Annotated in this window: 55 protein-coding genes; 33 read left to right on the top strand and 22 right to left on the bottom strand. The window is 72.5% G+C overall.

The window, feature by feature from the left end:
• Positions 1–136: 136 nt before the first annotated feature.
• Positions 137–853 (bottom strand): response regulator transcription factor, encoded by a 717-nt coding sequence (locus tag ACIQOW_RS29205; RefSeq protein WP_049651279.1) that lies wholly within the window; start codon positions 851–853, stop codon positions 137–139.
• Between the two features lie 321 nt (positions 854–1,174).
• Positions 1,175–1,837, bottom strand: a complete 663-nt coding sequence (locus ACIQOW_RS29210; protein ID WP_188295146.1) for a DUF3000 domain-containing protein — start codon at positions 1,835–1,837, stop codon at positions 1,175–1,177.
• A gap of 145 nt (positions 1,838–1,982) precedes the next feature.
• Here ACIQOW_RS29210 and hemE point away from each other — a divergent pair, with 145 nt between their 5' ends.
• Entirely contained in the window at positions 1,983–3,086 is a 1,104-nt protein-coding gene (hemE, locus tag ACIQOW_RS29215; RefSeq protein ID WP_401089899.1) for a uroporphyrinogen decarboxylase, read from the top strand.
• 43 nt (positions 3,087–3,129) lie between these two features.
• Here the strand turns inward: hemE and ACIQOW_RS29220 are convergent, their stop codons facing one another.
• Positions 3,130–3,570, bottom strand: coding sequence for a DUF523 domain-containing protein (locus ACIQOW_RS29220; RefSeq protein WP_401089901.1), 441 nt, complete (start codon positions 3,568–3,570; stop codon positions 3,130–3,132).
• 54 nt (positions 3,571–3,624) lie between these two features.
• Between ACIQOW_RS29220 and ACIQOW_RS29225 the strand changes: the two genes are divergently transcribed.
• From ACIQOW_RS29225 to hemQ, 3 genes are read left to right on the top strand one after another with little or no spacing between them, the layout of a single operon-like run.
• Complete coding sequence (locus tag ACIQOW_RS29225; protein WP_401089903.1) at positions 3,625–4,197, top strand: Uma2 family endonuclease; 573 nt, start codon at positions 3,625–3,627, stop codon at positions 4,195–4,197.
• Between the two features lie 34 nt (positions 4,198–4,231).
• On the top strand, positions 4,232–5,662 hold the full coding sequence (gene hemG, locus ACIQOW_RS29230) for a protoporphyrinogen oxidase (RefSeq protein ID WP_401089905.1): 1,431 nt from the start codon (positions 4,232–4,234) through the stop codon (positions 5,660–5,662).
• On the top strand, positions 5,659–6,378 hold the full coding sequence (hemQ, locus tag ACIQOW_RS29235; protein WP_401089907.1) for a hydrogen peroxide-dependent heme synthase: 720 nt from the start codon (positions 5,659–5,661) through the stop codon (positions 6,376–6,378). The genes hemG and hemQ overlap by 4 nt, the downstream gene beginning before the upstream one ends.
• 14 nt (positions 6,379–6,392) lie before the next feature.
• Here the strand turns inward: hemQ and ACIQOW_RS29240 are convergent, their stop codons facing one another.
• The 5 genes from ACIQOW_RS29240 to ACIQOW_RS29260 form a co-directional block, all read right to left on the bottom strand.
• Positions 6,393–7,031, bottom strand: coding sequence for a hypothetical protein (locus ACIQOW_RS29240; protein WP_401089909.1), 639 nt, complete (start codon positions 7,029–7,031; stop codon positions 6,393–6,395).
• Between the two features lie 42 nt (positions 7,032–7,073).
• Positions 7,074–7,856: a TIGR04222 domain-containing membrane protein gene (locus tag ACIQOW_RS29245; protein ID WP_188299259.1), complete on the bottom strand. Its 783-nt coding sequence runs from the start codon at positions 7,854–7,856 to the stop codon at positions 7,074–7,076.
• Between the two features lie 226 nt (positions 7,857–8,082).
• Positions 8,083–9,132 (bottom strand): TIGR04222 domain-containing membrane protein, encoded by a 1,050-nt coding sequence (locus ACIQOW_RS29250; protein WP_401089911.1) that lies wholly within the window; start codon positions 9,130–9,132, stop codon positions 8,083–8,085.
• Positions 9,133–9,194: 62 nt separating this feature from the next.
• On the bottom strand, positions 9,195–9,671 hold the full coding sequence (locus ACIQOW_RS29255; protein WP_401089913.1) for a hypothetical protein: 477 nt from the start codon (positions 9,669–9,671) through the stop codon (positions 9,195–9,197).
• The gene (locus ACIQOW_RS29260) at positions 9,668–10,495 is read right to left on the bottom strand and encodes a DUF692 domain-containing protein (RefSeq protein WP_401089915.1); all 828 of its coding nucleotides are present in this window, start codon (positions 10,493–10,495) and stop codon (positions 9,668–9,670) included. Before ACIQOW_RS29260 ends, ACIQOW_RS29255 begins: the two co-directional genes overlap by 4 nt.
• Positions 10,496–10,908: 413 nt before the next feature.
• Here ACIQOW_RS29260 and ACIQOW_RS29265 point away from each other — a divergent pair, with 413 nt between their 5' ends.
• The 7 genes from ACIQOW_RS29265 (at position 10,909) to ACIQOW_RS29295 (ending at position 17,739) form a co-directional block, all read left to right on the top strand.
• Positions 10,909–11,862 carry a GNAT family N-acetyltransferase gene (locus ACIQOW_RS29265; RefSeq protein WP_401089917.1) on the top strand — a complete coding sequence of 318 codons (954 nt, stop codon included), beginning with the start codon at positions 10,909–10,911 and terminating at the stop codon, positions 11,860–11,862.
• A 279-nt stretch (positions 11,863–12,141) separates the two neighbouring features.
• Entirely contained in the window at positions 12,142–13,146 is a 1,005-nt protein-coding gene (locus ACIQOW_RS29270) for an MBL fold metallo-hydrolase (RefSeq protein WP_401089919.1), read from the top strand.
• A gap of 92 nt (positions 13,147–13,238) precedes the next feature.
• Positions 13,239–15,068, top strand: a complete 1,830-nt coding sequence (locus ACIQOW_RS29275; protein ID WP_401089921.1) for an ATP-binding protein — start codon at positions 13,239–13,241, stop codon at positions 15,066–15,068.
• Complete coding sequence (locus ACIQOW_RS29280; protein ID WP_188297015.1) at positions 15,065–15,496, top strand: roadblock/LC7 domain-containing protein; 432 nt, start codon at positions 15,065–15,067, stop codon at positions 15,494–15,496. Before ACIQOW_RS29275 ends, ACIQOW_RS29280 begins: the two co-directional genes overlap by 4 nt.
• Positions 15,493–15,846 (top strand): DUF742 domain-containing protein, encoded by a 354-nt coding sequence (locus ACIQOW_RS29285; RefSeq protein ID WP_401089923.1) that lies wholly within the window; start codon positions 15,493–15,495, stop codon positions 15,844–15,846. The genes ACIQOW_RS29280 and ACIQOW_RS29285 overlap by 4 nt, the downstream gene beginning before the upstream one ends.
• Before the next feature lie 91 nt (positions 15,847–15,937).
• Entirely contained in the window at positions 15,938–16,549 is a 612-nt protein-coding gene (locus tag ACIQOW_RS29290; RefSeq protein WP_401090016.1) for a GTP-binding protein, read from the top strand.
• Complete coding sequence (locus tag ACIQOW_RS29295) at positions 16,546–17,739, top strand: cytochrome P450 (protein WP_401089925.1); 1,194 nt, start codon at positions 16,546–16,548, stop codon at positions 17,737–17,739. Before ACIQOW_RS29290 ends, ACIQOW_RS29295 begins: the two co-directional genes overlap by 4 nt.
• A gap of 189 nt (positions 17,740–17,928) precedes the next feature.
• Here the strand turns inward: ACIQOW_RS29295 and msrB are convergent, their stop codons facing one another.
• The 4 genes from msrB to ACIQOW_RS29315 form a co-directional block, all read right to left on the bottom strand.
• On the bottom strand, positions 17,929–18,333 hold the full coding sequence (gene msrB, locus ACIQOW_RS29300; protein ID WP_188297013.1) for a peptide-methionine (R)-S-oxide reductase MsrB: 405 nt from the start codon (positions 18,331–18,333) through the stop codon (positions 17,929–17,931).
• Between the two features lie 41 nt (positions 18,334–18,374).
• A complete protein-coding gene (gene murC, locus ACIQOW_RS29305; RefSeq protein ID WP_401089928.1) occupies positions 18,375–19,784 on the bottom strand; it encodes a UDP-N-acetylmuramate--L-alanine ligase in 1,410 nt (469 codons plus the stop codon).
• Between the two features lie 133 nt (positions 19,785–19,917).
• Positions 19,918–20,379, bottom strand: a complete 462-nt coding sequence (locus tag ACIQOW_RS29310; RefSeq protein WP_188297012.1) for an indole-3-glycerol phosphate synthase — start codon at positions 20,377–20,379, stop codon at positions 19,918–19,920.
• Between the two features lie 51 nt (positions 20,380–20,430).
• Positions 20,431–21,222, bottom strand: coding sequence for a pyrimidine reductase family protein (locus ACIQOW_RS29315; RefSeq protein WP_401089930.1), 792 nt, complete (start codon positions 21,220–21,222; stop codon positions 20,431–20,433).
• Positions 21,223–21,331: 109 nt separating this feature from the next.
• On the opposite strand from ACIQOW_RS29315, the gene zapE reads away from it, so the two are divergent.
• From zapE to ACIQOW_RS29345, 6 genes are all read left to right on the top strand, one after another.
• Positions 21,332–22,375: a cell division protein ZapE gene (zapE, locus tag ACIQOW_RS29320; protein ID WP_401090018.1), complete on the top strand. Its 1,044-nt coding sequence runs from the start codon at positions 21,332–21,334 to the stop codon at positions 22,373–22,375.
• Between the two features lie 62 nt (positions 22,376–22,437).
• Complete coding sequence (locus ACIQOW_RS29325) at positions 22,438–22,812, top strand: type II toxin-antitoxin system RelE/ParE family toxin (RefSeq protein WP_401089932.1); 375 nt, start codon at positions 22,438–22,440, stop codon at positions 22,810–22,812.
• On the top strand, positions 22,809–23,117 hold the full coding sequence (locus tag ACIQOW_RS29330) for a helix-turn-helix domain-containing protein (protein WP_401089934.1): 309 nt from the start codon (positions 22,809–22,811) through the stop codon (positions 23,115–23,117). The genes ACIQOW_RS29325 and ACIQOW_RS29330 overlap by 4 nt, the downstream gene beginning before the upstream one ends.
• 44 nt (positions 23,118–23,161) lie before the next feature.
• Positions 23,162–25,252: an excinuclease ABC subunit UvrB gene (gene uvrB / locus ACIQOW_RS29335; RefSeq protein WP_188297009.1), complete on the top strand. Its 2,091-nt coding sequence runs from the start codon at positions 23,162–23,164 to the stop codon at positions 25,250–25,252.
• 266 nt (positions 25,253–25,518) lie between these two features.
• Positions 25,519–26,097: a TerD family protein gene (locus ACIQOW_RS29340; RefSeq protein ID WP_188297008.1), complete on the top strand. Its 579-nt coding sequence runs from the start codon at positions 25,519–25,521 to the stop codon at positions 26,095–26,097.
• Between the two features lie 191 nt (positions 26,098–26,288).
• Complete coding sequence (locus ACIQOW_RS29345; protein ID WP_401089936.1) at positions 26,289–27,275, top strand: TerC family protein; 987 nt, start codon at positions 26,289–26,291, stop codon at positions 27,273–27,275.
• Between the two features lie 73 nt (positions 27,276–27,348).
• Here the strand turns inward: ACIQOW_RS29345 and ACIQOW_RS29350 are convergent, their stop codons facing one another.
• Both ACIQOW_RS29350 and ACIQOW_RS29355 read right to left on the bottom strand, forming a co-directional pair.
• Positions 27,349–28,002, bottom strand: a complete 654-nt coding sequence (locus ACIQOW_RS29350; RefSeq protein ID WP_401089937.1) for an MBL fold metallo-hydrolase — start codon at positions 28,000–28,002, stop codon at positions 27,349–27,351.
• Positions 28,003–28,047: 45 nt separating this feature from the next.
• A complete protein-coding gene (locus tag ACIQOW_RS29355; protein ID WP_401089939.1) occupies positions 28,048–28,776 on the bottom strand; it encodes a maleylpyruvate isomerase family mycothiol-dependent enzyme in 729 nt (242 codons plus the stop codon).
• Between the two features lie 267 nt (positions 28,777–29,043).
• Between ACIQOW_RS29355 and uvrA the strand changes: the two genes are divergently transcribed.
• The 11 genes from uvrA to ACIQOW_RS29410 all read left to right on the top strand — a co-directional run bounded on the left by uvrA (position 29,044) and on the right by ACIQOW_RS29410 (position 42,121).
• Entirely contained in the window at positions 29,044–31,956 is a 2,913-nt protein-coding gene (gene uvrA / locus ACIQOW_RS29360; RefSeq protein WP_401089941.1) for an excinuclease ABC subunit UvrA, read from the top strand.
• A gap of 127 nt (positions 31,957–32,083) precedes the next feature.
• A complete protein-coding gene (locus tag ACIQOW_RS29365) occupies positions 32,084–32,521 on the top strand; it encodes a Rieske (2Fe-2S) protein (RefSeq protein ID WP_401089943.1) in 438 nt (145 codons plus the stop codon).
• 84 nt (positions 32,522–32,605) lie between these two features.
• Entirely contained in the window at positions 32,606–34,666 is a 2,061-nt protein-coding gene (gene uvrC / locus ACIQOW_RS29370; protein ID WP_401089945.1) for an excinuclease ABC subunit UvrC, read from the top strand.
• A gap of 118 nt (positions 34,667–34,784) precedes the next feature.
• Positions 34,785–35,669 carry an RNase adapter RapZ gene (gene rapZ / locus ACIQOW_RS29375; protein ID WP_401089947.1) on the top strand — a complete coding sequence of 295 codons (885 nt, stop codon included), beginning with the start codon at positions 34,785–34,787 and terminating at the stop codon, positions 35,667–35,669.
• A 64-nt stretch (positions 35,670–35,733) separates the two neighbouring features.
• Complete coding sequence (gene yvcK / locus ACIQOW_RS29380) at positions 35,734–36,831, top strand: uridine diphosphate-N-acetylglucosamine-binding protein YvcK (RefSeq protein ID WP_188300557.1); 1,098 nt, start codon at positions 35,734–35,736, stop codon at positions 36,829–36,831.
• Positions 36,822–37,802, top strand: coding sequence for a DNA-binding protein WhiA (gene whiA, locus ACIQOW_RS29385; protein WP_097235854.1), 981 nt, complete (start codon positions 36,822–36,824; stop codon positions 37,800–37,802). The genes yvcK and whiA overlap by 10 nt, the downstream gene beginning before the upstream one ends.
• 337 nt (positions 37,803–38,139) lie before the next feature.
• Positions 38,140–39,147: a type I glyceraldehyde-3-phosphate dehydrogenase gene (gap, locus tag ACIQOW_RS29390; RefSeq protein ID WP_188300556.1), complete on the top strand. Its 1,008-nt coding sequence runs from the start codon at positions 38,140–38,142 to the stop codon at positions 39,145–39,147.
• Positions 39,148–39,301: 154 nt separating this feature from the next.
• Positions 39,302–40,513: a phosphoglycerate kinase gene (locus ACIQOW_RS29395; protein WP_401089949.1), complete on the top strand. Its 1,212-nt coding sequence runs from the start codon at positions 39,302–39,304 to the stop codon at positions 40,511–40,513.
• A 5-nt stretch (positions 40,514–40,518) separates the two neighbouring features.
• The gene (gene tpiA, locus ACIQOW_RS29400) at positions 40,519–41,304 is read left to right on the top strand and encodes a triose-phosphate isomerase (RefSeq protein WP_188300554.1); all 786 of its coding nucleotides are present in this window, start codon (positions 40,519–40,521) and stop codon (positions 41,302–41,304) included.
• 87 nt (positions 41,305–41,391) lie between these two features.
• Entirely contained in the window at positions 41,392–41,628 is a 237-nt protein-coding gene (gene secG / locus ACIQOW_RS29405; RefSeq protein ID WP_350521388.1) for a preprotein translocase subunit SecG, read from the top strand.
• A gap of 205 nt (positions 41,629–41,833) precedes the next feature.
• On the top strand, positions 41,834–42,121 hold the full coding sequence (locus tag ACIQOW_RS29410) for an RNA polymerase-binding protein RbpA (protein WP_223245297.1): 288 nt from the start codon (positions 41,834–41,836) through the stop codon (positions 42,119–42,121).
• Positions 42,122–42,211: 90 nt separating this feature from the next.
• Here ACIQOW_RS29410 and pgl read toward each other — a convergent pair whose 3' ends face one another.
• The 5 genes from pgl to tkt all read right to left on the bottom strand — a co-directional run bounded on the left by pgl (position 42,212) and on the right by tkt (position 49,043).
• Positions 42,212–43,000, bottom strand: coding sequence for a 6-phosphogluconolactonase (gene pgl, locus ACIQOW_RS29415; protein WP_401089952.1), 789 nt, complete (start codon positions 42,998–43,000; stop codon positions 42,212–42,214).
• On the bottom strand, positions 42,997–44,097 hold the full coding sequence (gene opcA, locus ACIQOW_RS29420) for a glucose-6-phosphate dehydrogenase assembly protein OpcA (protein ID WP_401089954.1): 1,101 nt from the start codon (positions 44,095–44,097) through the stop codon (positions 42,997–42,999). The genes pgl and opcA overlap by 4 nt, the downstream gene beginning before the upstream one ends.
• The gene (gene zwf, locus ACIQOW_RS29425; RefSeq protein ID WP_401090020.1) at positions 44,094–45,650 is read right to left on the bottom strand and encodes a glucose-6-phosphate dehydrogenase; all 1,557 of its coding nucleotides are present in this window, start codon (positions 45,648–45,650) and stop codon (positions 44,094–44,096) included. Before zwf ends, opcA begins: the two co-directional genes overlap by 4 nt.
• A gap of 61 nt (positions 45,651–45,711) precedes the next feature.
• Positions 45,712–46,854 carry a transaldolase gene (tal, locus tag ACIQOW_RS29430; RefSeq protein ID WP_401089956.1) on the bottom strand — a complete coding sequence of 381 codons (1,143 nt, stop codon included), beginning with the start codon at positions 46,852–46,854 and terminating at the stop codon, positions 45,712–45,714.
• Between the two features lie 89 nt (positions 46,855–46,943).
• On the bottom strand, positions 46,944–49,043 hold the full coding sequence (gene tkt, locus ACIQOW_RS29435; RefSeq protein WP_401089957.1) for a transketolase: 2,100 nt from the start codon (positions 49,041–49,043) through the stop codon (positions 46,944–46,946).
• Between the two features lie 463 nt (positions 49,044–49,506).
• Here tkt and ACIQOW_RS29440 point away from each other — a divergent pair, with 463 nt between their 5' ends.
• The gene (locus ACIQOW_RS29440; protein ID WP_401089959.1) at positions 49,507–50,454 is read left to right on the top strand and encodes a heme o synthase; all 948 of its coding nucleotides are present in this window, start codon (positions 49,507–49,509) and stop codon (positions 50,452–50,454) included.
• 67 nt (positions 50,455–50,521) lie between these two features.
• Here ACIQOW_RS29440 and ACIQOW_RS29445 read toward each other — a convergent pair whose 3' ends face one another.
• Positions 50,522–51,163 carry a DUF2461 domain-containing protein gene (locus tag ACIQOW_RS29445; protein WP_401089961.1) on the bottom strand — a complete coding sequence of 214 codons (642 nt, stop codon included), beginning with the start codon at positions 51,161–51,163 and terminating at the stop codon, positions 50,522–50,524.
• A 73-nt stretch (positions 51,164–51,236) separates the two neighbouring features.
• Here ACIQOW_RS29445 and ACIQOW_RS29450 point away from each other — a divergent pair, with 73 nt between their 5' ends.
• On the top strand, positions 51,237–51,566 hold the full coding sequence (locus ACIQOW_RS29450) for a hypothetical protein (protein ID WP_401089962.1): 330 nt from the start codon (positions 51,237–51,239) through the stop codon (positions 51,564–51,566).
• Here the strand turns inward: ACIQOW_RS29450 and ACIQOW_RS29455 are convergent.
• Together ACIQOW_RS29455 and ACIQOW_RS29460 are read right to left on the bottom strand one after the other, a co-directional pair.
• Positions 51,511–52,302, bottom strand: coding sequence for a hypothetical protein (locus tag ACIQOW_RS29455; RefSeq protein WP_401089963.1), 792 nt, complete (start codon positions 52,300–52,302; stop codon positions 51,511–51,513). The two genes, ACIQOW_RS29450 and ACIQOW_RS29455, sit on opposite strands and share 56 nt — an antisense overlap.
• 14 nt (positions 52,303–52,316) lie before the next feature.
• Positions 52,317–52,823, bottom strand: a complete 507-nt coding sequence (locus ACIQOW_RS29460; RefSeq protein WP_401089965.1) for an ATP-binding protein — start codon at positions 52,821–52,823, stop codon at positions 52,317–52,319.
• 250 nt (positions 52,824–53,073) lie between these two features.
• On the opposite strand from ACIQOW_RS29460, the gene ACIQOW_RS29465 reads away from it, so the two are divergent.
• The 3 genes from ACIQOW_RS29465 (at position 53,074) to ACIQOW_RS29475 (ending at position 55,958) form a co-directional block, all read left to right on the top strand.
• The gene (locus tag ACIQOW_RS29465) at positions 53,074–54,588 is read left to right on the top strand and encodes an XRE family transcriptional regulator (RefSeq protein WP_401089967.1); all 1,515 of its coding nucleotides are present in this window, start codon (positions 53,074–53,076) and stop codon (positions 54,586–54,588) included.
• Positions 54,581–55,201, top strand: a complete 621-nt coding sequence (locus tag ACIQOW_RS29470) for a 2'-5' RNA ligase family protein (RefSeq protein WP_401089969.1) — start codon at positions 54,581–54,583, stop codon at positions 55,199–55,201. The genes ACIQOW_RS29465 and ACIQOW_RS29470 overlap by 8 nt, the downstream gene beginning before the upstream one ends.
• A gap of 142 nt (positions 55,202–55,343) precedes the next feature.
• On the top strand, positions 55,344–55,958 hold the full coding sequence (locus ACIQOW_RS29475) for a GNAT family N-acetyltransferase (protein WP_401089971.1): 615 nt from the start codon (positions 55,344–55,346) through the stop codon (positions 55,956–55,958).
• Positions 55,959–56,057: the final 99 nt, after the last annotated feature.

Genomic DNA, 56,057 nt, shown 5'->3' on the forward strand with positions numbered 1-56,057 from the left:
CGCGCGGGGGCGCCGCCGGGCGGCGGGCGGCCCCCCCCCCCCCCGCCCCCCCCCCCCGCCGGCCCCGGGGGGGGGGGCGGGGCGGGCCCCCCCCCCCCCCCCCCCCCCCCCCCCGCAGCGGTCCGGAGCGCCCGGATCAGTGAATGATGCCGGTGCGCAGCGCGACCGCGACCATTCCGGCGCGGTCGCCGGTGCCCAGCTTGCGGGCGATCCGGGCGAGGTGGCTCTTCACGGTGAGCGCCGACAGGCCCATCGCCACGCCGATCGCCTTGTTGGACTGACCCTCGGCGACCAGCCGCAGCACCTCGACCTCACGGCCCGACAGCTCGCGGTACGCGGCCTGCTGCGCGCCCGGCGCTCCGGGGGCTCCGGGGGCGCCCGGCGCACCGGCCGCGCCCGGCATGCCCGGCATCCCCGGGCGGCGCATCCGGCCGGCCAGCCCGGCGGCACCGAGCGGCATCCCGGGGCGGCCCGGCATCGCGACGTTCGTCCGGGTGCCGGTCACCACGTAGCCCTTGACGCCTCCGGCCAGTGCGCTGCGGACCGCGCCGATGTCGTCGGCCGCGGACAGTGCCAGGCCGTTGGGCCAGCCCGCGGCGCGGGTCTCGGCGAGGATGGTCAGCCCGGAGCCGTCGGGAAGATGTACGTCGGCGACACAGATGTCGCGCGGTGTGGAGACCCGGGGACGGGCCTCGGCGATCGAGGACACCTCGATCACGTCCCGGACGCCGAGGGCCCACAGGTGGCGGGTGACGGTGTTTCGGACACGGGGATCGGCGATGACCACCATGGCGGTGGGCTTGGTCGGCCGGTAGGCGACCACGTTTGCGGGGTGCTCAAGAAGGACCGACACCAGGCCTCCTGCGGGGAGTGGCGGACGGAACCCCGATGGGGGCGGTCGGAGTGTTCCGCGTTCGGAAAGGGTCACAGTCTGCTTCGGCAGCAACCGTGCCCGGCTTTAGCGAAAGATCACGATCTAGTGAGTAACAATACGGACAAATCGCGCAAATGATTGATGCGACATGCCTGGTATTCGCACAAAATCGATCAGATTCGGCGCTGATCGGTCGGTATCGACCGGTGAATTGACGTAGAGCGGGTCGGAAGTCACACTCCGTCAGCCCTGGGGGTGGCGTACGGCCGTCGGGTGCCGTCGGGCCGGCGACACCACCCGTCAGTGCGACCGGGGGCGTCGCCGGGCCGGCATCGGAACCACTCCACCGAGTGAAGGAACCTCGGCGGGTCCCTGCGGGGCCGGGGCGGCCGGCGGCAGGCCGGCACTGATGCACAGCAGGTCCGTCCAGGCCGCCAGGTGTCGCTCGAAGCGGCCGTCGGCCGGGGTCCAGGAGGCCCGGATCTCGACCTCGGTCGAGGACGGGCGGTCCGCCAGGCCGCCGAAGTACTGGGAGGAGCAGAGGGTCACCGTGCCGGACGGCTCCGCGTACCCGGCGCCGTGCGCCTGGAGGGCGTCCAGCAGCCAGGCCCAGCCGACCTCGGAGAGCATCGGGTCGCCGGCCATCTCCGGCTCCAGCTCGGCCCTGGTCATCGTGACCACCCGGAACTCCCCGTTCCAGGCCTCCTGCCCGGCCGGGTCGTACAGCAGCACCAGCCGGCCGTCCGCCAGCTCCTCGCCGTCCACCTCGACCGAGGCGGTCACCGCGAACGAGTGCGGGGCGAGCCGGCGCGGCGCCGGCGCGGGGGAGAGCTGCACCTCGGGCCGCAGCCTGGCCCCGTCCAGGGCCGCCACCGCCGCCCGGAACTCGCTCGGCGCCCCCTCGCGACCCGTTCCGCCACCTGCTCCGCCACCCTGTGCGGGGTGCCCTCCGACCGCTGCCATGCCTCGAAGACTAGGTCGAAGAACGGGGTTATCGCCGCAACTTCTCTCCCAGCGGCGTGCCGGAACGGCAAACCCGGCAGATCTTGGAGGAACCGACGAGCCCGGCCGGGAAACCGGGCTCGGGGCGCGTGCGAAGATTTGAGGCGTGAGCGAGACTACGGCAGACACGACGGCGGCCACCCACGACGGCCCGACCACTCCCGCGCGCCGCGGCGCCGCGCACGACTCCGCGTTCCTGCGCGCCTGCCGGCACGAGCCGGTGCCGCACACGCCGGTGTGGTTCATGCGCCAGGCCGGCCGCTCGCTGCCCGAGTACCTGAAGGTCCGCGAGGGCATCCCCATGCTGGAGTCCTGCATGCGGCCCGAGCTGGTCAAGGAGATCACCCTCCAGCCGGTGCGCCGGCACAAGGTGGACGCGGCGATCTTCTTCAGCGACATCGTGGTGCCGCTCAAGGCCGTCGGCATCGACGTCGACATCAAGCCCGGCGTCGGCCCGGTCATCGCCGACCCGATCCGCACCGTCGAGGACCTGAAGCGGCTGCGCCCGCTGGAGCCGGACGACGTCCCCTACATCACCGAGGCCGTCGGCCTGCTGGTGGACGAGCTCGGCGAGACCCCGCTGATCGGCTTCGCCGGCGCGCCGTACACGCTGGCCAGCTACCTGGTCGAGGGCGGGCCGTCCAAGAACCACGAGAACACCAAGGCCATGATGTACGGGCAGCCCGAGCTGTGGGCCGCCCTGGTGGACCGGCTCGCGGACATCACCTCGGCCTTCCTCAAGGTGCAGATCGAGGCCGGCGCGTCGGCGGTCCAGCTGTTCGACTCCTGGGTCGGCGCGCTCGCGCCGGACGACTACCGCCGCTCGGTGATGCCGTCGAGCACCAAGGTCTTCGACGCCGTCGCCGGGTACGGCGTGCCGCGGATCCACTTCGGTGTCGGCACCGGTGAGCTGCTCGGCCTGATGGGCCAGGCCGGCGCGGACATCGTCGGGGTCGACTGGCGGGTGCCGCTGAACGTCGCCGCCGAGCGGGTCGGCCCGGGCAAGGGCCTCCAGGGCAACCTCGACCCGGCGGTGCTGTTCGCGCCCACCAGGGTCGTGGAGACCAAGGCCCGCGAGGTGCTGCACGCCGCCCAGGCGCTCGGCACCAGCGGCCACATCTTCAACCTCGGCCACGGCGTGCTGCCGTCCATGGACCCGGACGCGCTCAGCCGCCTCGTCGCCTTCGTCCACGAGGCCAGCGCGCGCTGACCTCCCGGTGGCGGGCCCCGGCCCCGGGGGGGCCCGGGGCCCGCTACCCGGCCGAGACCTCGATCCCGGCCCGGCGCAGCAGCGCCGCCGTCACCCCGTCACCGGGACGCAGCTCCCCGGTGAACGTCCCGTCGTACACCCGGCCGCAGCCGCAGGACGGGCTGCGCGCCATCAGCAGAGCCCGCCTCGCCCCCGCCCGCTCGGCGGCGGCGAGCGCCGCCCGGGCGCCGGCCAGGAACTCCTCGGTGCAGTCCGCGCCGGTCGCGTCCACCACGCGGGCCCGCCCGTCCAGCACGTCCGCGCCGTCCCCGCCCACGATCTCCGCCGGCGGCCGCGGTGTCGGCAGCCCGCCCGCACCCTCCGGGCACACCACCACGGCCCGCCCGTCCTCGACCAGGCGCACGGCGCCGTCGGAGGTCTTCGCCCGCCCGTCGTACCGGCAGGGGATCCCGGCCAGACACGCACTCACCACGATCGGTTCCATAGCACACAGAATAGGTGGGGGCCGCCGCGCTCCCGAACTCGCTACCGTAGGGGCATGAGCGAGCTGCCGGACTGGATGTACGCGCCCAGGGACGAGGGCTGGTTTGCGGACGACCTCGACCACCTGCCGCAGGCGCCGCGGCACACCGAACTGATCGATGGAGCACTGGTCTTCATGATGTCCCCGCAGCGTTGGTGGCACGGCGAAGTCGTCGACAACCTCAAGATCGCGCTGAGTGCCCAGGTTCCGGAAGGTGTCAGGGTCGGCCGGGAGATGTCGATCAAGCTCGACAAGCGGAACCGCCCCGAGCCGGACGTCCTCGTGGTCAGGGCGGACTTCGAGGGCAGGCGCACGCAGTTCACTCCCGACGAGGTCCTGCTCGTCATCGAGGTCGTCTCGCCGGAGTCCGCACACCGCGACCGGACGGTCAAGGTCCGGAAGTACGCCGAGGCGGGCATCCCGCACTACTGGATCGTCGAGGAGGAAGAGGACGACTGCGCGGCTGTGCACGTCTACGAGCTGGACGAGGCGACCGCTTCGTACGCGCCTGCCGGGATTTTCCGGGGCACGCTGGAGCGGCCGGTGCCGTTCCCGATCACGATCGACCTCGGGCGTGCAGCGGATTGAGGCATCCGTGTAAAGACCTGCGAGACTGCGGAGCATGTCGGATGCACAGGTCGTCGTCGTCGGTGGCGGTATCGCGGGACTGGCCGCGGCCGCCTTCCTGAGCGGGGCGGCCGGAGGGCCGGCGCGGGCGCGGGTGACGCTGCTGGAGGCGTCCGGGCGGGTCGGCGGGAAGCTGTGGGGCGGAGAGGTCGGCGGGGTCAGGGTGGACCTCGGGGCCGAGTCGGTGCTGGCCCGGCGGCCGGAGGCGGTGGAGCTGGCGCGGGCGGTCGGGCTGGCGCGGGAACTGGAGCCGCCGACCACCGCGAAGGCCGCGATCTGGACCCGCGGCGCCCTGCGGCCGCTGCCCGGCGGGCAGGTGATGGGCGTTCCCGGTGACCTGGAGGCGCTGGCCGCCTCCGGGGTGCTGACCGCGGAGGGGCTGGAGCGGGCCAGGCACGAGGAGTCCGCCGAGATCGGCGAGGACGCCCCGATCGGCCGCTACGTCGCCGACCGGCTGGGCCGGGAAGTCGTGGACCGGCTGGTCGAGCCGCTGCTGGGCGGCGTCTACGCCGGCCGCGCCGACGAGATCTCGCTGCGCGCCGCCGTGCCGCAGCTGCTGCCGATCGCGCGCGGCGGCGGCTCGCTGGTCGAGGGGGTGCACGAGCTGGCCTCCCGGCCGAAGGCGGCCGGAACCCCGGTGTTCCAGGGGCTGCGCGGCGGTCTCGGCACCCTGCCCGGCGCGGTCGCCGCGGCCTGCGTCGAGGCGGGCGTGGACCTGCGCACCGACGCCCCGGTGGACGAACTGCGCCGAACCCCCGACGGCTGGCGGGTGGTGACCGGCGGCGAGGTGCTGCACGCGGACGCCGTGGTGCTGGCCGTCCCGGCCCCCGCCGCGGCCCGGCTGCTGCGCGAGGACGCCCCGGCGGCCGCCACCGAGCTGGACACCGTCGAGTACGCGGGCATGGCCCTGGTGACCCTGGCCTTCCGCCGCGCCGACCTGGCCGAGCCGCCGAGCGGCAGCGGCTTCCTGGTGCCGCCGGTGGACGGCCGGCGGATCAAGGCCTCGACCTTCTCCTCCAACAAGTGGGGGTGGCTGGAGCGCTCCGCGCCGGACGCGTTCCTGCTGCGCACCTCGCTGGGCCGGCACCGCGAGGAGGAGGCGCTGGGGCTGCCGGACGAGGAGCTGGTGGCGCGGTCGCTGGCGGACCTGGAGGAGGCGATCGGGCTGACCGCCCGGCCGTACGACACCTTCGTGTCCCGCTTCGCGGCCGGTCTGCCGCAGTACCCGGTGGGGCATCTGGACCGGGTGGCCCGGGTGCGGGCGGCGGCCGGGCGGGTGGGCGCGCTGGCGCTGTGCGGCGCCGCGTACGACGGGGTGGGCATTCCGGCGTGCATCGGGTCGGCCGCCGCCGCCGCGGCGGCCGTCGACAGACTGTTGACCCCGGAGACCGGGGAAGGTTCCACGGAGAGGACAATGGGCGCATGACTGAGAGCGTTGAGCGGGAGCAGCAGCCCGAGAAGAAGAAGGCGCGCGACCTGAACCAGGTCATCCGCTACACCATGTGGTCGGTGTTCAAGCTCAAGGGCGCCCTGCCCGAGGACCGCACCGCCCTCGCCGCCGAGGTGGACGAGCTGTTCGCGCAGCTGGACGCCAAGGACGTGACCGTGCGCGGCACGTACGACGTCTCCGGTCTGCGCGCGGACGCCGACATCCTGGTCTGGTGGCACGCCGCCGACTCGGACGACCTCCAGGAGGCGTACAACCGCTTCCGCCGCACCGGCCTCGGCCGGCTGCTGGAGCCGGTCTGGTCGAACATGGCGCTGCACCGCCCGGCCGAGTTCAACAAGTCGCACATCCCGGCGTTCCTGGCCGACGAGCGCCCGCGCGACTACGTCTGCGTGTACCCGTTCGTCCGCTCCTACGAGTGGTACCTGCTGCCGGACGCCGAGCGGCGCGCGATGCTCGCCGAGCACGGCCAGATGGCGCGCGGCTATCCGGACGTGCGGGCCAACACGGTGGCCTCGTTCGCGCTCGGCGACTACGAGTGGCTGCTCGCCTTCGAGGCGGACGAGCTGCACCGGATCGTCGACCTGATGCGCGACCTGCGCCCCTCCCGGGCCCGGCTGCACGTCCGCGAGGAGGTGCCGTTCTTCACCGGCCGCCGCAAGCCGGTGAGCGAGCTGCTGAACGGCCTGGCCTGAGCGACCGCGCGGTGTCAGGAGGCCGGTTCCCCCGAGGGGGAACCGGCCTCCTGCGTTCCGGTGGGGTGCCGTGGCCGTGGTCCGGCGAACTCGCGCAGCACGGAGGTGTAGTGGTCGCCGAGGTCGACCCGGGTGACGTCCTTGAAGCGGAACTTCGTCGGCTCCGCGTGCCAGCGTGCCTCGGGGTCGACCTCGTGCAGCCGCAGCGAGGCGGGGCGCAGCGCGGTGACCGTGCCGACCCGGCAGACGGCGGGGTCGCGGTGCTCGGTGTGCAGGGCGATCAGGCCGTACTCGGCGCAGGCGGCGGTCAGCAGGCCCGGCAGGTCGTCCAGCGGCAGGCGGGCGCCGGGCGGGCGGAGCGGCCACAGGCCTCGGCGGCGCAGCGCCCGTACGGTCAGGCTCTCCTCGCCGCCGCGGTCGCGGACCCGGTGCAGGTCGGTGGTGCGGACGGCGGTCCAGCCGTCGGGGCGGTGGTCGACGCAGTTGGCGAGCAGGGTCCAGACCGGGCCGGTGCCGAGGACGAAGCCTTCCAGCCGGTCCGCGCCGGGGATCGAGCGGCGCAGCCGCACCGGGCGGCCCTCGAGGCGGGCGCGCTCCAGCGTCGCGAGGCCGTGCTTGCCGAGGGCCGGTCCGGCCGGGGAGGGTTCGTCCATGGGGGGAGTCTGCCCTGGTCGCGGGGTGGGCGCAGCCGGATTTCAGGTCCGGTGGGGGCGCAGGGCGGCGCGGAGGCGGGCGTCGGGGAGGACGGCGGGGCCGTTCATGGCGACGGCGGTGAGCAGTTCGCGCTCCTCGTCGTCGGCGAGGCCGCGCTGGCGGGCCGGGCGGACCTCGCGCAGTACCTCCTGGCCGGTCGGGGAGGCCCAACGGGTGTACGGGTAGACGTCGACCCGGGCCATCAGCAGGGTGCCGGAGGTGAGCATCAGCGGCAGCGAGAACCAGGCGAGCGGGGCGAGGGTGTCGCCGCCGGTGAAGCCGCTCAGGGCCAGCGAGGCGGCCAGCAGGACCAGCGACAGCAGCAGCGCGTGGCGCACCTGCCGGACCACCACCACGGTGGTGCGCTGCACCATCGCGGGCGTGGCCAGGCCCGCCAGCGCGAGCCGGGCGCCGATCTCCAGCACGGTGGGGTGCTCGGCCATCGCCCGGCGCAGCTCGTCGGTGCGGCACTGGCCCCCGGGGCCGACGGTGGCGATGACCGCCCGCTCCAGCCGGCTGCGGCCCCTGGGGTCGACCACGGTGGTCCAGCCGGTGTGCGCCAGGTGCAGCCGGCCCCGGCCGGCCATCAGGACGAGGGCGAGTTCGACCACCCGGTCCGGGCCGCCGGCCAGGTAGGCGGTCTCGTACAGGCCGATGCCGACGGCTTCGGGGGGCCGCAGGCCGGTCGGGTCGGTGAGGGCGTCGGCGGTGGCGGTCATCCGGACCAGTCGGAGGCAGGACAGCACCGCCGCGACACAGGCCGGTATGAGGAACAGCAACCACATGGGCATGTTGTATGCCTGCGGCGAGGGCGCGCGGAACGCATTCCCGGTCCGCGATACCGAACTGTGACGTCCGGCGGGGCGTCAGTGGGGGCGCGGCCGTGCGGTGGAGCCTCCTCGGCCGGGCGGTGCGTCCCCGCGCGCGGCCCGACGGCGGCCGGTCCCTCGGCGACCGCCGGGCCGCGCACCCCGTCCCCGCCGATCGCCCGGCCGGCCGCCGGGGCCGGGGTCAGGAGCCGCAGCCGCCGCCGCAGCTCGATCCGCAGCTGGAGGAGGACGACGAACCGCAGCTGGACGAGGAGGACCCGCAGCTGGAGGAGGACGAGGAGCCGCAGCTCGACGACGAGGAGCCGCAGCCGGAGGAGCCGGAGTCCGAGGAACCGCACCAGGAGGTGCTGCCGCCGTCGGAGCCGGAGGAGCACGAGGAGGACGAGGAGGACGACGACGAGGACGACGACGCGGCGTTCGCGGCGGCCGCGTGCCGCACGGCCTCGTCCTCGGCCGACGCGGCCAGCATCGTGGCCTCCAGCTCCTGGTCGTCCAGCCCGGCCGCGGCCAGCCCGCCGAGCGCGAGCGCGCCCAGCAGCGCCCCGCCGGCCAGCTTGGGCGACACCCCGGAGTCGGGCTTCCACGGCCCGCCCTGCATCAGGGAGAGCTGGCGCGCTCCCGCCGGGGTGATCCGGCTCCTGATCTGCGGGGTGGCGAGCAGCGCGACGAGGCCCCCGGCCGCCAGGAGGCCCGGGATCCAGAGGTTCGGGCGGTCGTGGCCGATGACGCCGTCGTCGATCAGTACGGAGGCCACCGCGGAGGCCACCACGACGAGCAGCGCGAGCCAGAGCAGCCGGCGGGCGGTGCGGGCCCGCCGCAGCCGCTCGGGGCGGCGCAGCAGGCCGCGGTCGGCGAGCCTGTCGCCGATCTCCTGGACGGCGGCGGAGCGCATCACGGCGTGGCGCAGCGGGCCGATCTCGCGGCTCCCGGTCGGGCCGACGGCGTCCTGGACCGCCTTGTCGACGGCGTCGTACGGCTTGGCGCCGGTGAGTGTGACCAGGCCGGAGCGGCTGATCACGGCCTGCTCGCTGAGGTGCATCCGGACCAGGGCGGTGTCGAACACCCGCCCGGGACCGCCGGACAGGAACGCGGTGTCGAGCAGCGGCAGGCCGCGGCCGGGCAGGCCCTTGGCGTACCGGACCCGGCCGATGTGCTGCCGGGTCCGCGAGGCGTACAGGGCGGCGGTCACCAGCAGGACGGCCGGGACGATGAAGTAGCTGTTGCGCCACATGGGCGGTTCCCCCCGAGGTGGTGATGGTTCGCCAGAGGCTGGTGGCCCCCGGCCGCCGGCTGTCAGGGCGTGTCAGGCACGCTCTGGCGGCGCAGGGCCCGGCGCAGGCGCGCGAGCGGGCCGGGCGGTGGTACGGGTGCCGGGTGGAGCCACTGCTCCAGGGCCCGGCGGTGGTCGTCGGCGAGCGGGCCGCCGTCGGTGAGCACCCACTGCGCGAAGGCCCGGGCGTCGGAGCGGTAGCCGCCGGTCTGCGGGTGGGAGCGGGCGTAGCCGAGGAAGAGCGGCCCGTACTGCGCCCCGAGCATACGGGGCAGGTCGGGGGCCACCTTGGCGGTGGTGCTCCGCCGCTTGGCGGCCAGGCCGGTGGACTGGGCGCGGACCTGGCGCTCGTCGAAGCCGGGCGGGACGGGCCCGCCGGCCACCAGGGCGGCCAGCAGCTCCTCCTGGCGCCGGGCCAGCCGCTGCCGGGCGGCGGCGAGGTCCCGGTCGGTGGCGAGGTCCCGGTCGGTGGCCTCCTGGATCGTGGTCGGGTCGGTCATCGCCGGGTGCTCCCCTCCAGGACCCGGCGGATGGCGTCCAGTTCGCCGGCCAGCTCGCTGGGCGGCGGGAAGTTGGCGTCCCGCTCCAGCAGGACGCCTGGCGGGGCGGTCCGTGCGCAGAGTTCGGCCAGTATCTCCAGGACCGGTTCGGTGACGGGGTGGGCGTGGGTGTCGTGCCAGACGCCGTCGACCAGCCTGCCGCCCGCGACGTGCACGTAGGCGAGCGCCTCCAGCGGCAGGCGGTCGAGTTCGGCGGCCGGGTCGAGGCCGAGGTTGACCCGGTTGGTGTGCAGGTTGGCGACGTCGATCAGCAGCCGGACGCCGGTGCGCTCGACCAGCTCGGCCAGGAACTCGCCCTCGCTGAACTCGTCGTCCGGCCAGGCGAGCTGGGCGGCCGTGTTCTCCAGGGCGAGCGGCACCGGCAGCTGTTCCTGGGCGATCCGGACGTTCTCGGCGATCACCCGCAGCGAGTCCCGGGTACGGGGGACGGGCAGCAGGTGGCCGGCCTCCAGGCCGCCGGCCCGGACGAACGCCAGGTGCTCGGTGACCAGCGGGGAGCCGAGCGCCAGGGCGGCGTCGGCGAGCCGGGCGAGGCGGCCCGGGGCGGGCAGGTCCGCGCCGCCGAGGCCGAGGCCGACGCCGTGCGGGACGACGGTGACGCCGCGTTCGCGCAGGACGGTCAGCGAGTCGGGCAGGTGGTCGGCGCAGATGTTCTCGGCGACCACCTCGACCCAGTCCAGGCCGGGCTGGCGCTCGACCACGGTGTCGATCTCGCTGCGCCAGCCGAGGCCGACGCCCAGGCGGGTCGTGGTTTCCGGGGGCATGGTTCCTGTGGACGCCGATTTCGGGGCCGCGGTTCTCGGGGCCGCGGTTCCGGCGGGCGTGCTTCCCCGGGGTGCCGTTCCCGGGGGCGCGGCGCTCGGGCTCGCGGTGGCGGAGCCGGGCAGGTCAGGGGCAGGAGTGGTCATCGGTTCGCCCCCTTCGGAGGGCCGGGTGAGAAGGGCCGTCGACCGGTGCGGGCGTCGTCGCCAGGACCGCGTGGCCGTGTTGCTGAGGATGTCCCCGGGCGGGGTGGCTGCCAAGCCTCACCCGGTCTTCTCAGAGCATTATTTGAGCTTGTCGGCCCGGCGATCAGGGACTTTGGTCCCGAGTCTCGGCCGTCCCCGCAGGTGGGGCGCCCCGGCGGCGGGAAAAATGGGGGGCGCGGGACGGGCGGGCGCGGCTAGCGTGGGAATCCATGACTCCTTCGATCTCCCTGACGATCCGTGACTTCCGCCCCGAGGACGCCGGCGCCGTGGCGGCGGCCCACCGGGCCGAGCGCGAGCACTTGGTGCTCTCCGCCGAGGCCCTGGCCTGGCAGAACGCCCAGCCCAGCCCCGAGGAACACTTCCGCACCTTCGTCGCCGAGCTGGACGGCCGGGTGCTCGGCGCGGTGCGCTGCGGCGTGGTGCTCGGCACGACGACCGAGGGCGTCGGCTACGCCAACGGCAGCGTGCTGCCCGCTTTCCGGCGGCGTGGGGCGGCCACCGCGCTGCTGACCGCGGCCGAGCGGCACCTGACCGGGCACGGGGTGACCGAGCTGCACACCTGGATGGACGACGAGCCCGCCTCGCTGGCCTTCGCCACCGCCAGTGGCTACCGGCTCGGGCGCGCCATGCAGTTCGCCGGACGGGATCTGACGCTGCCGCTGCCACCGGCGCCGGTACTGCCGGCGGGCGTCGAGCTGCGCCCGGCCGCCGACTGGGCGGCCGACCCGCACCCGGTGTTCCTGGTCGAGGCGGACGCCGTCCTGGACGAGCCGGGCAGCGAGGTGCCGATGGACGCCCTGGAGTACGAGGACTGGCTGCGCGGCGACTGGACCCGCCCGGACCGGGACCTGGCGCTGAGCGTCGTCGCCGTGGTGGACGGCGAGCCGGCCGCGTTCAGCATGGCGCAGACCGACGGGGCGGACCGCTACTGGTCCGCGTTCACCGCCTGCCGCCGGGAGTTCCGCGGCCTGGGGCTGACCAAGTCGGCCAAGCTGGAGTCGCTGCGGCTCGCCGTGGCGGCGGGCTACCGGCACGCGTACACCAGCAACGACACGACCAACGGGCCGATGCTGGCGATCAACGCCTGGCTGGGCTACGAGCGCTGCGCGGGGGAGCGCAAGGGGATCAAGCGGCTGGAGCGGCCCGCGGGTCGGGAAGCCTGACGCCTCGCCGTCGCCGGCGGGGTCCGCCGCACCCCGCCGCACCCTGCCGACCCCTCCGCACCCTGCCGACCCCCGTGGCGCTGTCGCGCCGAGGGTCGGCGCTGGTCCGAGGGGGCAGCGCGGGTGCCTCCGCGCTGCGGGGGGACGGGCCGGTTCGGCCAGATGTGGTCCAGACCACTCGGGATGAATTGGGATATCCCGGGCTTCTGAAGACGCGAAGTGGCTTGAACCGTAAGAGTTTTGCTCCACCCCTGACACATCATGGGCATAATCGCGCACATGACGATCAACCGTGCGAACGTGAGCGCGATTGCCGAGGACCTGTACGTGTGGCTCCCGCCGAAGCGGGGATGGGGCCTGGCCAACTGCGGACTGCTGGCTTCGGAGACCACGGCGCTCTGGATCGACACACCGTACGACCCCTCGCTGGCCGGGGAGTTCCTCGCCGCCAGCCGGCGGCTGCTGCCCGCCGGGGTCGAGGTCGACCGGGTGGTCGTCACCCACGCCAACGGGGACCACCTGTGGGGCGCCGGGGTGCTGCCGGACGCCGAGGTGATCGCCACCCGCGAGGCCCTGGAGCACATCCACTGGGAGCCCACCCCCCAGCAGCAGCACGCGCTGGTCACCACCAGCGATCCGGACTCGCCGCTCGGCGGCTACCTGCGGGAGCACTTCGGAGTGTTCGACTGGTCCACCGCCGAGGCGGTGCGCCCGGACACCGTCTTCACCGGTGAGCTGGAGCTGACCGTCGGCCGGTACCCGGTGCAGATCACCAGCCTGCCCGCCGCCCACACCGGCGGCGACCTGATGGTCCACCTCCCGCACCAGCGCGCGGTGTTCACCGGCGACGTGATCTTCTCCTCGACGCCCGAGCAGCCCGGCGACCACCCCTCGCACTGGGCAGGACCGCTGGAGAACGTCATCGGCGCCTGCGAGCGGGCCCTGGCCACCGGCGCGGAGATCTTCGTACCGGGCCACGGCCCGGTGCTCGACCGGGCCGGCGTCCGGGAGCACATCGGCTACCTCGCGTACGTCCGCGAGCGCGCCCACGCCCTGCAGGCCGCCGGGATACCCGCGCTGGACGCCGCCCGGCGGGTGATCGCCGAGCGGCGCCACCCCGAACTCGGCCTGCCCGAGCGGCTGGTGCTCACCATCGCGGCCGAGTACCGGCACCTGGACGGCTCGGCGGCCCCGGGCGTCCTGGAGGCCATGGGCCAGGTCGCCCTGGTGGCCAGGGAGCTGGCCGAGGACCGGGCCCGCCCCCCGCGCACCGCCCGGAACTGACCCCGCCCGGGCTCCCCGTCCGGCAGCCCGGCCTTCCCGGCCTTCCCGGCCTTCCCGTCCGGCCCGATCCGCAAGCACCCCCGAGGACTTCGATGACGCAGATCGCGCTGATCGTCCTGGCGCTGGTCGCCGCCGTGGCCACGGGCGTGCTCGCCCGCGGCCGGGCCGGGGCCGTCGCCCGGGCCACGGCCGCCGAGACCGCACTCGGCCACGGCGAGGAACGCGCCCGGACCGCCGAGGGCAGGCTCGCCCGCGCCGAGCAGCAGCTGCGCGAGGCGCAGGAGGCCGTCCGGCGCTCCGCCGAGGACGCCGGGAGGGCGGAGGAGCGCACCCGGGCCGCCGAGGACAGCGTCCGCGAGTCGCAGGAGGCGGCCCGGCAGGCGCAGGACACCGTCCGGGACGCCGTCCAGCAGGGCGCCGCCGCGACCGTCCGGGCCGAGGAGGCGGACCGCGCCCTGGCCGCCGCCGAGGCACGGTCCGCCGCACTGCTCGCCGAGATCGGCCACCTCGCCCAGGAACGGGTCGCCGCCACCGCCGTCCGGCTCACCCACACCAACGCCCCGATGGTCGGCCCGCTCGACCCGCAGGCAGTCGGCCCCGAGGCCGTCCGGGCGCTCCAGTCCGTGCTGGACGCCGCGCACGCCGCCCTCGCCGACGAACGCGAGCGGGTGGACGCCGCCGCCCGCGCCACCATGCGCGGCGCCACCTCCCGGATCCAGACCCTGCTGTACCAGATCCAGAGCCTGGTCCAGCAGCTCCAGCACGAGAACGACGACCCCAGGCTGCTGGAGGTCGACTTCCGCAACGAGGTCGCGCTGCGCCGGATCCAGACCGTCGCGGTGCTCTGCGAGGCCTGGCCCGGCCTGGCCCGCACCGACTCGCCGCTCGCCGAGGTGGTCGTCGGCGCGCTCTCCCGGGTGCCCGGCTACTCCCGGGTCAAGGTCGCCAACCACCTGCGGGAGCAGCGCCTGGCCGTGGTCGCCAGGGCCGCCGAGCCGATCGCCGTCACCATCGCCGAACTGCTCGCCAACGCCACCGCCTACTCCCACCCGGAGACCGACGTCCCGGTCACCGTCCAGCAGGGCGGCCGCGGCGCGCTGGTGATCATCGACGACAGCGGCATCGGGATGGACGAGGACCAGCTGCGCCGGGCCCGCCGACTGCTGGCCGGCCCGCCGGACGTGCTGCTCACCGAACTCGGCAACCCGCCCAAGACCGGCTTCGCGGTGATCGGCAAGCTGGCCCGCCAGTACGGCTTCTCCTGTCACATCGAGCCCTCGCCGTACGGCGGCATGCGGACCATCCTGCGCATCCCGGCCGCGCTGGTGACCGTCGTGGACGACGCGCAGCCGCTCTCGGTGCTCACCCCGCTGCCGCTGCGGGCCGGCGCCGGCCCGGCCCCGGCACCCACCGTCGCCGCCGTTCCGCCGATGCGCGACGCCGACGAGCAGGACGGGCCGCAGCTCGCCGACCGGCACAACCAGCCGGGACCGCACCCGGCACCGGCCATCAGGGTGGTGCCCGATCCGGCTCCGGCGGAGGAAGCTCCGGCCGGGGACGGTCCGCTCGGGGACGGCCGGCGGGCCGCAGCGCCCAGCATCGAAGCACCCGCGAACCACGCGCCCGCGAACGACGCACCCGCGGCCGACGACGGCACCGGCCTGCCCACCCGGCGCCGCCGCCGTCCGCTGACCGCGGGGGAGCCCGCTGCCGCTGAACCCGCCCGCGCGCCCGCCCCCGGAGCCGGGCGCACCCCCGAGCAGGCCGCCGCCCACTGGCAGGCGCTGCAACGGGGCACCGACTCCGGCCGGGCCGCCGTGGCCAGGGCCGCCGACAGCGCCGGCACCCCCGGCGACACCACCGCCGGCCGCGAACCCGGTGAGCAGAGCACCGGTCCGACCCCAGAAGGAGCCGAGCAGTGAGCAGCACGCCCAGCCCGACCGCCACCGACGAGATCTCGTGGGTGCTGACCCCGCTGCTGGAGCTCCCCGGAGTGCTGCACGCGGTCATCGCCACCGGGGACGGCCTGGTCGAAGGCGCCTCGGACGGCCTGGAGCGAGCCTCGGCCGAGCGGGTCGCCGCGATGACCGCGACCGTGCACGCCGCCGCCCGGGCCTTCACCACCGCGTTCACCGACGCCGAGCGGCCCCGGCTGGCCCAGACCGTGGTGGAGTCCGATCTCGGCTACGCCATCGTGGTGCCCGCGGGGGAGAACACCTCGCTCGCCGTGTTCACCGCGCCGGACGCCCAACTCGGCAACGTGGCCTACCAGATGCAGGTACAGGTCGCCGCCCTGGGCCGGGCACTCGCGAGCCCGGCCCGGCGGCAGGACGACGACGAGCGGTCATGACCGCCGTCCCCCGCAGGCGGATGGTGCCCGCCTACCTGGCCACCGGCGGCCGCAGCCGTCCCGGCACCAAGGGCTTCGAGCGGCTGACCGTGCTGTTCGCCGACCGCGCCGACCCGCCGGACGCGCTCGAACCCGAACACCGCCGGCTCTGGGAACTGCTGCGCCCCGGCGCGCTGACCGTCGTGGAGGCCGCCGCGCACCTGCGCCTGCCGGTCAGCGCCACCGTCTTCCTCGCGGCCGACCTGGTCGAGGCGGGCTGCCTGCACGCCCGCGCGCCGGTCCCGCGCGCCCAGCAGACCGACCGCTCCCTCGTCGAGAGGCTCCTCGTTGGACTCCGTGCGCTCCGGTGACCCGGCCGCCCGGCCGGACCCGGAAGACCAGACAGATCAGGCGGACCGGCCGAGCCGGGTGGGCTACCTGCCCGACCAGGACCAGACGCTGATGAAGCTGGTGGTGGCCGGCCCGTTCGGGGTCGGCAAGACCACCCTCATCCGCACCCTCTCCGAGATCGCCACCCTGCACACCGAGGAGGCGATGACCGAGACCGGCCGGCCGGTGGACGACCTGGTGGGCCTGCCCGAGAAGACCACCACCACCGTCGCCGTCGACTTCGGCCGGCTCACCCTGCCCGGCAACGTGGTGCTCTACATGTTCGGCACCCCCGGCCAGCGCCGCTTCTTCCCGCTCTGGCAGGACATCGCCCGCGGCGCTCTGGGTGCCCTGGTGCTCGCCGACACCCGGCGGCTGGCCGACTCCTTCGAGATCATGGACATGGTCGAGGAGCAGGGCCTGCCGTACGCCGTCGCCGTCAACCGCTTCCCGGACGCACCGGACCACCCGGTCGAGGTGCTGCGCACCCACCTGGACCTGCACGCCACCACCCCGTTGCTGCTCTGCGACGCCCGGCAGCGCGACAGCAGCCTGGACGCGCTGATCGCGCTGGCCGAGCACGTCCTGGACGTCCTGCCCGCAGCCCCTGACGCCCCTGACGCCCCTGGGGCCCCTGGCACCCCAGACACCTCCGACACCCCCGACATCCCGGAGCAGCCGTGACCGTCGAGTCCCGCCCGACCCCGATCCACGGCCCGGTCTTCGCCGCCGACCCCCAGCTGGTCTACGAGCGGCTGCGGCGGCACGGCCCGGTCGCCCCGGTGGAGATCGCGCCCGGCGTCGAGGCCCTGCTGGTCACCGACTACCAGGCCGCGCTGGACCTGCTGCGCGACACCGACACCTTCTCCAAGGACTCCAGGGCCTGGCAGCGGACCGTCCCGCCGGACTCCCCGCTGCTCCCGGTGCTCGGCTACCGCCCGACCGCGCTGTTCAGCGACGGCGCGACGCACGCGCGCTACCGGGCGGTGATCACCGACGCCCTGGCGCTGCTGGAACCGCACCGGCTCCAGCGCCAGGTCGCCGAGACCGCGCACCGGCTGATCGACGAGTTCGCCGCCGTCGGGCACGCCGACCTGATCGCCGCGTACGCCCGCCGGCTGCCCGCCTTCGTGCTCACCACCTGGTTCGGTGTGCCGCAGGAGCAGCGCGCCGACGTGGTGGCCGCGATCACCGGGCTGATCGAGTCCACCGCGCAGGCGGGCGCCGCGTACGGGAAGCTCCTCTCGGTGGTCACCGCGATGGTCGCCGAGCGCCGTGAGCGCCCCCGGCACGACCTCGCCTCCTGGTACGTCACCCACCCGGTCGGGCTGGACGACGACGAGGTGATCCGGCAGATCACCCTGACCCTGATCGCCGGGCACGAGCCGACCACCAACCTGATCGGCAACGCCCTGCTGCGCCTGCTCACCGACGCCCGCTACGCCGGCTCGCTGTTCGGCGGCGCGATGACCGCCCACCAGGCGATCGACGAGGTGCTCTGGCACGAGCCGCCGATGGCCAACCTCTCCGCCCACTACCCGCGGTACGACATCACCTTCCACGGCCGGGAGATCAAGGCGGGCACGCTGCTGCTGGTCTCGTACGCGGCCGCCAACTCCCAGGCGGCGCCGCCCGCGGAGGACGGCGGGCTGCGCAGCGGGGAGAGCGCCCACCTGGCCTGGGCGGCCGGCCCGCACGCCTGCCCGGCCCGGGACCCGGCCCTGCTGATCGCGATCACCGCCATCGAGCAGCTGGGCAGCCGCCTCAGCGACCTCGAACTGTCCACTCCCGCCGAGGACCTGCTCTGGCGCCCGGGCCCGTTCCACCGCGCCCTGATGCACCTGCCGGTCCGCTTCGAACCGGTCGCGGGATAGCCGGACGGTTCGCGGGCAGGTCGCGGGGAGGTCGCGGGGAGGTCGCGGGGAGGTCGCGGGCAGGTCGCGGGGAGGTCGCGGGCCGGTCCCGGGGCAGCACCGGTGCGGCACCGGACGGTTCGCGGGGCGGGCCTTCGGCAGCACGGAGGCCCGGACACCGCGCGGTGTCCGGGCCTCCCGCCGTCCGTTCTACTCGGCCGGCTTCAGCGTCAGCGAGACGCTGTTGATGCAGTACCGCTGGTCGGTCGGCGTGCCGTAGCCCTCGCCCTCGAAGACGTGCCCGAGGTGCCCGCCGCAGCGGGCGCAGCGCACCTCGACCCGGCGCATGCCGAGCGAGTCGTCCTCGATGTACTGGACCCGGTCCCCGGCCAGCGGCGCGTAGTAGGACGGCCAGCCGCAGTGGCTGTCGAACTTGGTCTCGGAGCTGAACAGTTCGGCCCCGCAGGCCCGGCAGCCGTACACGCCGACGGTCCTGGTGTCGGTGTACTCACCGGTGAACGGGCGCTCGGTGCCCGCCTCGCGGAGCACGTGGTACTCCTCGGGGCTGAGTTCGGCGCGCCACTCGGCCTCGGTCTTCTCGATCTCGTAGCTCATCTCACGGCTCCCGGTCGTGGCGTACGTCGGACGGACGTGGGTCAGACGTTGGAGGCAACGTTCGCGAGGTGCCTGAGGATTTCCGGCCCGAGGTTGGTGACGTCCCCCGCGCCCATGGTCAGCAGCAGGTCGCCCGGGCGGGTGAGGCCGGCCAGCAGGGCGGGGGCGGCGTCGAAGGAGTGCTCGGCGGTGACCTCGGCGCCGGCCCGGCGGGCGGCGTCGATGATCAGCTCGCTGGTCACGCCGGGGATCGGGTCCTCGCGGGCCGGGTAGATGTCCAGCACCACCGAGGCGTCGGCCAGCGCCAGGGCCAGGCCCATCTCCTCGGAGAGCTGCTGGGTGCGGCTGAACAGGTGCGGCTGGAAGACCACCAGCACCCGGCCCCCGCCGGTCAGGCCCTCGCGGACGGCCTCCAGGTCGGCGGTCATCTCGGTGGGGTGGTGGGCGTAGGAGTCGATCACCTGGACCCCGGCGGCCTCGCCCTTGAGCTGGAGGCGGCGGCGCACCCCGGTGTAGGCGCCGAGCGCCTTGGCCAGGTCGGCGGCCGGGACGCCCAGCGCGACGCCGGCGGCCAGCGCGGACACCGCGTTGTGGGCGTAGTGGCGGCCGGGCACCGAGACGGTGAAGGCCAGCTCGGTGCCGTCCAGCAGCACCGTGACCTCGCTGGTCATGCCGTGGGCGACCACCGACAGCACCCGCAGGTCGGCGTCCTCGGCGGCGCCGACCGTCACCACGTTCAGGTCCTCGCGGCCCGCCACCCTGGAGGTGAGCTCGCGGGCGCCGTCGTGGTCGGCCGAGACCACCAGGGTGCCGCCGGGGACGATCCGGCCGACGAAGGTCTCGAAGGACTCGTAGATCTCCTCGATCGAGGCGTAGTTGGCGTGGTGGTCCAGTTCCACGTTGAGCACGATCGCCACCTCGGGCGCGTACTTGTGGAAGCTGCGGTCGCTCTCGTCCGCCTCGGCGACGAAGATCTCACCGGTGCCGTGGTGGGCGTTGGAGCCGGGCGCGTCGAGGTCGCCGCCGATCGCGTAGGACGGGTCCAGGCCCAGCTCGCCGAGGGCGACGGCGAGCATGCTGGTCGTGGTGGTCTTCCCGTGGGTGCCGGCCACCGCCAGCGCCCGGTGGCCGCCCATCAGGGCGGCCAGCGCGTCGGAGCGGTGCACCACGGGGATGCCGCGCTCGTGGGCGGCGACCAGCTCCGGGTTGTCGGCGCGGATGGCGCTGGAGACGACCACGCTGCTGGTGCCGTCCGGCACGTGCTCGGCGGCGTGGCCGACGTGCACGGTGGCGCCGAGGGCGCGCAGCGCGAGGACGGTCTCGGACTCCTTGGAGTCGCTGCCGGAGACGCCGGCACCGCGCACGGCGAGGATCTTCGCCAGGCCGGACATCCCGGCGCCGCCGATGCCGATGAAGTGCGGGGCGTGCAGGTCGTGCGCGGCGTCGTTCAAGGCGGGGCTCCGTACGGGCGGGGGCAGACAGGTCGGGCGGACGGGTCCCGGCGGGCGCCGGCTCGGGAGCCGACGCGGGAATCGTCCTCGCGGGCGGACCGCAAGGACGATTCTGCACCACCGGCGCGCCGGGCTAGGAGTCGCTGGCGAACAGCCTGAGCACCGGGACCCCCACCTTGTGCCGGGCCTGGGAGGCCCAGTCGCGGTGGAAGAACTCCTCCACGAAGTGGGGTGAGGTGAGCACCACGACCTCGTCCGCCCGGTGCTCCTCGACGACCGCGCGCAGCCGCTCCAGCGGCTTCTCCTCCACCAGTTCGCCCACCGCCGCCGCCTTCGCCGAGCGCAGGTGGCGCAGGCTGTGCTCCAGCGACTCGGTGGCCACGGTCGGCCCGCTCTCGGACTCGTCGTGCTCGTGCACCACCTTGTCGAGGTGGCCGAGGGCGACGTCGTCGAGCGCTCGCAGCAGTTCGTCCTGCTTGCCGCGCGGCTGCATCAGGACGACGAAGGACACCTCCTCATCGCCGTGGAGCGTGGTGACGAGCTCCACGTCCGCGTCGGAGAGAGCCTTTTCGATCATCAGTACCGTCTTGAACACGTGAGTCCCTTCCAGTGGCCGGCCCCCGGGCCCCGGCATCGCATAACGGCATCACGATCGGGGGGTCACGGGGTCATCCGAACCGGGGTGACGCAGGTAACGGGTGAAGAGGAATCCTTTCTGCTCGATCAATGAGACCAGTCGCATCCGCTGCACGTCCGGCATTCGCGCATCGTGCAGGATGCGCGGCGCGTCGCCGCCGGTGAGCAGCGGGGCCAGCGACAGGCACAGCTCGTCCAGCAGGCCGGCCTCCGCCAGCCGGCCCAGCAGGCGCGGGCCGCCTTCGGTCAGCAGCCTGGTCCAGCCCCGCTCGGCCAGTGCCGCCACACCCGCCCGCAGGTCCACCGCGCCGGTGCCGGCGACCACCAGGTCGGCCACCTCGGCGACCGCCCCGCGGCGCTCCGCCGGGGCGTCCTCGGTGGTGATCACCACCGTCCTGACCAGCGGCTCGGTGAACAGCGGCGCGGTCAGGTCCAGCCGAAGGGAGCGGCTCACGACGGCGATCGCCGGGGCCGGTGCCTGCCCCGCGGCCGCCCGGGCCGCCGCGAACTCCCGGCGCGCCCTGGCCGGCCGGTAGCCCTCGGCGCGGACGGTCTCGGCACCCACCAGTACCACGTCGGACAGCGCCCGCAGCACCCCGAAGATCCGCTTGTCCGCGTCGCCGGAGAGCCCCTCGGACAGCCCGTCCAGCCTGGCCCCGCCGTCCAGGCCGGACACCATGTTGGCGCGCAGCCACGGGCGCCCCTGATTCACCTGTTCGGGGTACGCGTAGACGGCGGCGAGCGATTCCAGTGCGGCCGGATCGTCGAAGCGTTCACCCGGCGGGCTGATCAACTGTTGCATGTTCTCAGTCTTCCACCGGAGACCGAGGGTCGTTCGGACGGCGTACGGAGCAGGCGTACCCTCTACTGATGTGCCCGCAGCCTCCCACTCCGCCACCACGACCGAGCCGATAGCCGCCGCACACGCGTCCGGCTCCCCGATCGCGCTCACCGACCGCCGCCCCGTCGTCCCCGCCGAGCGGCTCGTCGCCGAGATGGTCCCGCCGCCCCGGTTCGCCGAGGTGAGCTTCGGGACGTACATCCCGGACCCGACCCAGCCGAGCCAGTACGAGGCCGTCCAGGTCCTGGAGCAGTTCGCGGCCACCCTCACGGGAGGAAACGGTTCCGCGCCCAAGCGCAGCTGGTTCCGCCGCTCCGCCCCCGCGCCCAGCGGCCCGGCCGGCGTCTACCTCGACGGAGGGTACGGCGTCGGCAAGACCCATCTGCTCGCCTCCCTCTGGCACGCCGCCCCCGGCCCCAAGGCCTTCGGCACCTTCGTCGAGCTGACCAACCTGGTCGGCGCGCTCGGCTTCCAGCAGGCCGTGCGGACCCTCTCCGGGCACCGGCTGCTCTGCATCGACGAGTTCGAGCTGGACGACCCGGGCGACACCGTGCTGGTCTCCACCCTGCTCGGCCGGCTGGTCGACAACGGCGTCAAGCTGTGCGCCACCTCGAACACCCTGCCGGAGAAGCTCGGCGAGGGCCGCTTCGCCGCCGCCGACTTCCTGCGCGAGATCCAGGGCCTGTCCGCGCACTTCCGCCCGATGCGGATCGACGGCCAGGACTACCGCCACCGCGGCCTGCCGGACGCCCCGCCGCCGTACACCGACGAGGCCGTCGAGGACGTCGCGGCCCGCACCCCCGGCGCCTCGCTGGACGACTTCGACACCCTGCTCGCCCACCTCTCCGCCGTCCACCCCAGCCGCTACGGCGCCCTGCTGGACGACGTCACCGCGGTCTGCCTGCGCGGCGTCAAGCAGGTCGACGACCAGTCCACCGCGCTGCGCCTGGTCGTGCTGGCGGACCGGATGTACGACCGCGAGCTGCCGATCACCGCCTCCGGCCTCCCCTTCGACGAGGTGTTCCCGGAGGAGATGCTGCGCGGCGGCTACCGCAAGAAGTACCTGCGCGCCGTCTCCCGCCTGGTCGCCCTGGCCCGCGACAGCGCCAAGTAGGTTCCGCCCGTAACCCGCGCTCCCGGTCGGGCGTTGTCCCTCCCGGAACAGAGGGGGGAGCCATGGACGGGGCGCGGGTGGGCTACACGATCGAGATCGAGCCCGAAGTGCGCACCTGGCTGCGCAGCTGCGCACTCGCGGAGTACCGGGCGGCCGAGCGTGCCGCGGACCGTCTCGCCGAGGACGGGGAACTGCTGCCCTTCCCACTGGCCAGCCACCTCGGCGGACCGCTGCGGGAGCTGCGGATCGGGCCGATGCGGATCACCTACTGGCTCGCCCCCGGTCGACGGGCTGTGCTGCTGACCGTCTTCCGCAAGACTAGGAACCGCGAGAGCGACGAGGTCGAGCGGGCCCGTCGCGCCCAGAAGGAATGCGAGGCCGAGCACGCGCCGGCCGACGACCACGAGGTGTACGACAGGGACGAGGAGGAGCGATGAGCAGCGGCTACCACACCCGCTGGGTCGTACCGCCGGAGCACCGCGAGAGCGAGGAGTACCGGGCGGCCGGGCGGCGGATGGCGCTGGCCGAGGCCGTGTACGCCCGCCGGTCCGCGCTCGGCTGGACCGTCGCCGAACTCGCCGAGCGGGCCGGGCTGGACGAGGAGACGGTCGAGAGCATCGAGGAGAGCGGGGTCGATCCGACACTTCCGCTGATCGAGCGGCTTGCCGCCGCCTTCGACTCCGCCGTGCGGATCGACCCGGCCCGTGAGCCCGCCATCCGGTTCGAGGCGCACGCGGCCTGACCGGAGCCGCCCCGCCTGTCAGTGGTGGGTCGTACCGTGGAGTGGTGCGTCCCATCACGAGTATTGAGCGGTCCGTGGCGCCCTTCGAGGTCGTCAGCCCCTTCCAGCCGAACGGCGACCAGCCGGCGGCGATCGCCGAGCTGGAACGGCGGATCAGGGGAGGGGAGAAGGACGTCGTGCTGCTCGGTGCCACCGGCACCGGCAAGTCGGCGACCACGGCGTGGATGATCGAGAAGCTGCAACGGCCCACCCTGGTCATGGCGCCGAACAAGACGCTGGCCGCGCAGCTGGCGAACGAGTTCCGCGAGCTGCTGCCGAACAACGCGGTCGAGTACTTCGTCTCGTACTACGACTACTACCAGCCGGAGGCGTACGTCCCGCAGACGGACACCTACATCGAGAAGGACTCCTCGATCAACGAGGAGGTCGAGCGGCTGCGCCACTCGGCGACCAACTCGCTGCTCACCCGCAGGGACGTGATCGTGGTCGCCTCCGTCTCCTGCATCTACGGCCTCGGCACCCCGCAGGAGTACGTGGACCGGATGGTGCCGCTCAGGATCGGCCAGGAGGTCGACCGGGACGAGCTGCTGCGCCGCTTCGTGGACATCCAGTACGCCCGCAACGACGTGGCCTTCACCCGCGGCACCTTCCGGGTCCGCGGCGACACCATCGAGATCTTCCCGGTCTACGAGGAGCTCGCCGTCCGGATCGAGATGTTCGGCGACGAGATCGAGGCGCTGTACACGCTGCACCCGCTCACCGGCGAGATCATCAGCCAGGACGAGTCCGTCTACGTCTTCCCCGCCTCGCACTACGTGGCCGGCCCCGAGCGCATGGAGCGCGCGATCACCGGCATCGAGACGGAGCTGGAGCAGACGCTCGCCCGGATGGAGAAGCAGGGCAAGCTGCTGGAGGCCCAGCGGCTGCGGATGCGCACCACCTACGACATCGAGATGCTGCGCCAGATCGGCACCTGCTCGGGCGTCGAGAACTACTCGATGCACTTCGACGGCCGCGAGCCCGGCTCCCCGCCGAACACCCTGCTCGACTACTTCCCGGAGGACTTCCTCCTGGTCATCGACGAGTCGCACGTCACCGTCCCGCAGATCGGCGCGATGTACGAGGGCGACGCCTCGCGCAAGCGCACGCTGGTCGAGCACGGCTTCCGGCTGCCGTCCGCGATGGACAACCGCCCGCTGAAGTGGGAGGAGTTCCTGGAGCGGATCGACCAGACGGTCTACCTCTCGGCGACGCCCGGCCCGTACGAGCTGTCGCGCGGCGACGGCCAGGTCGAGCAGATCATCCGGCCGACCGGCCTGATCGACCCCGAGGTGATCGTCAAGCCGACCGAGGGCCAGATCGACGACCTGGTGCACGAGGTCCGCCGGCGGGTCGAGCGGGACGAGCGCGTGCTGGTCACCACGCTGACCAAGAAGATGGCCGAGGACCTCACCGACTACATGCTCGGGCTGGACATCAGGGTCCGGTACCTGCACAGCGACGTGGACACCCTGCGCCGGGTGGAACTGCTGCGCGAGCTGCGGGCGGGCCGGTTCGACGTACTGGTCGGCATCAACCTGCTGCGCGAGGGCCTCGACCTGCCCGAGGTGTCGCTGGTGGCGATCCTGGACGCGGACAAGGAGGGCTTCCTGCGCTCCGGCACCTCGCTGATCCAGACGATCGGCCGCGCCGCCCGCAACGTCTCCGGCCAGGTCCACATGTACGCGGACAGGATCACCCCGTCGATGGAGAAGGCCATCGACGAGACCAACCGCCGCCGGGTCGTGCAGCAGGCCTACAACAAGAAGCACGGGATCGACCCGCAGCCGCTGCGCAAGAAGATCGGCGACATCCTGGACACCCTCGCCCGCGAGGACGTGGACACCGACGAGCTGCTCTCCACCGGCTATCGGAACCAGGGCAAGGGCAAGGCGCCGGTGCCGTCGCTGGGCGCGGACCGCAAGCCGGCCAAGTCCCTGCCGGCCGCCGAACTGGCGGACCTGATCCAGGAGATGACCGACCGGATGCACACGGCAGCCGCCGACCTCCAGTTCGAGGTCGCGGCCCGGCTGCGCGACGAGGTGAAGGAACTGAAGAGGGAGCTGCGGCAGATGCGCGAGGCCGGGGTGGCGTAGTCGGCCCGCCGGGGCGCACCCGGCGGGCCGGCCGGGCTTGGCCGGAATGACACCGGTCAAGCCCGGAGGTGTCTCAGGCTTGCCACAAACGGGGAGACCCTGGGGAGCCGGGGGCCTCGCAGGCCCTAGGCTGGCCTGCGGCATCGTGCCCTCGGGACGGGGTGGCGGGCCGTACGCAGAGGGGGCCTCAGCCGGGGGACGGCGACGGGGTGTTCCATCGTGGAGCCGCGCGGCGCGACCGTGCGGCCGGCAGAGAGGACAACGTCGTGTCGGTGAACCTCGCCAAGGGGCAGCGGGTCAGCCTCCAGAAGGGGCCGGGCAGCGCCCTGACCGTGGTCCGGATGGGCCTCGGCTGGCAGGCCGCCCCCAAGCGCGGGCTGTTCGGCAGCCGTACCCGGAAGATCGACCTGGACGCCTCGGCGCTGCTGTACGCCGAGAAGACCCCGTCCGACGTGGTGTTCTTCTCGCACCTGGAGAGCAACGACGGCTCCGTCCGGCACACCGGGGACAACCTGGAGGGCGGCTCGGGGGCCGAGGACGACGAGGCGATCCTGGTCGACCTGGTGCACGTGCCCGTGAACATCACCCAGGTGGTGTTCACGGTGAGCTCGTACACCGGGCAGACCTTCGCCGAGGTCGAGCGGGCGCACTGCCGGCTGCTGGACGAGACCACCGGGCTGGAGCTGGCGCGCTACGAGCTGGCGGGCGGCGGGCCGCACACCGGGCAGATCATGGCCAAGGTGGTCAGGGACGGCAACGGCGGCTGGGAGATGCAGGCGATCGGCGCGCCCGCGAAGGGGCGGACCTTCCAGGACCTGCTGCCGGCGATCGAGCCGTACCTCTGACGGTTCTTTACCTTCTTTACCTTTCCTTGCCTTCCCTGTTACTCTCGACGACAGCGGAGGGGAGTATTCCTCGACAGCCGACCCCGTCATCACGGGTGCCCGTCGTGGCACCCCGGGGCGCTGGCCCGATGGGCGGAAGAGACCTCCGGCAGTGACGATGACTGTCTCGCCTACCTGCCGGAGGAGCAGTAGTGGACGTTTCCGTAACCATGTGGGTTTCCACGATCCTGGTGCTGATCGCACTGATCGTGGCGGACTTCTTCATCGGAGGGCGCAAGCCGCACGAGGTCTCGATCAAGGAGGCCGGGATCTGGACGGCCGTCTGGGTCGCCCTGGCGGTGCTCTTCGGCGGCTTCCTCTGGTGGCACTCCGGGGGGAAGCCGGCGGGCGAGTTCTTCGCCGGCTACATCACCGAGAAGTCGCTCAGTGTCGACAACCTCTTCGTGTTCATCCTGATCATGGGCAAGTTCGCGGTGCCCAGGATCTACCAGCAGCGTGTGCTGATGTTCGGTGTGATCATCGCGCTGGTGCTCCGGGCGGTGTTCATCGCCGGCGGTGCCGCGCTGGTCTCCGAGTTCTCCTGGGTGTTCTTCATCTTCGGCGGCTTCCTGATCTGGACGGCCTGGAAGCTGGTCAAGGAGGCCCGCGCCGAGGAGGAGGACGAGGAGTTCGAGGAGAACCGCGTGCTCAAGTCGATCACGCGGCGCTTCCCGGCCACCGAGGACTACCGCGGCACCAGGCTGTTCGTCCGGGAGAACGGCCGCCGGCTGATCACCCCGATGCTGATCGTGATGCTGGCGATCGGCACCACGGACGTGCTGTTCGCGCTGGACTCGATCCCGGCCATCTTCGGCCTGACCCAGGACCCGTACATCGTCTTCACCGCCAACGCCTTCGCCCTGATGGGCCTGCGCCAGCTGTACTTCCTGATCGGCGGCCTGCTGAAGAAGCTGGTCCACCTGTCGTACGGCCTGTCGGTGATCCTCGGCTTCATCGGCGTGAAGCTGGTGCTGCACGCGGCGCACGAGGCGGGCGCGACGTGGGCCCCGGAGATCGGCATCCCGTTCTCGCTGGGCTTCATCGTGGTCGTGCTGGCGATCACCACCTTCACCAGCCTGCGGGCCTCGAAGCAGGCCGAGCAGGCCGAGCAGGCCGAGCGCGAGAAGCTCGACGCCTGACCCGCCGCGCACGCGCCGAGGCCCCCGTGACCGCCATCCGGTCGCGGGGACCTCGGCCGTTCGGCGGGGCGGGCTACCAGCCGCGCTCGCGCCACTCCGCCAGGTGCGGGCGCTCCGCCCCGAGAGTGGTGTCGTTGCCGTGGCCGGGGTAGACCCAGGCCTCGTCCGGCAGGACGTCGAAGACCTTCTCGGTGACGTCGCGGTAGAGCGTCCTGAAGGCCTCCGGGTCGCCCCAGGTGTTGCCCACGCCGCCGGGGAAGAGGCAGTCGCCGGTGAAGACGTGGGGGTGGCCCTGCGGGTCGTCGTAGACGAGCACGATCGCGCCGGGGGTGTGGCCGACCAGGTGCCGGACGGTGAGCCCGACCTCGCCGACCCGCAGCGTGTCCCCGTCCGCGAGCAGCAGCTCGGTGGGGACCTCGATGCCCTCGGCGTCGTGCTCGCCGGCCGCGGTGCGGGCGCCGGTGGTGGCGACCACCTCGGCCAGCGCGCCCCAGTGGTCGTGGTGCCGGTGGGTGGTGACCACGGTGCCCAGTTCGTCGCCGACGGTCTCCAGCAGTGCCGGGGCGTCCGCGGCGGCGTCGATCAGCAGTTGCTCGTCGGTGGCCCGGCAGCGCAGCAGGTAGGCGTTGTTGTCGTACGGGCCGACCGCCACCTTGGTGATGATCAGGTGGGCCAGCTCCCGTACGTCCGGCGGTCCGCCGACCTTGACCGCTCCGTGGTACGTCATCCGTTCGCTCCCTCTCCAGTGGCTCCTGGGATCATCCTCGCGCCGTCAGCCCATCGGGGGAAGCGGGGGGAGGGCGGTGTCGGGGGTGCGGCGCAGACCGGTGCCGTCGGAGCGGCCGGAGAGCCAGGCGGTGAGGGCGCGGACGGGGCCCTCGACGGTCAGGGCCGGGGTGCCCGAGCCGATCACGGCGCGGTCCCCGGTGTCCTCGGCCGCGAGGGAGACGGCGGGCAGCCCGGCGTCGTCGGCCAGGTTCGCGGCGAGCCTGCGGAACTGGGCGACGGCGAAGGACTCCGGCCAGTGCGCGGGGGTGTAGCCGGCGTCGAGGTCGACGTGGTGGAACTCCAGCTCCACCACGCGCTTGGCCGGGATCCCGTGGGCCGGGAAGACGTAGCCGAAGCGGTGCCTGACGGACGCCGCCCAGTCCTCGGGGGCCAGCAGCGCGGCGGCCTCGGCGAAGCGCTCGTGCGACGCGCGCAGGTCGTCGAGCTGGACCTCCAGCGGGCGGGGCGCGTCGCGCTCGATGTCCCGGTCGCGGGCCTCGCCGCTCGTGTACTGCGGGATGTCGGTGCCGGTGCGGGCTCCGGTGAGCAGGTTGACCAGGGAGTCGGCGTTGCGGGCGAGGTGGGCCAGCACGTGGCCGCGGGTCCAGCCGGGCAGCGCGGAGGGCTCGACGAGGGCCGCGGGCTTCAGTTCGGCCACGGTGTGCAGCAGGTGCCGGGTGCTCTCCTCGACCTGGGCCAGGGACCGGGTGGCGGCGGACTGCGGGTCGGTCATCACATCTGCCTTCGGTGGGGGCGGGGCGTTGCCCGCCCGGGGCTTCGCTCGTTGACCAGGTGACGCTATCGCCGAATCCCGGCCCTGAGCAGGGCCTTTTTCGGTCCGGGTACGGACGGTCCGGAGGTCGGCTTCACTCGTTCGGGTGGGCCCGGCTGGACAAGGTCGATATTCGAACGTCTGAGCTATAGGCTGGCTGCCGCATCCTGGAAGAAGCAGCACATCCCGACGCAAGCCCTCTCGCCCCGGAGAAAGGCGCCAGAAGCAGTGGCCGACCGCCTCATCGTCCGCGGTGCTCGCGAGCACAACCTCAAGAACGTTTCGCTCGACCTGCCCCGCGACTCCCTCATCGTCTTCACGGGCCTCTCCGGCTCCGGCAAGTCCTCGCTCGCCTTCGACACGATCTTCGCCGAGGGCCAGCGCCGCTACGTGGAGTCGCTGTCCTCGTACGCCCGCCAGTTCCTCGGGCAGATGGACAAGCCCGACGTCGACTTCATCGAAGGCCTCTCCCCGGCCGTCTCGATCGACCAGAAGTCCACCAACCGCAACCCCCGTTCGACCGTCGGCACCATCACCGAGGTCTACGACTACCTGCGCCTGCTGTTCGCCCGGATCGGCAAGCCCCACTGTCCGCACTGCGGCCGCCCGATCGCCAAGCAGTCCCCGCAGGCGATCGTGGACAAGGTGCTGGAGCTCGCCGAGGGCACCCGCTTCCAGGTGCTGAGCCCGGTGGTGCGCGAGCGCAAGGGCGAGTTCGTCGACCTCTTCGCCGACCTCCAGTCCAAGGGCTACTCCCGCGCCCGCGTCGACGGCGAGACGATCCAGCTCGCCGAGCCGCCGAAGCTCAAGAAGCAGGAGAAGCACACCGTCGAGGTGGTGATCGACCGCCTGACCGTCAAGGACAGCGCCAAGCGGCGGCTCACCGACTCGGTGGAGACGGCCCTGCGGCTCTCCGGCGGCATGGTCGTGCTCGACTTCGTCGACCTCCCCGAGGACGACCCCGAGCGCGAGCGGATGTACTCCGAGCACCTCTACTGCCCGTACGACGACGTGTCGTTCGAGGAGCTGGAGCCGCGCTCGTTCTCCTTCAACTCGCCGTTCGGCGCCTGCCCGGACTGCTCGGGCCTGGGCAACCGGATGGAGGTCGACGCCGAGCTGGTCGTCCCCGACCCGGAGCGTTCGCTGGACGAGGGCGCGATCCACCCGTGGTCCGCCGGGCACGCCAAGGAGTACTTCCAGCGCCTGATCGACGCGCTGGCCGGGGAGCTCGGCTTCCGCACCGACATCCCCTGGGCCGGGCTGCCCGCCCGCGCCAGGAAGGCGCTGCTGTACGGGCACAAGCACCAGGTGGAGGTCCGCTACCGCAACCGCTTCGGCCGCGAACGCTCGTACAGCACCGGCTTCGAGGGCGCGATCCCGTTCATCCAGCGCCGGCACACCGAGGCGGAGAGCGACAGCAGCCGCGAGCGCTTCGAGGGCTACATGCGCGAGGTGCCCTGCCCGACGTGCCGGGGCACCAGGCTCAAGCCGGTGGTGCTCGCGGTCACCGTCGAGGACAGGTCGATCGCCGACGTCTCCTCGATGTCGATCAGCGACTGCTCCGAGTTCCTGGGCGCGATGAAGCTCAACGCCCGGGACAAGCAGATCGCCGAGCGGGTCCTCAAGGAGGTCAACGAGCGGCTGCGCTTCCTGGTCGACGTCGGCCTGGACTACCTCTCGCTCGACCGCGCGGCCGGCACCCTGTCCGGCGGCGAGGCCCAGCGCATCCGGCTGGCCACCCAGATCGGCTCCGGCCTGGTCGGCGTGCTGTACGTGCTGGACGAGCCGTCGATCGGCCTGCACCAGCGGGACAACCACCGGCTGATCGAGACGCTGGTGCGGCTGCGCGACATCGGCAACACCCTGATCGTGGTCGAGCACGACGAGGACACCATCAAGACCGCGGACTGGGTGGTCGACATCGGCCCGGGCGCCGGCGAGCACGGCGGCAAGGTGGTGCACTCCGGCTCGCTGAAGCAGCTGCTCACCAACAAGGAGTCGCTGACCGGCCAGTACCTCTCCGGCAAGCGGTCCATCCCGATCCCGGACACCCGCCGCGAGCGGGACAAGAAGCGCCAGCTGACCGTCCACGGAGCCCGCGAGCACAACCTCAAGGACGTCACGGTCGGTTTCCCGCTCGGCACCTTCACCGCGATCACCGGCGTCTCCGGCTCCGGCAAGTCGACGCTGGTCAACGACATCCTGTACACCCACCTCGCCCGGGAGCTGAACGGCGCCCGCAGCGTGCCGGGCCGGCACACCCGGATCACCGGCACCGACCTGGTGGACAAGGTGGTGCACGTCGACCAGTCGCCGATCGGCCGCACGCCGCGCTCCAACCCGGCCACCTACACCGGGGTGTTCGACCACGTCCGCCGGCTCTTCGCGGAGACGCAGGAGGCCAAGGTCCGCGGCTACCTGCCCGGCCGGTTCTCCTTCAACGTCAAGGGCGGCCGCTGCGAGAACTGCTCCGGCGACGGCACCATCAAGATCGAGATGAACTTCCTGCCGGACGTCTACGTGCCGTGCGAGGTCTGCCACGGCGCCCGGTACAACCGGGAGACGCTGGAGGTGCACTACAAGGGCAAGTCCATCGCCGAGGTGCTGGACATGCCGATCGAGGAGGCGCTGGCCTTCTTCGAGGCCGTCCCGGCGATCGCCCGGCACCTGCGGACGCTCAACGACGTGGGCCTCGGCTACGTCCGGCTCGGCCAGTCCGCGCCCACCCTCTCCGGTGGCGAGGCGCAGCGCGTCAAGCTCGCCTCGGAGCTCCAGAAGCGCTCCACCGGGCGGACGGTCTACGTGCTGGACGAGCCCACCACCGGTCTGCACTTCGAGGACATCAGCAAGCTGATCAAGGTGCTCAGCGGGCTGGTGGAGAAGGGCAACACGGTGATCGTCATCGAGCACAACCTCGATGTGATCAAGACCGCCGACTGGGTCGTCGACATGGGCCCCGAGGGCGGCTCCGGCGGCGGCAGCGTGGTCGCCGAGGGCACCCCGGAGCAGATCGCCGCCGTCCCGGAGAGCCACACCGGCAAGTTCCTGCGGGACATCCTTCCGGGTGGCTTCGCGGACGCCCCGGTGGCCGCCCCGGCGAAGAAGGCACCGCGCAAGCGCGCGGCCGCCGCGAAGAAGTAGCCCCGCGCGCCCACCCCGCCGCTCCCGACGCCCCCGCCACCGTGCGGGTGGCCAGGGAGCGGCGGGGTGCGTGCGGCATAGACTTCCGTGGTCCCTCGCAGCAGCAGCACACCGTAGGAGCACACCGATGTCCGAGGCCCCCGAGAGCAGCCCCACCGCCTCCCGCCGCACCCTGCTCTGCGGAGCCGCGGCCGTGCTGGCGGCCGGCGGCACGGTGGCGGTCACCGGATGCGGCTCCTCCGCCTCCGGCGGCAGCGGCGCCGCCAAGGGCCCGGTGGACCTCGGTCCGGCCTCGGCCGTGCCCGAGGGCGGCGGCAAGGTCTTCCGCGAGCAGAAGATCGTGGTGACCCAGCCCGCCGCCGGCCAGTACAAGGCGTTCAGCGCCAAGTGCACCCACGCCGGCTGCATCGTGGACCAGGTGAAGAACGCCCAGATCCAGTGCCCCTGCCACGGCAGCCGGTTCGCCGTCGCGGACGGCGCCGTGCAGGACGGCCCGGCCCCCTCCCCGCTGCCCGCCTACACCGTCACGGTCGAGGGCGGCAACCTCAAGGTGACCCCGAGCTGACGCAGTTGACCGCCTCCCGACCTCCACGGTCCCCCCTGACGATCTCCTCCCCGCGGCCCCGGCCCCACTCGGTACGGTGGACTCATGGCTGACCCGAGCACCTACCGCCCCGCGCCCGGTGCGATCCCGACCTCCCCCGGTGTCTACAGGTTCCGCGACGCCCACGGCCGGGTCATCTACGTCGGCAAGGCCAAGAGCCTGCGGCCGCGCCTGTCGTCCTACTTCCAGGACCTGGCGGGCCTGCACCCGCGCACCGCGACCATGGTCACCACCGCCGCCTCGGTGGAGTGGACCGTGGTCGGCACCGAGGTCGAGGCCCTCCAGCTGGAGTACTCCTGGATCAAGGAGTACGACCCCCGGTTCAACGTCAAGTACCGCGACGACAAGAGCTATCCGGAACTCGCCGTCACCCTCGACGAGGAGTACCCGAGGGTCCAGGTGATGCGCGGGGCGCACAAGAAGGGCGTGCGCTACTTCGGCCCGTACGGACACGCCTGGGCGATCCGCGAGACGGTCGACCTGCTGCTGCGCGTCTTCCCCGTCCGCACCTGCTCCAACGGCGTCTTCAAGCGCGCCCGCCAGGTCGGCCGGCCCTGCCTGCTCGGCTACATCGGCAAGTGCGCCGCGCCCTGCGTCGGCAAGGTCTCGGCGGACGAACACCGCGCGCTCGCCGAGGACTTCTGCGACTTCATGGCCGGGCGCACCGGCAACTACCTGCGCCGGCTGGAGACGGAGATGCAGGAGGCCGCGGCCGAGCTGGAGTACGAGAAGGCGGCCCGGCTGCGGGACGACATCGGCGCCCTCAAGCGCGCGATGGAGAAGAACGCCATCGTGCTCGCCGACGCCACCGACGCCGACCTGCTGGCCCTCGCCGAGGACGAACTCGAGGCCGCCGTGCAGATCTTCCACGTCCGCGGCGGCCGGGTGCGCGGCCAGCGCGGCTGGGTCACCGACAAGGTCGAGGACGTGGACACCGCCGGCCTGGTCGAGCACGCCCTCCAGCAGCTCTACGGCGGCGGCGAGTCCGTCCCGCGCGAGGTCCTCGTGCCCGCCCTGCCCGACCCGGCGGAGCCGGTGCGCGAGTGGCTCGGCGGCCTGCGCGGCAGCCAGGTCGACCTGCGCATCCCCCAGCGCGGCGACAAGAAGGACCTGATGGCCACCGTGCAGCGCAACGCCCAGCAGGCGCTGGCGCTGCACAAGACCAAGCGCGCCTCCGACCTCACCACCCGCAGCCGCGCCCTCCAGGAGATCGCCGACGCGCTGGAACTGGACTCCGTCCCGCTGCGCATCGAGTGCTACGACATCTCCCACCTCCAGGGCGAGGACGTGGTCGCCTCCATGGTCGTCTTCGAGGACGGCCTGGCCCGCAAGAGCGAGTACCGGCGCTTCCAGATCAAGGGCTTCGAGGGCCAGGACGACGTCCGCTCGATGCACGAGGTGATCAGCCGGCGCTTCCGCCGCTACCTCAGGGAGCGCGAGCAGACCGGCGAGTGGGCCGTCCCCGAGGAGGACGAGCCCGGCAGCGGTACGGACACCGGCACGGACACCGGCCCCGTCGGCCGGGACGACGAGGGCCGCCCCAAGCGCTTCGCCTACCCGCCCCAGCTGCTGGTCGTCGACGGCGGACAGCCCCAGGTCGCCGCCGCCAGACGGGCCCTGGACGAACTCGGCATCGACGACGTCGCGCTGTGCGGCCTGGCCAAGCGCCTGGAGGAGGTCTGGCTGCCCGGCGAGGACGACCCGGTGGTGCTGCCGCGCTCCAGCGAGGGCCTCTACCTGCTCCAGCGGGTCCGCGACGAGGCGCACCGCTTCGCGATCAGCTATCAGCGCAACAAGCGTTCCAAGCGACTCACCGCCGGGGAACTGGACTCCGTCCCGGGCCTCGGCGAGACTCGCCGCCAGGCGCTGCTCAAGCACTTCGGCTCGCTGAAGAAGCTCAGGGCCGCCACCATCGACGAGCTCTGCGAGGTACCCGGCATCGGACGCCGCACCGCGCAGACCGTTGCGGCGGCGTTGTCGTCCCGTACACCCGCCGCACCCGCGGTCAACACCGCGACCGGCGAGATCATCGAGGACGGGGCCGAGCAGGCCGCCGAGCCGGTGGCAGCAGCGCACCGGACCGCACCATCCCAGGAGACGCCATGACGGCCGACGCCGCCCGTCAGCCGGTGCGCCCCGGCCCCGCCCGCCTGCCCGGGCCGGGGAAGGGCGGCCGCGCCGTGCGCGTTCTCCCCAGCAGAAAGACCGAGAGCGGGGAACCGAAGTGACCGTGTCAGACGTGGCCGAGAACGCGCCGGAGCTGGTGATCATCTCCGGCATGTCCGGAGCCGGCCGCTCCACCGCCGCCAAGTGCCTTGAAGACCTCGGCTGGTTCGTGGTGGACAACCTGCCGCCGGCCCTGATCCCGACCATGGTCGACCTGGGAGCCCGGTCCCAGGGCAACGTCGCCCGGATCGGCGTGGTCGTGGACGTCCGCGGCCGGCAGTTCTTCGACGACCTGCTCACCTCGCTGGACGAGCTGGAGAAGCGCGGCGTCCGGCTGCGGGTCGTCTTCCTGGACTCCTCCGACGAGGCGCTGGTGCGCCGCTTCGAGAGCGTCCGCCGCCCGCACCCGCTCCAGGCCGACGGCCGGATCGTGGACGGCATCGCCCTGGAGCGCGACCTGCTGCGCGACCTGCGCGGCGAGGCCGACCTGGTGATCGACACCTCCAACCTCAACGTGCACCAGCTGCGCGCCAAGCTGGACGCCCAGTTCGCCGACCACGACGAGCCCGAGCTGCGCGCCACCGTGATGTCCTTCGGCTTCAAGTACGGCCTGCCGGTCGACGCCGACCTCGTGGTGGACTGCCGCTTCCTGCCCAACCCGCACTGGGTGCCCGAACTGCGCGCCCGCACCGGCACCGACGCGGACGTCGCCGACTACGTCTTCCAGCAGCCCGGAGCCAACGAGTTCCTGGACGGCTACGCCCAGCTGCTGCGCATCATCACCGAGGGATACCGACGCGAGGGGAAGCGCTACATGACGCTTGCCGTAGGCTGCACCGGTGGCAAGCACCGCAGCGTCGCCATGTCCGAGCGTCTGACCAAGCGTCTCATCGCCGACGGAGTCGAGACGGTGCTCGTCCACCGTGACATGGGACGGGAGTAACCGCCGCCTCCCTGCCGGGCCCGTCGGCGGAGCGGTCGGCGGGCCGAGGAACGCGAGGTGATGTGTGGCGGGATACGTGCCCGGGCGGCAGCCGCAGAGCAGGACCGGTGACCGGGCGTTCAGCCCGGCCCGGCCCACGGCGCCGAGCCGTCCGCGCAGTAGTCCCGCCCGGACCAATCCGGCCCCGAGGATCACCGCGCTCGGCGGCGGGCAGGGCCTGTCGGCCTCGCTGTCCGCGCTGCGCCGGCTCACCAGCGACCTCACCGCCGTGGTCACCGTCGCCGACGACGGCGGCTCCAGCGGACGGCTGCGCACCGAGCTGGGTGTGCTGCCCCCGGGCGACCTGCGCAAGGCGCTGGCCGCGCTGTGCGGGGACGACGACTGGGGCCGCACCTGGTCCGAGGTCATCCAGCAGCGCTTCACCGGCACCGGCGAACTCGGCGGCCACGCGGTCGGCAACCTGCTGATCGTCGCGCTCTGGGAGAAGCTGGGCGACCCGGTGGCGGCGCTGGACTGGGTCGGCCGGCTGCTCAACGTCCAGGGCCGGGTGCTGCCGATGTCGGCGGTGCCGCTGGACATCGAGGCGACCGTGCGCGGCCACGACCCGGCCCGCCCCGCCGAGGTCACGGCGGTGCGCGGCCAGGCCGACGTCGCGGTGACCCCGGGCACCGTGCAGTCGATCCGGCTGCTGCCGGACGGGCCGCCGGCCGTCCCCGAGGCGGTCACCGCCGTCCGGGAGGCGGACTGGGTGGTGCTCGGCCCCGGCTCCTGGTTCACCAGCGTGCTGCCGCACCTGCTGGTGCCCGAGCTGGCCCAGGCGCTCACCGGGACCCGCGCCCGCCGCCTGCTCACCCTGAACCTGGCCCCCCAGCCCGGGGAGACCGAGGGCTTCACCCCGCAGCGTCACCTGGAGGTCATCGCCGACCACGCTCCGGACCTCGCGGTGGATGCGATCCTGGTGGACGAGCGCGCCGTCACCGGCGGGGCCTTCGGCCAGGCCGACCTGGACGGCCTGGAGAAGGCCGCCGAGCGGATGGGCGCCGCTCTGGTGCTCGGCTCGGTGGCCCGCACCGACGGGACGCCGCGACACGACCCCGAGCTGTTGGCGGCAGCGTACGACCGGATTTTCCGGACACATGGAAGGATCGGGCCATGGCGATGACTCCAGCGGTGAAGGACGAGATCAGCCGGCTCCCGGTCACCCGGGCCTGCTGTCGCAAGGCGGAGGTGTCGGCGATCCTGCGGTTCGCGGGCGGACTGCACATCGTGAGCGGCCGCATCGTGATCGAGGCGGAGCTGGACACCGGGGCGGCGGCACGACGGCTGCGCAAGGACCTGCTGGAGATCTTCGGGCACTCCTCGGACCTCGTGGTGATGGCCCCCGGCGGGCTGCGTCGCGGCAGCCGCTTCGTGGTCCGGGTGGTCAAGGACGGCGAGCTGCTCGCCCGCCAGACCGGACTCGTGGACGGCCGCGGACGTCCGATCCGGGGGCTGCCGCCGGCGGTCGTCTCCGGGGCCACCTGCGACGCGGAGGCCGCCTGGCGCGGGGCCTTCCTGGCGCACGGCTCGCTCACCGAGCCGGGCCGTTCGTCCTCGCTGGAGATCACCTGCCCCGGTTCCGAGGCCGCCCTCGCCCTGGTCGGCGCCGCCCGTCGGCTCGGCATCCCGGCCAAGGCCCGCGAGGTGCGCGGCGTGGACCGGGTGGTCATCCGCGACGGCGACGCGATCGGCGCCCTGCTGACCAGGCTCGGCGCCCACGAGTCGGTGCTCGCCTGGGAGGAGCGCCGGATGCGGCGCGAGGTGCGCGCCACCGCCAACCGGCTCGCCAACTTCGACGACGCCAACCTGCGCCGCTCGGCCCGCGCCGCGGTGGCGGCCGGTGCCCGGGTGCAGCGCGCGCTGGAGATCCTCGGCGACGAGGTGCCCGAGCACCTGGCGGCGGCCGGCCAGCTGCGGATGCAGCACAAGCAGGCCTCGCTGGAGGAGCTGGGCGCGCTCGCCGATCCGCCGCTGACCAAGGACGCGGTGGCCGGCCGGATCCGCCGGCTGCTGGCGATGGCCGACAAGCGCGCCTCCGAACTCGGCCTGCCGAGCACCGAGGCCAGCCTCACCGACGAGATGGCGATGAACTGACGATCACGCTCAGTGACCGAAACGCGGCCGGTGTCCCGATGACGGGGCACCGGCCGCGGCCGTCTCCGGGGGCACCCGCGGACGGTCCTCCGGGCGGGCTTCCGGACCCGCCGACACTCCCGAATTGGTAGAGACCACTGGCCCGGGACCAACTGCCCGGCCGAGCAAGGCCGGACGGCCTGAAGTCGGCTTTCGACCGCGCCACGCCCGGTCTCAGCACGCGGCGCGATGTGCCGTCCCGTGCCCGGGAGGGGTAGGGTCATAGGCGGTCGGGGACTTCCCAAATCTCATCCCCGTCGGGGCTCCGCCCCGGCGTACCTAACGAGGAGATCGGTTCGTGACGATCCGGGTAGGCATCAACGGCTTCGGCCGCATCGGCCGCAACTTCTTCCGCGCGGTCAAGGCTCAGGGCGCGGACATCGAGGTCGTCGGTGTCAACGACCTCACCGACACGAAGACCCTGGCTCACCTGCTCAAGTACGACACCACCCTGGGTACCTTCCCGGGCGAGGTCTCGCACACCGAGGACAGCATCACCGTCGACGGCCACACCTTCAAGGTGACCGCCGAGCGTGACCCCGCGAACCTTCCGTGGGCCGCCCTGGGCGCCGACATCGTCGTCGAGTCCACCGGCATCTTCACCAAGGCCGAGGCCGCGAAGAAGCACCTCGCCGCCGGCGCGAAGAAGGTCATCATCTCGGCGCCCGCCAGCGACGAGGACGTCACCATCGTGCTGGGCGTCAACGACGAGAAGTACGACGCGGCCAACCACCACATCATCTCCAACGCCTCCTGCACCACCAACTGTGTGGCGCCGATGGCCAAGGTGCTGAACGAGAGCTTCGGCATCGTCAAGGGTCTGATGACCACCGTCCACGCGTTCACCAACGACCAGGTGACCCTGGACTTCCCGCACAAGGACCTGCGCCGTGCTCGTGCGGCCTCGCAGAACATCATCCCGACCTCGACCGGTGCCGCCAAGGCGACCGCCCTGGTCCTGCCGGAGCTGAAGGGCAAGCTGGACGGCACCTCGCTGCGCGTCCCGGTCCCGACCGGCTCCATCACCGACCTGGTCGTCACCCTGGAGCGCGAGGTCACCAAGGACGAGGTCAACGCGGCCTTCCAGAAGGCCGCTCAGGAGGGCCCGCTCAAGGGCATCCTGGCCTACACCGAGGACCCGATCGTCTCCTCGGACATCGTCAACGACCCGGCGTCCTGCATCTTCGACAGCCAGCTCACCATGGTCCAGGGCAACCAGGTCAAGGTGCTCGGCTGGTACGACAACGAGTGGGGCTACTCGAACCGCGTGGTCGACCTGGTCACCCTCGTCGGTGGGCGGCTCTGACCTCGCGGGAGCTGACGTGATGTAGGGACGAGGGCCCGGCCGGCGTACGGTGCCGACCGGGCCCTCGTTCCGCGCTCAAGGACTTCTCAGGCGGCCCCTGCGCCGTGCCGCCTCACTGCGCATCAACCATCTCCCCAGGAGAATCCGAATCCCCGTGAAGACCATCGAAGAGCTCCTCGAAGCCGGTGTCGAAGGCAAGCGCGTCTTCGTGCGCGCCGACCTGAACGTGCCGCTGGACGGCAGCACGATCACCGACGACGGCCGCATCCGCGCCGTCGCGCCGACCATCGCCAAGCTGGCCGCGGCCGGCGCGAAGGTGGTCGTCGCCTCGCACCTCGGCCGCCCCAAGGGCACCCCGGACCCGCGGTTCTCGCTCGCCCCGGCGGCCGAGCGCCTCGGCGAGATCCTCGGCAGGAACGTCGCCTTCGCCACCGACACCGTCGGTGACAGCGCCAGGGCCACCGTCGCCGCGCTGGCGAACGGCGAGGTCGCGCTGCTGGAGAACCTGCGCTTCAACGCGGGCGAGACCAGCAAGGACGACGCCGAGCGCAAGGCCTTCGCCGAGCAGCTGGCCGCGCTGGCCGACCTGTACGTGGGCGACGGCTTCGGCGCCGTGCACCGCAAGCACGCCTCGGTCTACGACCTGCCGGCCCTGCTGCCGCACGCCGCGGGCGACCTGATCGCCACCGAGGTCGGCGTGCTGAAGAAGCTCACCGAGGACGTCGCCCGTCCGTACGTGGTGGTGCTCGGCGGCGCCAAGGTCTCCGACAAGCTCGGTGTGATCGACAACCTGCTGGAGAAGGCCGACCGGATCCTGATCGGCGGCGGCATGGCGTACACCTTCCTCAAGGCCAAGGGCCACGAGGTCGGCATCTCGCTGCTCCAGGAGGACCAGGTCCCGACCGTCCAGGAGTACCTGGCCCGGGCCGAGCAGCGCGGCGTCGAGTTCGTGCTGCCGACGGACGTCCTGGTCTCCACGGAGTTCCCGGACCTCAAGACCAAGGCTCCGGCCGACTTCTCGACCGTCGCCGCCGACGCCATCCCGGCCGACCAGGAGGGCCTGGACATCGGCCCGAAGACCCGCGAGCTGTACGCGGCCAAGCTGGCCGACGCCGGCACGGTGTTCTGGAACGGCCCGATGGGCGTCTTCGAGCACCCGGACTACGCGGGCGGCACCAGCGCCGTCGCGAAGGCCCTGCTCGACAGCGACGCGTTCACCGTCGTCGGCGGCGGCGACTCCGCCGCGGCCGTCCGCATCCTGGGCTTCGACGAGAACGCCTTCGGACACATCTCGACCGGCGGCGGTGCCAGCCTCGAATACCTGGAGGGCAAGACCCTCCCCGGACTCGCCGCTCTGGAGGACTGAAACACATGACCGACCGTCTCCCGCTGATGGCGGGCAACTGGAAGATGAACCTCAACCACCTCGAGGCCATCCAGCACACCCAGAAGCTGGCGTTCGCGCTGGCCGACAAGGACTACGAGGCCGTCGAGGTCGCCGTCCTGGTGCCGTTCACCGACCTGCGCTCGGTGCAGACCCTGGTCTCCGGCGACAAGCTGAAGATCAAGTACGGCTCGCAGGACATCTCGCAGCACGACGGCGGGGCCTACACCGGCGAGGTCTCGGGACCGATGCTGGCCAAGCTCCAGTGCACCTACGCGGTGATCGGGCACTCCGAGCGCCGCCAGTACCACGGTGAGGACGAGGAGATCGTCAACGCCAAGGTGAAGGCCGCCTACCGCGCCGGGGTCACCCCGATCCTGTGCGTCGGCGAGCCGCTGGAGATCCGCAAGGCGGGCACCCACGTCGAGCACACCCTGGCGCAGCTGGACGGCGGCCTGGACGGCGTCCCGGCCCACCAGGCCGAGTCGATCGTGGTCGCCTACGAGCCGGTCTGGGCGATCGGCACCGGCGAGGTGGCCACCCCGGAGGACGCGCAGGAGGTCTGCGCCGCCATCCGAGCCCGGATCGCCGAGCTGTACGACGCCGAGCTGGCCGGCAAGGTCCGTGTGCTGTACGGCGGTTCGGTGAAGTCGTCGAGCGCGGCCGGTCTGATGGCCAAGCCCGACATCGACGGCGGCCTGGTCGGCGGTGCCTCGCTGGACGCCGACGAGTTCGTCAAGATCGTGCGCTACCGTGAGCAGGCAGTAGGCTAACGCCGCCGCCGCAACGTACGCTTTGGGGCCGGACCGCCGTACGCGGCCCGGCCCCTTCGCCGAAGATACGAGAGAGTTGGTCCCGTCGTGGTTCTCGGGTTCTCGATTGCCCTGATCATCTTCAGTCTGCTGATGATCCTGCTGGTGCTGCTGCACAAGGGGAAGGGCGGCGGCCTGTCCGACATGTTCGGCGGTGGCGCGATGTCCACCGGCGGCGGCTCGGCGGTGGCCGAGCGCAACCTGGACCGCATCACCATCGTGGTCGGCCTGGGCTGGTTCGCCAGCATCATCGTCCTGGGCCTGGTGCTGAAGTACCAGAGCTGACGTATCCCTGACGCCCCGTCGCCCGAGCGCCTATCCTGGGACGGTCGGGTGCGGAGGCGATGGTGGCGGATGCTTAACACCTGCTTACACTAGGACGACTTTCGCCACCGACGCGCACCGCGGCGGGTCGGCGCACCAGTACGCAGGGAGTCAGACCGTGGCAAGTGGCAATGCCATCCGTGGCAGCAGGGTCGGGGCCGGCCCGATGGGCGAGGCGGAGCGCGGCGAGTCCGCTCCGCGCAACCGGATCTCCTTCTGGTGCGCGAACAAGCACGAGACCCGTCCCAGCTTCGCCGCCGAGGCGGCGATCCCGGAGACGTGGGACTGCCCGCGCTGTGGCTTCCCGGCCGGGCAGGACCAGCACAACCCGCCGGCGCCCTCGCGCAACGAGCCGTACAAGACCCACCTCGCCTACGTGCGTGAGCGGCGCACCGACGCCGACGGCGAGGCGATCCTGGCCGAGGCGCTGGCGAAGCTCCGCGGTGAGATCTGAGCGGAAGGGTCCCGGGCCCGCCCCGGCAGAACAGCGAGAAGGGCGCCACCGTCGAGTGACGGTGGCGCCCTTCGGCGCTGCCGGGGCCGGTCAGGCCGAGGCCGGCGGGTAGAGCTGCGGCGGGATCCGCTCCGCGGCGGCGCGGTCCAGCAGCCACAGGGTGCGGCTGAGGCCGTACGCGCCGGAGGCGGGCGCCTGGATCTCGCCGGGGCCGGACAGGGCCAGCGCGACCGCGCCCGCCTTGTCCTCGCCGGCGGCCAGCAGCCAGACCTCGCGGGCCGAGCGGATCGCCGGGAGGGTGAGCGAGATCCGGGTCGGCGGGGGCTTGGGGGCCCCGCGCACGCCGACCACGGTCAGCTCGGTCTCCCGCACGCCCGGGTGCTCGGGGAAGAGCGAGGCGACGTGGGTGTCCGGGCCGACGCCGAGCAGCAGCACGTCGAAGGCCGGGACGCCGTTGCGCTCGCCCGGGCCGGCCGCCTCCGCCAGCTCCTCGGCGTAGCGGGCCGCGGCGGCCTCCACGCCCGAGCCGTCCACCCCGTCCGCGGCGGGCATCTCGTGCACCCGCGCCGGGTCGAGCGGGACGGCGTCCAGCAGTTCGGCGCGGGCCTGGACGGCGTTGCGGTCCGGGTCGGCGGCGGGCACGAAGCGCTCGTCGCCCCACCAGAGGTCCAGCCGGCCCCAGTCGACCGCGTCGCGCGCCGGGGAGGCGGCGATCGCGGCCAGCAGGGCGTTGCCGTTGCGGCCGCCGGTGAGCACCACCGAGGCGATGCCGCGGGCGGCCTGGGCGTCCACGATCCGGGTGATCAGCCGGGCCGCCGCGGCCTGGGCCATCAGCTCCTTGTCCCGGTGGACGACCAGCTGCGGGGTCGCGTTGGTCATGCGCCTTCCTTGCCGGTGCGCTTGGCCGCGGCCTTCCTGGCGGGCTTCTTCACGCCCGCCTCGGCGGTCACCCGGTCCGGGTTGGCCACGGCCGCCTCGGCGGCTTCCTCGACGGCCTCCTCGGCGACCTCCCGGGCGATCTTCTCGGCCGCCGCGGTCTCGTCGTTGACCGGCTCGTGCAGCCGGTCGACGGGCGTGCGCACCGCCGTCGCGTAGATGTCGTCCGGGTCCAGCCGGCGCAGCTCCTCGGCGATCAGCTCCGAGGTCTCGCGCCGCTTGAGCGCCACCTGGCGGTCCGGCGAGCCGGGCATGGACAGGGTGCCCATCAGGCCGTCCGGGCGGTCCAGGGTGATGTCCCCGTCCTTGGTGCGCAGGTGCACCGCGGTGATGCCGGGGCCGCCGGTGACGACCCGCTCGACCGGCACCTGGAGCCGGTTGGTCAGCCAGAGGCCGAGCAGCTCGACGCTGGGGTTGTAGGACTCGCCCTCGACCGCCGCGGAGACGACCGTGGACGGCCGCTGGTCCAGCGCGGCGGCCAGCATCGAGCGCCAGCCGGTGATCCGGGTCCAGGCCAGGTCGGTGTCGCCGGGGGAGTAGCTCTGGGCGCGCTGGGCGAGCTGGCCCACCGGGGACTCGGCGGTGACGGCGTCGGTGATCCGGCGCTGGGCGAGCGAGCCCAGCGGGTCCTGCGCCGGGTGCAGCGGCGCCTTGTCCGGCCACCAGACGACGGTCGGGGCGTCCGGCAGCAGCAGCGGCAGGACCACCGACTGGGCGTGCGCGGCGAGTTCGCCGTGCATCCGCAGGACAACCGTTTCGCCGGACCCGGCGTCCGAGCCGACCAGGATCTCGGCGTCCAGCCGGGTCTCGGCGCGGGCCCGGGGCGAGCGTCCGGCGCGCTTGATCACCGCGAGGGTGCGCATCGGGTGCTCGCGGGAGGCGTCGTTGGCGGCCTTGAGGGCGTCGTAGGCGCTGCCCTCGTCGGTCACGATCACCAGGGTGAGCACCATGCCGGCGGCGCCGGAGCCCCGGGCCCGGCGGGCCTCCATGAGCGCGCCGTTGATCTTGCTGGACGTCGTGTTGGTGAGGTCGATCTTCATGGGCGGCGCCAGCTCCTGCCGTCTCGTGCGAGCATCTCGTCCGCCTCGACCGGGCCCCAGGTCCCCGCCGCGTACTGGGCGGGCTTGCCGTGGGTGTCCCAGTACTTCTCGATCGGGTCGAGGATCTGCCAGGAGAGTTCGACCTCCTGGTGACGCGGGAACAGGTTGGCGTCGCCGAGCAGCACGTCGAGGATGAGCCGCTCGTACGCCTCCGGGCTGGACTCGGTGAAGGACTCGCCGTAGGCGAAGTCCATCGTGACGTCCCGGACCTCGAAGGAGGTGCCCGGCACCTTGGAGCCGAACCGCACCGTCACGCCCTCGTCCGGCTGGACCCGGATGACCAGGGCGTTCTGCCCCAGCTCCTCGGTCGCGTAGGAGTCGAAGGGCAGGTACGGGGCACGCTGGAAGACGACCGCGATCTCGGTGACCCGGCGGCCCAGGCGCTTGCCGGTGCGCAGGTAGAACGGGACGCCCGCCCAGCGGCGGTTGTTGATCTCCAGCTTGATGGCCGCGTAGGTGTCGGTCTTGGAGGCGGGGTCGATCCCGTCCTCGTCCAGGTAGCCGACGACCTCCTCGCCGCCCTGCCAGCCGGTGGCGTACTGGCCGCGCACGGTGTGCCGGCCGAGGTCGGCCGGGAGCTTGACGGCGCTGAGCACCTTGAGCTTCTCGGCCACCAGCGCCTTCGGGTGGAAGGAGGCGGGCTCCTCGATGGCGGTGAGCGCCATCAGCTGGAGCAGGTGGTTCTGGATGACGTCACGGGCGGAGCCGATGCCGTCGTAGTAGCCGGCCCGGCCGCCGATGCCGATGTCCTCGGCCATCGTGATCTGCACGTGGTCGACGTACGACCGGTTCCAGATCGGCTCGAACATCTGGTTGGCGAAGCGCAGCGCCAGGATGTTCTGGACCGTCTCCTTGCCCAGGTAGTGGTCGATCCGGAAGACCTCGTCCCGGGGGAAGACCTCGTGGACGACCTTGTTGAGCTCCTGAGCGCTCTCCAGGTCGTGGCCGAAGGGCTTCTCGATGACGGCGCGGCGCCAGGACCCCTGCGGGGGGTCGGCCAGGCCGTGCTTCTTGAGCTGCTGGACGACCGTCGGGAAGAACTTCGGCGGGACGGACAGGTAGAAGGCGAAGTTGCCGCCGGTGCCCTGGGCCTTGTCCAGCTCCTCGATGGTGGCGCGCAGCTTGTCGAAGGCGTCGTCGTCGTCGAAGGTTCCGTGGACGAACCGCATGCCCTTGGCGAGTTGCTGCCAGACCTCCTCCCGGAAGGGAGTGCGGGCGTGGTCCCGGACGGCGTCGTGGACCTCCTTGGCGAAGTCCTCGTCGTCCCACTCGCGGCGGGCGAAGCCGACGAGGGAGAAGCCCGGCGGAAGCAGACCGCGGTTGGCCAGGTCGTAGATGGCCGGCATCAGCTTCTTGCGGGACAGGTCGCCGGTGACCCCGAAGATGACCAGACCGGACGGCCCCGCGATGCGCGGGAGCCGTCGGTCGGAGGGGTCACGGAGCGGGTTGACGGGGGCGGGCGGGAGGTCGTCCGCGTCCGACTCCGGCGTCAGCTCGGGGAAATCAGTGCTCACTTGATGGGCTCCGCTTTCGTGCGCTGGCTGTGAGCAGGGGTCACTTCTCGTCGGCGAAGGAGGCGAGCGAGGCGGTGACGGTGTCGAGCAGCTCGTTCCAGGACTGCTCGAACTTCTCGACGCCCTCGTCCTCCAGGAGCTGGACGACGTCGTCGTAGTCCACGCCGGCGGCGGCGATCGCGTCCAGCACGGCCTTGGCGTCGGCGTAGTTGGGGACGATGGTGTTGCCGGTGACCACGCCGTGGTCGGCGGTGGCGTCCAGGGTGGCCTCGGGCATCGTGTTGACGGTGCCGGGGGCGACCAGCTCGGTGACGTACAGGGTGTCCGGCAGGGCCGGGTCCTTGACGCCGGTGGAGGCCCACAGCGGGCGCTGCGGCTTGGCGCCGGCGGCCTCCAGGGCGAGCCAGCGGGAGCTGCCCGCGGTCCTGCCGTCGACGCTGCCGAAGACCTCCTCGTACGCCTGGTAGGCGAGGCGGGCGTTGGCCAGCGCGGCCTTGGAGCGCAGGTCCCTGGCCCCGCCGCCGATCTTGTCCAGGCGCTTGTCGATCTCGCTGTCCACGCGGGAGACGAAGAAGGAGGCGACCGACTCGATCTGCGAGAGGTCCAGGCCCTTGGCCTTGGCGGCCTCCAGGCCGGTCAGGTAGGCGTCGATGACGGCCTTGTAGCGCTCCAGCGAGAAGATCAGCGTGACGTTGACGCTGATGCCCCGGCCGATGACCTCGCCGATCGCGGGCAGGCCGGCCTTGGTGGCGGGGATCTTGATGAAGACGTTCGGGCGGTCGACCAGCCACCACAGCTGCTTGGCCTCGGCCACGGTGGCGGCGGTCTCGTGCGCCAGGCGCGGGTCGACCTCGATGGAGACCCGGCCGTCGCGGCCGTTGGAGGCGTCGTAGACCGGGCGCAGCACGTCGGCCGCGTCGCGCACGTCCGAGGTGGTGATCATGCGGATCGCCTCGTCGGTGGTGACCTTGCGGACGGCGAGGTCGCGCAGCTGGCCGTCGTAGGAGTCGTCGCCGGCGCCGGCGATGGCCTTCTGGAAGATGGTCGGGTTGGTGGTGACGCCCACCACGTGCTTGTTCTGCACCAGTTCGGCCAGGTTGCCGGAGTTCAGCCGGGTGCGGCTGAGGTCGTCCAGCCAGATCGCAACGCCTTCGTCGCTGAGGCGCTTCAGTGCGTCAGTCATGGTGCTTCAGTCCCTTGTTCTTCTGCTTCGTGGGGTAGTCGAAGGGGCCGGGGCGCCGATGTGCGGTCGGCGGCCCCGGCCGGGTGCCGCTAGCGGTTGACGGCTTCGAGGGAGCGCAGGGCGTTGTGGGCCTCGGCCACCACGCGCTCGGCGGTGATGCCGAACTCCTCGAAGAGCACCTTGTAGTCGGCGGAGGCACCGAAGTGCTCCAGCGAGACGATCCGGCCGTGGTCGCCGACCAGTTCGCGCCAGCCCTGGGCGATGCCGGCCTCGACCGACACCCGGGCCTTGACCGACGGCGGCAGCACGCTGTCGCGGTAGGCCTGGTCCTGCTCCTGGAACCACTCGAAGGACGGCAGCGAGACCACGCGGGTGGCGATGCCCTCGGCCTCCAGCACCTCGCGGGCCCGGACGGCCAGCTGGACCTCGGAGCCGGTGCCGAGCAGGATCAGCTGCGGGTCGCCGGTGGAGGCCTCGGCCAGGATGTAGCCGCCCTTCGCGGTGCCCTCGGCGGAGCCGAAGACCTCGCGGTCGAAGGTCGGGACGCCCTGACGGGTCAGGGCCAGGCCGACCGGGCCGGGGTGGCTGGTCTGGCGCTCGATGACGGTGCGCCAGGCGACGGCGGTCTCGTTGGCGTCGGCCGGGCGGACCATGGACAGGCCGGGGATGGCGCGCAGCGACGCCATGTGCTCGACCGGCTGGTGGGTCGGGCCGTCCTCGCCGAGGCCGATCGAGTCGTGCGTCCACACGTAGGTGACCGGCAGCTTCATCAGCGCGGCCAGGCGGACGGCCGGGCGCATGTAGTCGGCGAACACCAGGAAGGTGCCGCCGTACACCCGGGTCCCGCCGTGCAGGGCGATGCCGTTCATGGTCGAGCCCATGGCGTGCTCGCGGATGCCGAAGTGGATCGTGCGGCCGTACGGGCTCGCAGACTTCAGCGGGTTGCCGTCGGGGAGGAAGGAGCTGTCCTCGTCGATGGTGGTGAGGTTCGACTCCGCGAGGTCGGCCGAGCCGCCCCACAGCTCGGGGATCACCGCGCCGAGCGCCTTGAGGGTGTCGCCGGAGGCCTTGCGGGTGGCGACGTCCTTGCCGGCAGGGAAGGCGGGAACGGCCTTCTTCCAGCCCTCGGGCAGCTCGCCGGCCCGGATCCGGTCGAACTCGGCGGCGCGCTGCGGGGCGGCGGCGCGCCAGGCGTCGAAGCCCTGCTGCCACTGGTCGCGGGCGGCCTTGCCGCGCTTGATGACCAGCCGGGCGTGCTCGATGACCTGGTCACTGACCTCGAAGGTCTTCTCCGGGTCGAAGCCCAGGACCTTCTTGGTGGCGGCGATCTCGGCGGCGCCGAGCGCGGAGCCGTGCGCCTTGGCGGTGTTCTGGGCGTCCGGGGCCGGCCAGGCGATGATCGTGCGCATCGAGATGATCGACGGGCGGGCGGTCTCGGCCTTGGCCGCGGCCAGCGCCTCGGCCAGGGCGGCCACGTCGATGTCGCCGTTGGACTTCGGGGTCACCCGCTGGACGTGCCAGCCGTACGCCTCGTAGCGCTTGAGGACGTCCTCGGAGAAGGCGGTCTCGGTGTCGCCCTCGATCGAGATGTGGTTGTCGTCGTAGAGGGCGACCAGGTTGCCCAGCTTCTGGTGGCCGGCCAGCGACGATGCCTCGGCGGAGATGCCCTCCTCCAGGTCGCCGTCGGAGACGATGGCCCAGATGGTGTGGTCGAAGGGAGACTCGCCGGCCGGGGCCTCCGGGTCGAACAGGCCGCGCTCGTAGCGGGCGGCCATCGCCATGCCGACCGCGTTGGCGATGCCCTGGCCGAGCGGCCCGGTGGTGGTCTCCACGCCGGCGGTGTGGCCGTGCTCGGGGTGGCCGGGGGTGCGGCTGCCGCCGACCCGGAAGGCCTTGAGGTCGTCCAGCTCCAGGCCGTAGCCGGAGAAGTAGAGCTGGGTGTAGAGCGTCAGGCTGGTGTGCCCGGGGGAGAGGACGAAGCGGTCGCGTCCGACCCAGGACGGGTCCGTCGGGTCGTGGCGCAGGAACCGCTGGAAGATCAGGTACGCCGCCGGGGCCAGCGACATGGCCGTCCCGGGGTGTCCGTTGCCGACCTTCTGGACGGCGTCCATGGCCAGGACCCGCGCAGTGTCAACCGTGCGCTCATCCAGATCGGTCCACTCGAATGCGTTCGTCGGCGCAGTGCTCACCCTGTCTCAGGGCTCCTTCCGTTGTGAAGAGTGACCCCGTGAATGGGGACCGGGTCGGCCACGGCGCTGTGGTCCCGACGCTGGGTGGTGCCGGTCACGGAGGGTAGATCCCGCTTCTGCGTGCGAGCCTACCGTCCGGGCCGCGGCTCACCCTCCGTGCTGAGACAACCGGCATTTCCGCAGGGTGATTCCCGCTAGGGCTGTCTGACCGCTTTTGTCCAGACTCTCCCGATTTGCGGCATCGCGCCGCTCCGGTGGCCAGGACGGGCTAGCCGGGCCCGGCCGGAGCCGTTCGGGGCCTCGTCCGACCCGGTTCACCCGGGGGTGTGCGTTCCGCCTCGCCGGGGGACCCCGGAGCCGGATGGGATATATGGAACGTCTATGGTGTCGTGGTACGCGCAGAGCGGACGATTCGGGACCCTTCGTTCCTGTGGACGCCTGCGAGGATTCATCTTCAGTTGGGGTGTTAGTGACCGCCGTCGAAACCCGTCCCGCCGGGGTCACCGGGGCGACTCCTGCGCACCGGCCGCTCGGGGCCCGTGTCGGCGCGTTCGTCGCACTGACCAAGCCGCGGATCATCGAGCTGCTGCTGATGAGCACCGTGCCGGTGATGTTCCTGGCCCAGCAGGGCGTGCCGAACATGCTGCTGGTGCTGAAGGTCGTCGTCGGCGGCTACCTCTCGGCGGGCGGCGCCAACGCCCTCAACATGTACATCGACCGGGACATCGACGCGGTCATGTCGCGCACCGAGCGCCGGCCGATCGTCACCGGGATGGTGTCGCCGCGCGAGGCGCTGGTGTTCGGCATCGTGCTCGCGGTCGTCTCGACCCTGCTGCTGGGCTTCGGGGTCAACTGGCTGTCCGCCTGGCTGGCGCTGGGCGCGCTGCTGTTCTACGTGTTCGTCTACACGCTGGGGCTCAAGCGGCGCACCTCGCAGAACATCGTCTGGGGCGGCATCGCCGGCTGCATGCCGGTGCTGGTCGGCTGGTCCTCGGTGACCAACACGGTGTCCTGGGCCGCGGTGCTGCTGTTCCTGGTGGTGTTCTTCTGGACGCCGCCGCACACCTGGGTGCTGTCGATGAAGGTCCGCGACGACTACGAGCGGGCCGGCGTGCCGATGCTGCCGGTGGTCAAGGGCAACGTGGCGGTCGGCAAGCAGGTCGTCATCTACTCCTGGGTGATGGTGGCGGTCTCGCTGGCGCTCTGGCCGGTGGGGCACATGAGCTGGCTGTACCCCGTCGCCGCGGTGCTGCTCGGCGGGTTCTGGCTGCGCGAGGCGCACGCGCTGTACGGGCGGGCCAAGGCGGGCATCGTGGGCGCGAAGCTCAAGGAGATGCGGCTGTTCCACTGGTCGATCACCTACCTGTCGCTGCTGATGGTGGTCTGCGCGGTCGACCCGTTCGTCAAGTAGAGGCTTACGCGAAGAGCCCCGGTCCAGGCGGACCGGGGCTCTTCCGCGTTCCGGGCGCCGGCGGGCTCTACCGGGCGGGCAGCTCGGAGGGGCCGACGTGGTCGTCCAGCCAGTCCCTGAGCGGCTGGGAGGCGCGCAGGAAGCCGGTGATCCGGGTGCGGGCGGCGCGGGTGCCCAGCCACTTCTCCGGCTCCCACTCCTGCCAGGCCACCAGGCCCTTGTGGCGCAGCAGCCCGATCCTGGGGTGGTCCCTGGGGTAGCCGCGCGGGGCCGACTTGAGGGAGTCCCGGCCGGCCACCCGCGGGCCGGCCCGCTCCACCCGGGCGATCACCCGCTCCAGCTCGGCGCCGCCGACGTCCTCGGCGACGGCGGCCCGGTAGCGGTCCAGCTGGTCGGGGGCGAGCTGGTACATGCCGTTGCCGCAGGCCAGGCCGTCGGCGGAGAGCTGGATGTAGCCGCCGGCCTCCAGGTGCGCGCCGATGTGGGTCTTGTACGGGGACTTGTCGGCACTGAAGCGAACGTCGCGGTTGGGGCGGAAGATCCTCCCCGGCCCGAACTCCGGCTCCAGCTCGGCGAGCAGCAGCTCCATCGGGGCCCGTACGGCGTCGTCGTACTGCTCCTTGTGGGCCTGCCAGAAGGTCTTCGAGTTGTCGGCTTCCAGGTGCTCGTAGAAGTCGAGCGCCTCGGCCGGCCAGCCGTTGAAGGTCACCTTCCCAGTATGTGGCCCGGTGCACAGGGCGCTCCCGTCGCCAGCGGCTCTACCGGTGGGTAGCATGCGGGGCATGAGCAGCGCAGAGACCGCCACCGCCGCGCCGGACGCCCGTACCGAGCGCCGTGCCAAGCGCATCGCCAAGCACCTGACCAGCTTCGCGCGGCAGCACGGGGGCAGTGCCGACGCGGTCGTCGAGTACGTCGGCTCCGTGGCCACCCGGATCGTCGTGGTCGGGGCGGACGGCGCCTGGGGCGACCAGGTGGCCCCCAGCTACGCCGTGGGCAAGCGCGCCGCCGAACTCGCCGGGCTGACCCTGCACGAGGACTTCGAGGGCGAGCTGGGCCTCAAGGTGAAGACCGGCGCGTACGAGTGGAAGCGGATGGCCGGCATCCAGATCTGACCGGCATCCCGGTGTCACGAACGGCCCGGTTCCCCCGTGCGGGGGAACCGGGCCGTCGGCGTGTGCGGGCAGGGAGCCCGAACCCGTCCGCATGACCTGGCCGCCCTGTGGCGCCGCTGTAAGTAGGGCACTGACGCACCCCGGCTACGGGATGGGCGCGCTGGAAGTCGGCGGGGTCGACTTCTGGTGCTTGGCGGCTTGGGGTGCGGCAGTGGGTGAGGGCGTAGGTGGTGCGGGGGTCGGGGTTGGGGGTGGTGGTGAGGAGTTCGCCGGCGGTGGTGAGGGTGGTCCAGTAGGTGGTGGGGTTGCCGGTGCGGGGGAGGGGGCGGGTGGTGGTGAGGGAGAGGTAGGCGGTGGTGAGGTTGCCGGTGGTGATCCAGCGCTGGAGGCCGTGGTGGTGGCCGGGGCGGAGGCTGCCGTGGGCGTCGACGGCGGTGAGGAGGTGGTCGACGATGGTGAGTTCGGTGTCGGTGAGGGACTTGGGGACGTCGAAGACGCCGAGGGCTTCGAGGAGTTCGCCGGTGTCGGTCTCGGAGTTCGGGCGGGGGTCGGCGAGGAGGGCGTGGTAGCAGTCGGTGAGGCGGCGGGTGGTCTCGGCGAGGGGGATGGTGAGGGCGAGGCAGACGGCGCGGGCCGAGGGGAGGGGCTTGCGGGTGCGGCGGGCGAGGAGCGCGTAGGTGTCGGCGGGGGTGCGGCCGCGCGAGAGGGCGTGCCGGGCCAGGGTGGCGAGGTTCATGGGTGGGGTGGCTTTCAGGCGAGGGTGGAGGCGGGGACGGGGGCGATGAGGGCCCAGATGAACTTGCCGATGCCGCCGGGACGGTGGGCGCAGCCCCAGCGTTCGGCGAGTTCGTCGACGAGGAAGAGGCCGCGCCCGTGCTCGTCGGCGGGGGTCGGGGTGCGGAGGACGGGGTGGTTGGTGTCGGCGTCGTGGACCTCCAGCCGCAGGCGGGAGTCGGCCAGGGACATGTGGATCTCGATGTGGCAGTCGTCGGGGGCGTCGGAGTGCTGGACGGCGTTGGCGAAGAGTTCGGTGAGGAGGAGTTCGGCGGTGTCGCGGTAGCGGTCGCCGGAGGGCAGCCCGGCGAGGTAGGCCCGGAGCAGGTAGCGGGCCAGGGGCGTGGACTCGGTGCGGGAGTCGAGGCGCGCGACGAACGTGCGGGGACGACAGGTTTCCGCAGCGTCTCCCGGTCGCCGGGGGAGGTGCCGTCCCGCTTCGGGGGAGTACGGGACCGGGTGAGCGAGATCGGGCGTCATCATGGCCTGCCTGGAGAGTGCTCGTCGTTGGCAGGTTCTACGGTCCCGCTCACGAGTCACCCTGGTCACGGGCGGCAGCGTCCGACAATTCCGGACATGCTGCTACCTTCCTGACCTGCCCGAGCGGCGGAGATCCGACCTGGTTCCGGACAGCGCGGCTTATCGGAATCGCGCGCTGTGACCCCTATGGCGTGAACGGGTCGCTACCGTGAGGTGATCACGCCCATGCACCCCGCACCTTCGGGAGGCCAGAATGCCCCCACGTCCCAAGCCGGGCTCCAAGCAGGATCGCGATGCTGTTCGCTCGGCGCTCATCGCCACCAACGCCCCCGTCTCCGTCATCGCCGCCGAGATGCGCGCCCGTTTCGGCGTGCGGCCTCGCGAGGCATGGCGGCATGCACACGGCTGGACGACTCAAGAGGCCGCCGACCGGTTCAATGACCTCGCCGGTGACGCAGGCCCCAGCGCCGATGCCTCCCTGCTCGGCAAGTGGGAGAAGTGGCCGGCGCCGTCCGGACGCCGGGTCACCCCGCGTGTGCTCACCGTCCTCGCGGACCTCTACGGGGCGACGGCGAACGATCTTCTCGACCTGGACGATCGTCAGTCCTTCACCGAATCCGATCTGCGGATCCTGCGTCACCAAGCCGAGCCCACCCCTACGGCCGCCATCGTCGCTCGCCAGGCCGCACAGCCGGCGCCGCCGCCGGAACCGCCGGCCGAACTCACGGGCGCGGACCTCGTCCGGGCCGCCGCTCGGGAATCCGCGCAGTGGGCGCAATGGGCGGAGGTCACCAACTGTGGGCCCGTCGCCCTCGAACAGTTCACCGCCGACACCCAGTACCTCGCGGCCGCGTATCTGATGGCCGACGATCCACTGTGTGTCTTCCGGCAGACCAAGCTCCAGCTCAACCGCGTCTGGGACCTGCTTTACGGGCACCAACGCCCGCAGCAGCGACGCGAATTGTTCACCATCGCCGGCTACCTCTTCGCGATGCTCGCCTGGATGACCAGCGACTTCGGACACCGTGCCCAGGCCGAGACCCACGCGCGCGCCGCCCTGCTGTGCGCCGACAACGCCGACGACCTCGCCCTGCACGCGTGGGTCTGCTCCACCCGCAGCAAACTCGCCTTCTGGGACGGCGAGTTCCGTCAGGCCGTCCAGCAGGCCCAGCGCGGTGTCGACTACCGGGCCGCTGGGACGGTTGCCGTTCTTCTCCAGTGCCAGCTTGCCGATGCCTGGGCGGAGGCCGGTGCCCGCGCCCAGGCATTGATCGCGATCGGTGATGCCGAGGACGCGGCATCCCTCGACCGCTCCAGCGTGCTCAACGACCAGGTCGGCGGACTCTTCAGCTGCCAGACCGGGCGTCACGCGAACTACAGTGCGGCGGTGTACCTGCGTGCCGGGTCCGCCCGTGACGCCCTCAGCCACGCTGACCGTGGACTCGCCGCACTTCAGCAGCAGCGCGTGCGCGCCTACGGCACGGAGGCCCAGCTGCACATCACCCGGGCCGGTGCGAACCTACTCGCCCGCGACCCTGAGGGCGTCCTCGATGCCATCGCCCCGGTGCTGGCCATGCCGATCGAACACCGCACTGCTCCCGTCCGCCGACGCCTGCGCGACCTCGCACGCGACACCGCTGCCTCCCCCATGGGAGACAGCGCCGCCGGTCTGCGTCTCCAGGATGCGGTTCAGACCGCCGTTCGCGAAGCCGCACGCGCCCTCTCCCCGGGGACCGCAACCAGTGCTTGGATCAACGACCATGACTGACACCCCCGAACGGATGGCGAACCACTGGTGGTGGCGGCCTGGCTGGGCCGAGGGCCGCCGTTTCTACACCTGGCACCTCACCTTCGACGGCGCACGCGACCTCCACCGGCTCGCAGCCGACTACCGCCGGGCTCTGGCGGATGTGCCCGGCCTCGATCCGGTCCCTGACCGTTGGCTCCACCTCACCATGCAAGGCCTGGGCTTCGTCGACGAGGTGGAGGAGGACGACGCCCGAGCCATCGCCGACGCCGTCGGCCGCCGGTTGGCCGAGATCCCCGCCTTCGAGCTTGCTCTCGGTCCCGCGATGGTCACCCCCGAGGCTCTGCTGCTCACCGTTGCTCCCGCCGATCCGGTCCGCGCTGTCCGTTCGGCCATCCGCGCCGCCATTGCCGACGTCTGGCCGCAGGTCCCGGAGGCGGCGGACGGGTTCCGGCCGCACGTCTCCGTCGCCTACTCCAACGCCACGGGAGTCGCTCAGCCCGCCATCGACGCTCTGGCGGGAGTCACCTCCTACCCGGCGACCGCTCGCGTCGCGTCCGCCGAGCTGATCGTCCTCGGCCGCGATGAGCGGATGTACGAGTGGCAGTCGTTCGCCCAGGTTCCGCTCGGATGAACGATCCCGTTCCTCGGTCTGCTGCGTTGAGGAGCTTCAATTGGATCCATGTCCTCGACGTGCTTCGTCCTACCCTCGGCAGCCGTTCGAAGCCGGCTGTGTGACCAGCGATACCGCGAGGCGAGACCCACAGGAGGTGGGGATGCCGCCGCCGCTCCACTCGGAGTCCGTCGCGGGGGTGGTGGTGCGCGAGGACGGCCGGGTGTCGGTGATTCGGCTCTTGGATGGCAGGCAGACGGCCGAGCTGGAAGGCCAGTTGAAGGAAGTGTTCGCGGAGGCGTTCGCGGAGCCTCCGTACGGCGAGGGGCCGAGCGACGTGGAGCGGGCGTTTCGTCGGTTCCGGTCGCAGGTGCGTCGGCGGGGGTTCCGGGCCGTGATCGCCTTCGACGGTGACTCCGCTGTGGGCATGGCGTACGGCTACCCGCTGTCGGCCAACACCGGATGGTGGGACACCCTGGTCGATCCAGTGCCCGGAGATCTCAGGGATGAGGACGGAAGGCGAACGTTCGGTCTTTTCGAGCTGGCAGTCCGGCCCCGGTGGTGCCGCCAGGGGATCGCCACTCGCATGCATCGCGTCCTCATCGACGGAATCGACAACGCCCGGGTGATGCTGAATGCCCGACCGGAGGCGACTGCGGCCCAGGCGTCCTACCGGGCGTGGGGCTACACGCGCGTCGGGTCGGCGATACCGTGGGAGGGCGCGGCTCGGCACGATGTGATGCTGCTCGATCTGGCCCGTCCGGTGGCGCGAGCGTGAGATTCCGGGCCGCGCTGCGGGACGACACGGCACCGAGTATCCGGACCCACGACGGGCGACAGCTGCTGTGACAAACGGCGAAGGCCCCCATCGTGGTGC

Source organism: Kitasatospora sp. NPDC091335, from assembly GCF_044757205.1.
In the GTDB taxonomy this organism is placed as follows: Bacteria; Actinomycetota; Actinomycetes; order Streptomycetales; family Streptomycetaceae; genus Kitasatospora.

Bases quoted from the DNA above. Each gene is read 5' to 3' on its own strand.
- ACIQOW_RS29210 (WP_188295146.1), bottom strand. From the start codon at position 1,837: ATGGCAGCGGTCGGAGGGCACCCCGCACAGGGTGGCGGAGCAGGTGGC.
- ACIQOW_RS29220 (WP_401089901.1), bottom strand. From the start codon at position 3,570: ATGGAACCGATCGTGGTGAGTGCGTGTCTGGCCGGGATCCCCTGCCGG.
- ACIQOW_RS29225 (WP_401089903.1), top strand. From the start codon at position 3,625: ATGAGCGAGCTGCCGGACTGGATGTACGCGCCCAGGGACGAGGGCTGG.
- hemG (WP_401089905.1), top strand. From the start codon at position 4,232: ATGTCGGATGCACAGGTCGTCGTCGTCGGTGGCGGTATCGCGGGACTG.
- hemQ (WP_401089907.1), top strand. From the start codon at position 5,659: ATGACTGAGAGCGTTGAGCGGGAGCAGCAGCCCGAGAAGAAGAAGGCG.
- ACIQOW_RS29240 (WP_401089909.1), bottom strand. From the start codon at position 7,031: ATGGACGAACCCTCCCCGGCCGGACCGGCCCTCGGCAAGCACGGCCTC.
- ACIQOW_RS29245 (WP_188299259.1), bottom strand. From the start codon at position 7,856: ATGTGGTTGCTGTTCCTCATACCGGCCTGTGTCGCGGCGGTGCTGTCC.
- ACIQOW_RS29250 (WP_401089911.1), bottom strand. From the start codon at position 9,132: ATGTGGCGCAACAGCTACTTCATCGTCCCGGCCGTCCTGCTGGTGACC.
- ACIQOW_RS29255 (WP_401089913.1), bottom strand. From the start codon at position 9,671: ATGACCGACCCGACCACGATCCAGGAGGCCACCGACCGGGACCTCGCC.
- ACIQOW_RS29260 (WP_401089915.1), bottom strand. From the start codon at position 10,495: ATGCCCCCGGAAACCACGACCCGCCTGGGCGTCGGCCTCGGCTGGCGC.
- ACIQOW_RS29265 (WP_401089917.1), top strand. From the start codon at position 10,909: ATGACTCCTTCGATCTCCCTGACGATCCGTGACTTCCGCCCCGAGGAC.
- ACIQOW_RS29270 (WP_401089919.1), top strand. From the start codon at position 12,142: ATGACGATCAACCGTGCGAACGTGAGCGCGATTGCCGAGGACCTGTAC.
- ACIQOW_RS29275 (WP_401089921.1), top strand. From the start codon at position 13,239: ATGACGCAGATCGCGCTGATCGTCCTGGCGCTGGTCGCCGCCGTGGCC.
- ACIQOW_RS29285 (WP_401089923.1), top strand. From the start codon at position 15,493: ATGACCGCCGTCCCCCGCAGGCGGATGGTGCCCGCCTACCTGGCCACC.
- ACIQOW_RS29290 (WP_401090016.1), top strand. From the start codon at position 15,938: ATGAAGCTGGTGGTGGCCGGCCCGTTCGGGGTCGGCAAGACCACCCTC.
- msrB (WP_188297013.1), bottom strand. From the start codon at position 18,333: ATGAGCTACGAGATCGAGAAGACCGAGGCCGAGTGGCGCGCCGAACTC.
- ACIQOW_RS29315 (WP_401089930.1), bottom strand. From the start codon at position 21,222: ATGCAACAGTTGATCAGCCCGCCGGGTGAACGCTTCGACGATCCGGCC.
- ACIQOW_RS29325 (WP_401089932.1), top strand. From the start codon at position 22,438: ATGGACGGGGCGCGGGTGGGCTACACGATCGAGATCGAGCCCGAAGTG.
- ACIQOW_RS29330 (WP_401089934.1), top strand. From the start codon at position 22,809: ATGAGCAGCGGCTACCACACCCGCTGGGTCGTACCGCCGGAGCACCGC.
- ACIQOW_RS29350 (WP_401089937.1), bottom strand. From the start codon at position 28,002: ATGACGTACCACGGAGCGGTCAAGGTCGGCGGACCGCCGGACGTACGG.
- ACIQOW_RS29355 (WP_401089939.1), bottom strand. From the start codon at position 28,776: ATGACCGACCCGCAGTCCGCCGCCACCCGGTCCCTGGCCCAGGTCGAG.
- ACIQOW_RS29365 (WP_401089943.1), top strand. From the start codon at position 32,084: ATGTCCGAGGCCCCCGAGAGCAGCCCCACCGCCTCCCGCCGCACCCTG.
- uvrC (WP_401089945.1), top strand. From the start codon at position 32,606: ATGGCTGACCCGAGCACCTACCGCCCCGCGCCCGGTGCGATCCCGACC.
- whiA (WP_097235854.1), top strand. From the start codon at position 36,822: ATGGCGATGACTCCAGCGGTGAAGGACGAGATCAGCCGGCTCCCGGTC.
- tpiA (WP_188300554.1), top strand. From the start codon at position 40,519: ATGACCGACCGTCTCCCGCTGATGGCGGGCAACTGGAAGATGAACCTC.
- ACIQOW_RS29410 (WP_223245297.1), top strand. From the start codon at position 41,834: ATGGGCGAGGCGGAGCGCGGCGAGTCCGCTCCGCGCAACCGGATCTCC.
- pgl (WP_401089952.1), bottom strand. From the start codon at position 43,000: ATGACCAACGCGACCCCGCAGCTGGTCGTCCACCGGGACAAGGAGCTG.
- opcA (WP_401089954.1), bottom strand. From the start codon at position 44,097: ATGAAGATCGACCTCACCAACACGACGTCCAGCAAGATCAACGGCGCG.
- tal (WP_401089956.1), bottom strand. From the start codon at position 46,854: ATGACTGACGCACTGAAGCGCCTCAGCGACGAAGGCGTTGCGATCTGG.
- ACIQOW_RS29450 (WP_401089962.1), top strand. From the start codon at position 51,237: ATGAGCAGCGCAGAGACCGCCACCGCCGCGCCGGACGCCCGTACCGAG.
- ACIQOW_RS29455 (WP_401089963.1), bottom strand. From the start codon at position 52,302: ATGAACCTCGCCACCCTGGCCCGGCACGCCCTCTCGCGCGGCCGCACC.
- ACIQOW_RS29460 (WP_401089965.1), bottom strand. From the start codon at position 52,823: ATGATGACGCCCGATCTCGCTCACCCGGTCCCGTACTCCCCCGAAGCG.
- ACIQOW_RS29465 (WP_401089967.1), top strand. From the start codon at position 53,074: ATGCCCCCACGTCCCAAGCCGGGCTCCAAGCAGGATCGCGATGCTGTT.
- ACIQOW_RS29470 (WP_401089969.1), top strand. From the start codon at position 54,581: ATGACTGACACCCCCGAACGGATGGCGAACCACTGGTGGTGGCGGCCT.
- ACIQOW_RS29475 (WP_401089971.1), top strand. From the start codon at position 55,344: ATGCCGCCGCCGCTCCACTCGGAGTCCGTCGCGGGGGTGGTGGTGCGC.